This window comes from Enterobacter cloacae complex sp. P27C (genome assembly GCF_014895705.1).
In the GTDB taxonomy this organism is placed as follows: Bacteria; Pseudomonadota; Gammaproteobacteria; order Enterobacterales; family Enterobacteriaceae; genus Enterobacter; species Enterobacter bugandensis.
Genome location: NZ_JADBQB010000001.1, coordinates 619,004 through 675,907 on the forward strand (window position 1 = coordinate 619,004; position 56,904 = coordinate 675,907).

Sequence of the window (56,904 nt, forward strand, 5' to 3'; positions counted from 1 at the left end):
TCACTATGAGGGCGGTTTTTTTTTGCGTAAATTACTGGGCTTTTTTGTACTGGGCAATCAGTTCAGGTAAAGGATCGCACCCGCTGGTATCGGCTTTTTTGACCTCGTCCAGCGCGCTTGCCACGGTGTGGCGCGCTAATACCGCGAGCGAGGCCTGCTCTGCTTCTTCGGAAATAGATTTGAAGTACCAGCAGGCGTTCGCGCTGACCACGCAGCGAGCCGGCACGTCCGGGCGCGACGCCCAAAGTTTTTTATCTTCGGTGACTGAAAGGTAGATATCGCGCAGGGTAATCTCTTCCGGCGGACGTCCAAGATGAATTGAGCCGTTGCGGCCAAGCGTTGAGACGATAATGCCGTCACGCGTGAGTGGAACCATCAATTTGCGGATAAAGCTCGGGTTGGCTTCCAGGCCGTAGGCCAGAATCGCACTCGTCGAACGTTCACCTAGTTGCTCCGCCATCGCTACGCTGAGAACCATCTGCAAAGCTGTCGGGAAGCGGTAATCTAACATTTCTCTTTCCTGGGTTGCGGTGAATCTTGTTCTTTTTGGCACCGCAGAGGTGAATAAGCAATAAACAACAATATAACAAATACGGTAATTTTTTTGAAGCAATCTGCGGCATTTGCGATCAAACACCCTGTTCCGGTTTAGCTATACGTGCGGTTCGGGAAGTCAACCGTCACCAGGAGGCCACCTTCTGCGGAAGTACTCAGGTTTACGCTGCTGCCGTGCTGCTGTGCAACGGCTTTGACAATGGCAAGCCCCAGTCCGCTCCCGCTTTGCAGCTGATTGGGATCGCGGAAAAACCGGTCGAATACGCGCTCGCGCAATTCAACCGGGATACCCGGCCCCTGATCGGAGACGCGTAGCTGGGCTGAATTATCTGCTGAGCGTACCTCTACCTGAATCCGCCCGCCCTCAGGACTGTACTTCACGGCGTTTTCAATGAGATTGTCTATAAGCGACATCAGACGCTCCCTGACGCCAGCGATCCAAATCTCATCCTCAGCGAAGAATTCCAGCTCAATCTTGCGCCCGGACGCTAGCGGCTCCAGCGCAGCCATCCGCTCTTGTATGAGCGAGGTTAGCGGCACGGGCTCCATCGCGGTGTCAATGCGCGCTTCACTGTGCATCATCAGCAGCAGCTGGTTGACAAGACGGGCCGCCCGGCTATTGCTGCGCACAATCCCTGCAAGCAGCTGCCGCTGGCTCTCGCTGCTCACCCAGGACTGCAGCGCCTCCACGTTGATGCGCATCGCGGCCAGCGGCGTACGCAGCTCGTGCGCGGCGTCCGCAATGAAAACCCGTTCGCGTTCCGCGCTTTCCCGCACTCTGGCAAGAAAATCATTTATCGCGTCCACCATCTGGCGAAGTTCCTTATGCCCGGGAACAGCCTTTAAAGGGGAGAGATCGTCAGGCGAACGTAATGAAATCTCATTAACCACCTTGCTCCAGGGGCGCATCGCAATGCGGATTGACAGCCACGCAGGAAACAGAAGAAAAGGAATGCATACCAGCAGCGGCATAATGTAGTAGCCCCGCGAGTTCAGGTAGATAAAGAAGTTCCAGCTTCCGGCAGGGGTGAAAAGGGTAACCTCCACGTTGGAGTGGGGGGATTTAAGCGTGCGGCTCGTCCAGGCGTGACCTTCACTCTGAACGCGCTGCATTTCGCCCAGTCTGGTGTTTTTTACCCCCGTAGGTGCACCATCAGAAGAGAAAATAACCGCGTTGTTTTTGCGAACGATCAGGTTTATCGACAGCTCCGGATCTTCACCGCCGCCATAGCCTTCCCGCAACGCTTTGCTGAATGCTTCCAGGACATCATTACGATCCTGCGGGCGCTCGTCACTGAGATCAACCAGAGTAAAAATGGTTTCGTAAGTCTTACTTCCCGTGAGTATCGGAGGGCTACGCAGGTCTTCCAATAAAATAAAGGTTAAAAAAAGACACCACAGCAGGGTAAGCAGCAGCATCTGGGCGATGATAATTCGCCGTACCAGCGTTGGGCGCCTCAGTTGGTGCCAGACATTTCGCATTAATCTGTCACCTTCTGGATAGCGACGGTATCAATGACATACCCGACGCCCCGCACCGTTCGTACATAGCCGTCACCAATTTTTCGCCGCAAATTCCCCATATGCACGTCGAGCGCATTGCTGAGATTTTCCTTCGCGCCAAATATCCTCTCTTCCAGGAACCGCCGCGTGATCACCCGGTCAGCGCGCAGCATCAACGTTTCAAGCAGCGCATATTCACTGGCCGTCAACTCAACGTGACGCGCGTTCACCGTTACGCGACGCGTCGGGATATGAAGCGATAAGCTCCTGATTTCTATCGCTTCATTTTCAAAACCGTAGCTGCGTCGCGCAAGGGCTCTGACTCGCGCCAGCAGTTCGGCGAGAACGAAGGGTTTGACAAGATAGTCGTCTGCGCCAGCATCCAGCCCGCACAGGCGATCCTGCAGGGTGCCTCGCGCCGTCAGGATGATGACGGGGATCCCCTTAAGCTGCTGGCGCAAACGCGTCATCAGGCTCATGCCGTCGCCGTCGGGCAGCCCCAGGTCGAGCAGAATAAGTTCCGGCACGCCGACCTCAAGCTGATGCAGCGCATCCTCTTTACGGCGAACCCATATGACATCAAATCCTTGATCTGAGAGGGCGATACGTACGCCATTGCCGAGATCCAGGTCGTCTTCGATTAGTAAGATTTTCACATTGGTAACTGTATCAACAGTGAATGAAGAACAACTTAAGAAAAAAACGGTAGCAGGAAATCCGTCCGGTTGACAGCGCCCGCACGCGCTTCAGCGTTTCTTCATTTTCGGCTCATAAGAACCTCAGGGTGAGTATTCAGAATGAGTGCTCTGGCGTGTAAACCGCTGGCATTGCAATCATTTGAATCCAAAGGACTTCTTCAATGAGTAACATCGAACTGCGTCATACTTTCCCCTATTTGCTTCCGAGCCGCAGACTGAAAAACATCGTGCCGGGCGTTATTCTGGCGTTACTGGCAACCCCGGTACTGGCGGCAGAGCAGAAACAGGGCAATGTCTTAACCCTGGGGGGAGGCGTGGACGTCGCGCCACGCTACTCGGGTTCGGATAAAAGCCGGGTCTCGGCAGCTCAGGTAGTAGATTATTCCATGGCAAATGGTTTCTTTATCAGCACCACGCGGGGTATCGGTTACGGAAATAACATTGGCAACCTGGATTACAACGCCGCAGTGAGCTACCGAACAGGCCGTAAAGATAAAGACGTGAGCAGTGATTCGATCAGCTCCGGCAGCGACTATCTGCGGGGGATGGGCGATATCAAAGGTTCCGCTATCGTGGTGCCGGGGCTGGGGTATAAGGTGACCGACTGGCTCAATCTGCAGCTGCAGGCTGAGATCCCGGTTTCTGAGAGAGACAACGGTGAGGCGGTGCATTTCGGCATTTCCAGCCCGCTCTACACATCGTCGAAAAATGCGGTGACGCTGGGGCTGACTGGCAGCTGGGGTTCCGGCAAGTACATGCAAACGTACTATGGGGTTAATGCTGCCCAGTCCGCCGCATCGGGATTTGCCCGACATGACGCCGGAGCGGGAATTTACGCCTGGTCGATGAACCTTGACTGGACCTACAGGCTCACCTCGCGCTGGAGCGTTCTCACCTCCGCGGGCGTAACGCAGCTGACGGGGGATGCGGGTGATAGCCCGATCGTGCAACGTAAAACGTCGCCAACGGGAAGCCTGAAGGTGACGTACAGTTTCTGATTGCAGGTTGCTTATAAATATGAGCGCACAATAGCGACGAATTTGAACCGCCCCGGAAAGATGATGGGGCGGTAGTTTTTAAATGATGTTTAACAGCAGTCAGAATAATGAGTTGACTGACGCTTTATCAAAAACTGAGAGGCATCGACCTGACTCCGGAGCATTTGGAAACCATAACCTCACTGAGAAGTGTGCCAATATTACGTGGCTATAATCCCTGTCCGGAGAATAAAGTGCTCGGAAAATTATTGTTAAAGTACATGCCAGGGTTACAAAATTTGTTAGCCTACGATAAAAGCTGGCTAAAACATGATGTTAAAGCTGGATTATCCGTTGCGGCTGTAGCGCTACCCGTTGCTATTGCTTATGCTGAATTGGCGGGTGTTGGGGCAATAGTGGGGCTCTATTCCTGCGTTTTACCGATGATAGCTTATGCACTGTTTGGTTCTTCACGTCAGCTTATTGTTGGCCCTGATGCAACGACCTGCGCCGTGATTGCAGCCGTCGTGTTTCCTCTTTCTGCAGGCAATCCTGAACTGCACTGGCAACTGACGATCGTCATGACATTGATGATGGGCGGGTGGTGCCTGCTTGCCAGTAAATTCCATCTGGGTGCACTTGCCGATCTCCTTTCTCATCCCATTCTTACAGGGTTGCTTAATGGCGTAGCCGTGACGATTATTGTCGGGCAATTAGGCAAGGTTTTGGGGATCAAGCTCGATGAAGCGCAGGTTATTGAGAAAATACTGGCCTTGCCAGGCCGACTTTTAGACAGCCATGTATTAACAATAGGGATATCACTTTTAACGTTAATTATTTTAATGGTTATCAAAACGTATCGCAGCAACTGGCCAGCACCTCTGATTGCCATTGTGATAACAACGATACTGGTATGGGGAACATCTGCGCAACAGTATGGTATTGCCACGATTGGGGGGGATGGCTTCCATCCTGGTTTACCCGTCGTTAACTGGGGTGCGTTCCAGCCCGGTCCGATGCGAGAATTAGTGATCCCGGCGCTGAACCTGGCTTTAGTGAGTTTTGTCAGTCTGATGCTGACCGCTCGCAGTTTCGCCGCGAAAAATGGCTATGAAATTAATGCTGATGCAGAGTTCCGGGCACTGGGTATTGCGAACATTATGTCTGGGCTATCTCAGGGATTTGCCATCAGTGGAGCCGATTCCCGGACCGCGGTTAATGATTCCGTTGGGGGGAAAAGTCAGCTGGTTTCCATAGTCGCAGCCTTACTGATAGGTTTAGTGGTGGTATTTTTCACGCAGCCATTACAATTTATTCCGGTATCTGCATTAGGTATTGTTCTAATGTATGCATCGTGGTCATTAATTGATTTACGTGGGTTATGGAACCTGAGGCGAAGAAATAAACAGGCATTTCGCCTGGCCTTCTTTACGTTTGGCTGTGTTTTAATCATCGGTGTAATCCAGGGGATCGGTCTTGCGGTATTGCTTGGCCTGTTACAGTTCCTGCGTACGGTATTTCGTCCCTCTGAGCACTTACTGGGGACTGACGAAAATGGAATGATCCACTCATTAGGGAATACAACCGATATTAAAATGGTCCCAGGCGTGCTGATGTATCGATTTAACTCACCGTTGACCTATTTTAATGTGGCTTATTTTAAACGTCGGGTATTGAACCTGGTTGATGGTGCAGCATTACAACCTAAATGGGTGGTTATTGATGCCGTGGCTTGCTTCACCTATTCAGATATCAGTGTCCTGGCAACCATTAATGAGTTAAAGCGTGACCTTAAAGCCCGACAGATTATGTTAATCCTTGCGGGCAGGAAAACGGAATTAACACGTTGGTTTAAAGAAAGTCGGCCAACGATGAATGATGATGACATGATTCTGGCGCCAGACCTCTATTTGGCACTCCGGTTCATTCAAAGCAAAGAGAGTGTGAATGAATCAGGTGGTGATGCACAACCAACCCCTGGTTAAAGGCTTGCTCGCCACCCGCGAGCAAGCCATATCCCTTAGCGGTACAGCGTCTTTTCCGCAACCGGAACAACCAACGCCGATCGCCAGTCCGCCAGCGTCAGCTGCGCAAGCCTGCCGAGCGCGATATAGAACGGATGCCCGGCGTTGTCGACAAACACCGACAGAAAGCGAGTGCTCCACGGCAGCAGATGCCACGCCAGAAGCCGATCGCACTCCGATTCGCGGCCATTCTCGGCCAGCCATGCCGCCAGCAGCAGCAGGGTGCCGAAATGATCTTCCGGTTCATTTTGCTGCATCTGAAACGCGATATTGTTTTCCCGCATCCACTGGCGCAGCGCGAGGGTCGAATCGCCAAACAGCACGGATTCACGGTCCAGCCAGACGGAACCCCACGGCGGAGCGGGCAGGGCATAAGGACCAATAAACAGCCGTTGCCAGGCATCCGTCAGCGGCTCATCGGAAGATGAGGCAAAGGTTTCGGCAACGGGCAGCAGCGTTTCCGGCGGCAGGGGCCAGTCCTCTATCCATTCGCCAGCGGTAAGTGCCTGCACCAGCGGGGCTGTTTGCTCGCTGTCAGGGGCGAAGTAAAACAGCGCGCCCAGTACGCGGGCGCTGAACGCGAACGAGTCACGGTGTGAGACGTCTTTCATTAAACCTTCCTTGCTCGCGCGGTTATGTCCGCGCGAGGTGATTAACCATTAATACAGACCAAAGCATAAACCAGGGTCATAGAATTCACCCCTTACACCTTCTCAATCTGCACCAGATTGGTGTGCTGCGGGTTGCCTTTTGCCAGCGGTGACGGGCGGTGCGTGGTCAGGGTGTTGATACACGAGCCGTGGTCGATACGATCGCCATTCATATTGGCATCGTGCCAGGCTCCCTGGCCCATTGCGCTTACGCCTGGCATGATGCGCGGCGTGACTTTCGCTTCTATTCTCACCTCACCGCGATCGTTAAAGACGCGCACCGTATCGCCGTTCTTAATGCCACGTTTCGCGGCATCAACGGGATTCAGCCAGACCTCCTGGCGGCAGGCCGCTTGCAGCACGTCGACGTTACCGTAGCTCGAGTGGGTGCGGGCTTTAAAATGGAAGCCAAACAGCTGCAGCGGGAACTGCGCGCGCTCGGGCGCATCCCAGCCGTCAAAGGTGGATGCGTAGACGGGCAGCGGGCTGATGGTCTCATCTTTTGCCAGCTCCCAGGTCGCCGCAATATCCGCCAGCTTGCTGGAATAAATTTCAATCTTGCCTGAGGGCGTTTTCAGCGGGTTGGCTTCCGGGTTCTCGCGGAATTTTTTATAGGCCACAAAGTGTCCGTTCGGATCTTTGCGCTTATAGATGCCCATTTTTTTCAGCTCGTCATAGGACGGCAGCGTGGGATCTTTTGCGAGCATTTTGGCATACAGATACTGCAGCCACTCTTCCTGCGTTCGCCCTTCGGTAAATTTCTGATGGATATCCGGTCCGAGGCGTTTCGCCACTTCGCTCATGATCCAGTAGATAGGCTTGCGCTCAAACTTCGGCGCGGTCACGGGCTGGAGAAAAATCAGGTAACCCATGTTCCCGGCGTAATCGTTAGGGATAATGTCTTCCTGCTCAACGGTCATTAAATCTGGCAGCAGGATATCGGCGTATTTCGCCGATGAGGTCATAAAGTTGTCGATCACCACGATGGTTTCGCACTTGCTTTCGTCCTGCAGAATATCGTGGGTTTTATTGATATCGGAGTGCTGGTTAATAATGGTGTTGCCCGCGTAGTTCCAGATGAACTTAATCGGTACGTCCAGCTTATCTTTACCGCGCACCCCGTCGCGCAGAGCGGTCATTTCCGGGCCACGGGCGATGGCGTCCGTCCAGCTGAAGCAGGAAATTTGCGTTTTGACCGGGTTTTCCGGCAGCGGCATACGTTCGATAGTGATGGTGTAGGTCGATTCACGGGCGCCGCTGTTGCCGCCGTTGATCCCCACGTTGCCGGTCAGAATCGGCAGCATCGCGATGGCGCGGGAGGTCAGTTCACCGTTCGCCTGACGCTGTGGTCCCCAGCCCTGGCAGATATAGGCCGGCTTCGCGGATCCAATCTCGCGGGCCAGTTTAATGATGCGGTCTGCAGGAATGCCGGTGATGCGCGAGGCCCACTCCGGCGTTTTCGCCGTGTTGTCCTCACCCTGGCCGAGAATGTACGCTTTGTAGTGACCGTTAGCGGGGGCACCTTCCGGCAGCGTTTTTTCGTCGTAGCCAACGCAGTATTTGTCCAGGAACGGCTGGTCAATCAGGTTTTCGTCGATCAATACCCAGGCAATCCCCGCCACCAGGGCGGCATCGGTACCCGGACGGATTGGGATCCACTCGTCTTCGCGTCCGGCTGCCGTATCGGTGTAGCGCGGGTCGATGACAATCATACGTGCGTTAGAACGCTCGCGGGCCTGCTCCAGATAGTAAGTAATCCCGCCGCCGCTCATGCGCGTTTCCGCCGGGTTATTGCCGAACATCACCACCAGTTTGGTATTTTCGATATCCGAGGTGCTGTTACCGTCGTTGCTGCCGTAGGTATAAGGCATCGCGCAGGCGATTTGCGCCGTGCTGTAGGTGCCGTAGTGGCTCAGGAAACCGCCGTAGCAGTTCATCAGGCGCGCCACCAGCGAAGCGTAAGGGGAGGAGCGGGTGATATTGCCGCCGACAATTCCGGAGGAGTAATTAATATACACCGCTTCGTTGCCGTACTTGCTGACCACGTCTTTCAGGCTGGTGGTGATGACGTTCAGCGCTTCGTCCCAGCTGATGCGCTCGAACTTGCCTTCACCCCGCTTACCCACGCGTTTCATCGGGTAGTTCAGACGGTCAGGGTGGTTGATGCGGCGGCGAATGGAGCGCCCGCGCAGGCAGGCCCGGACCTGGTGATTGCCGTAGATATCCTCACCGGTGTTATCCGTTTCGACCCAGTACACTTCGTCATCGCGGACGTGCAGACGCAGCGCACAGCGGCTGCCGCAGTTGACCGAACAGGCGCCCCAGACCACTTTATCTTCTGCCGGTTTCATTGCATTTTGTACCGCGGCTGCGGCGCTTTTCAGTCCAAAAGGCAATGAAATTCCGCCAGCGGCAAGCGCCAGAGAACCTATCGCCGTAGATTTCACGAGTGTTCGACGGCTAATCCCGCCGTGATGTTCGATATCGGACATGGCTCACCCCACCATTGTGATTACGTATTATTTTTCCCGAAATGATAACCGGGCTAATGATGGGGTGAGTGTTACTTATTTGGAGGTATTAAATATTAATCCTTGTCAAATCAAAGGGGATTGACGGTGATTTACTGAGGTTCAGCCGGCGCATTATCCTGATTGCCGGACGCCGCCCCGCTGCCCGTACGGGTGTACAAAATTTTAAAGGTGTCGTTGGCACAGTGGCCCACCACCTGAGCGTCCGGCTGGTCAGCCTGATCGTTCGGCACAATGTTCAGCGTAAAACCTGACTCCGGCACGCCGTTGTTGATGATCTTCTGCTGAATGTCGCTTTTCACGCGCTCGCAGGAGTCCGGTGCCGCCAGCGCGGCCGTTGAGGCACTCATTAACAGCAGGGCGGTAATCCAGGGTAACCGTTTCATCTGTAGCTCCTTTTCTCTGTGTAGAGATTAATTTTAGCAGGCTTCGTGTAAACAACTGTATTTGCTAATATGATTGGGAATAATCTCTCTGTATTGGTAAAGAATGTGAAGAAATATGCAGCGATAACGCTCCTGGCAGCTACTCTCGCAGGGTGTGATAACAACTCCGCGCCGCTGTCGTTTACGCCCGAGATGGCGAGTTTTTCGAACGAATTCGATTTCGACCCTCTTCGCGGCCCGGTCAAGGATTTTACCCAGACGCTGTTCAACGAGAAGGGTGAAGTGTCCAAACGGGTCACCGGCACCGTGTCGGCGGAAGGGTGTTTCGATACGCTGGAGCTGCACGACCTGGAGGCTAACACGGGCGTAGCGCTGGTGCTGGATGCCAACTACTACATCGATGCAGAAACCCAGCAGCGTAAGGTGAAGCTGCAGGGCAAATGCCAGCTGGCCGAACTGCCGTCAGCCGGGGTGACGTGGGATACCGACGACAACGGCTTCGTGGTGGCCGCACATGGTAAAGAGATGGAGGTGAAGTACCGCTACGATGCGGATGGCTACCCGCTGGGCAAAACCACCGTCTCCGGGGATCAGCATTTATCGGTACAGTCGACGCCATCTAAGGATCTGCGCAAAAGAATGGATTACTCGGCCGTGAGCCTGTTAAACGATAAGCCGCTGGGCAACGTGACGCAAAGCTGCGACTACGATCGCCACAATAACCCGGTGAGCTGCGATCTGACGATCACGGACGACAGCGTCAAACCCGCCGTTGAGCGCAAGTACACCATCAAAAACACGATTGAGTATTACTGAGAATGAAACCGCGCAGGCTACTGCGCGGTTGGTTTCAGCAGGCTGGCACCTGACGGCTTGTGACCGGCCAGATGCTGATGCTGGAAAATGCACATGCGGATGGTATTCCGGTATTCACCATTGATAAAGAACTCATGAATCAGCTCGCCTTCTACCATAAAGCCCAGCTTGCGGTAGATATGGATCGCTTTTTCGTTCTCTTTATCCACGATCAGATAAAGCTTGTAGAGATTCAGTACGTTGAATCCGTAATCCATCGCCAGCTTCGCCGCCCGGGAGGCCAGGCCTTTCCCCTGGTGCTCCGGCGAAATAATGATCTGGAACTCCGCCCGGCGGTGAACGTGGTTGATCTCAACCAGCTCCACCAGCCCGGCTTTGTCGCCTTCACACTCCACCACAAAACGACGCTCGCTCTGATCGTGAATGTGCTTGTCGTAAAGATCCGACAGCTCGACAAAGGCTTCGTACGGCTCTTCGAACCAGTAGCGCATCACGCTGGCGTTATTGTCGAGCTGGTGGACAAAGCGCAGGTCTTCACGCTCCAGCGGCCGGAGTTTTACGTCACAGGGCGCCGACATTATGGGGCTACCGTACGACCAGTGCGGCGATCCAGGCAGCGCAGGGTGTTCGGCTCCCAGTAGGCATTGACGTTCGCACTTTGCTGACACTTATCGCGTGCGTCAAAGGCGACATCTTCTTTGTCCCACTCTTTTTCAGCACGTTTGTTGACCTTCTGACGAAGGCTGCGGGTGTCATTCCATTGTTCTTTGTCCATCGCGGCGTTCTGGCGGCTTTGCGCGCTGTCACCAGACTCAATAATGAGCTTGCTGGTTTCCGCTGTCGCAGAGGCGGCAAAGGCGAACGATGACAGCGCCAGCAGGGCTGTCAGACAAAGGCGTTTGCTTAATGTAGTCATAGCGTTTCCTTTTAAATGGGTGCAGATGAGCAAGTTTCCCCGTTCAGATTCTACACCAAAGAGCAATAACGGCATACCCGCGGAGCAAGTATGGAAAAGTAAAGGGCATCATCAGGTATGATGGTTAAATAAATCCTCACCTGACGTGAAATATGCTCAAAACGACGCTGCTTTTTTTTGCCACCGCGCTATGCGAAATCATCGGTTGCTTCCTGCCCTGGCTCTGGCTGAAGAAGGGGGGAAGCGCACTGCTGCTGATCCCGGCGGGCGTCGCGCTGGCTCTGTTTGTCTGGCTGTTAACGCTGCATCCGGCGGCCAGTGGGCGCGTTTACGCGGCTTACGGCGGCGTCTATGTCTGCACGGCGCTGCTGTGGCTGCGCGTGGTGGACGGCGTCAAACTCAGCGCATATGACTGGGCCGGGGCGCTGATTGCCCTGTGCGGTATGCTGATTATTGTGGCGGGATGGGGCCGTGCTTGAGCCCCCCGGGTTTTGTGATCGTTAGCTGATTTTATGATCATTATACTTGTATGGTAGTAGGTTTGATGGGTAAATTTCCAGCATCACAACGAACGATGTAAGGAAAGGAATTATGAAGATTGTCGCGGCTGACGTGTTTGTTACCTGCCCGGGGCGGAACTTTGTCACCCTTAAAATCACTACCGATGAAGGGATCGTTGGCCTCGGTGACGCCACGCTGAACGGGCGTGAGCTCTCTGTTGCTTCCTACCTGAAAGATCACCTCTGCCCGCAGCTGATTGGCCGCGACGCGCACCGTATCGAAGATATCTGGCAATTCTTCTATAAGGGCGCCTACTGGCGCCGCGGGCCGGTCACCATGTCGGCAATTTCCGCCGTGGATATGGCGCTCTGGGACATCAAAGCCAAAGCGGCCAATATGCCGCTCTACCAGCTGCTGGGCGGCGCATCCCGTGAGGGCGTAATGGTCTACTGCCACACCACCGGGCACACCATTGACGACGTGCTGGAAGATTACGCCCGCCATAAGGAGATGGGCTTTAAGGCGATCCGCGTCCAGTGCGGCGTGCCGGGCATGAAAACCACCTACGGCATGGCTAAAGGGAAGGGGTTGGCCTACGAGCCCGCCACCAAAGGCGACTGGCCGGAAGAGCAGCTCTGGTCCACTGAGAAATACCTCGATTTCACGCCAAAACTGTTTGACGCGGTGCGCAGTAAATTTGGCTTCAATGAGCATCTCCTGCACGACATGCACCACCGCCTGACGCCCATCGAAGCGGCGCGCTTCGGCAAGAGTATCGAAGCGTTCCGCATGTTCTGGATGGAAGACCCAACGCCTGCGGAAAACCAGGAGTGCTTCCGCCTGATCCGCCAGCATACCGTCACGCCAATTGCGGTGGGCGAGGTGTTCAACAGCATCTGGGACTGCAAGCAGCTTATAGAAGAGCAGCTTATCGACTATATCCGCACCACTATTACCCATGCGGGGGGGATCACCGGGATGCGCCGCATCGCGGACTTCGCGTCGCTCTATCAGGTGCGTACCGGATCGCACGGCCCGTCCGATCTGTCGCCGATCTGCCACGCGGCCGCGCTGCATTTCGACCTGTGGGTGCCGAACTTCGGCGTGCAGGAATATATGGGATACTCCGAACAGATGCTGGAAGTCTTCCCGCACAGCTGGCGCTTTGATAACGGCTATATGCACCCGGGCGAGAAGCCGGGGCTGGGCATTGAGTTTGATGAAAAGCTGGCGGCGAAATACCCGTACGATCCGGCCTATCTGCCGGTGGCCCGTCTCGAAGACGGCACGCTGTGGAACTGGTAACCGAGGAGCGAACGATGAAAAGCGTAGTAATTCAACAGCCGAACCAGCTGGTGATTGAGGAGCGTCCGCGCCCGGAGCCAGGCGCAGGGGAAGTCCGCGTCAAAATCAAGCTGGCCGGGATCTGCGGGTCAGACAGCCACATCTACCGCGGGCATAATCCGTTTGCAAAATATCCGCGCGTGATTGGCCACGAGTTTTTTGGCACGATCGACGCCGTGGGCGAGGGCGTAGAACCGTCCCGGTTAGGGGAGCGCGTTTCGGTGGATCCGGTGATCAGCTGCGGGCACTGCTACCCGTGCTCCGTCGGCAAGCCCAACGTCTGCACCTCGCTGGTGGTGCTGGGCGTCCACCGCGACGGCGGATTCAGCGAATATGCCGCCGTGCCCGCTAAAAATGCCTGGCGCATACCGGATGCGATCCCGGATAAACACGCCGTGATGGTTGAACCTTTCACCATTGCCGCCAACGTGACGGGGCAGGCTAGCCCTACCGAACAGGACGTTGCGCTGATCTACGGTGCAGGGCCGATGGGACTGGTCACCGTACAGGCGCTGAAGGGCGTCTACAACGTGAAGCAGGTTATCGTCGTCGACAGAATCAATGAGCGTCTGGCCATGGCCCAGCGCAGCGGCGCGGACTGGGTCTTTAATAACGGCGAAACGTCGCTGCAGGCCGCGCTGGACGAAAAAGGCATCAAGCCGACGCTGATTATTGATGCCGCCTGTCATCCGTCGATTTTGCAGGAGGCGGTCACCCTGGCTTCCCCGGCGGCGCGCATCGTGCTGATGGGCTTCTCCAGCGAGCCGAGCCAGATAGTCCAGCAGGGGATTACCGGTAAAGAGCTGGCGATCTTCTCCTCGCGCCTCAATGCCAACAAATTCCCGGTCGTCATCGACTGGCTTGAAAAAGGGCTGATCGATCCGGAAAAACTGATCACCCATACCTTTGACTATCACCATGTAACAGACGCCATCGAACTGTTTGAAAAAGACCAGCGGCAGTGCTGCAAGGTTTTACTGACGTTCGGGCAATAACCCTACACGCGGTTAAGAGCCCGCGAAGACGGGCTCTCAGTGGTACGCATCATACCTTTTAGAGATAGCCATTATGACGCAAGCACAACCTCAAAGAACCACCTCAGATCTGGTGAAAGCCGCCGTCTCCGGCTGGCTGGGCACCGCGCTGGAGTTTATGGATTTCCAGCTCTACTCGCTAGGGGCGGCGCTGGTATTTCATGAAATCTTCTTCCCGGAACAATCGGCCGCGATGGCGCTGATTCTGGCGATGGGAACCTACGGCGCGGGGTACATCGCGCGTATCGTCGGGGCCTTTATCTTCGGCAGAATGGGCGACAGCATTGGCCGTAAAAAGGTGCTGTTTATCACCATCACCATGATGGGGATCTGCACCACGCTGATTGGCGTGCTGCCGACCTACGCGCAGATCGGCATTTTTGCGCCCGTACTGCTGGTAACGCTGCGTATCATTCAGGGGCTGGGCGCCGGGGCGGAGATCTCCGGGGCGGGGACCATGCTGGCGGAGTACGCCCCGAAAGGGAAACGCGGCATCATCTCCTCGCTGGTGGCGATGGGGACTAACTGCGGGACGCTGAGCGCCACGGCGATCTGGGCCTTTATGTTCTTCGCCCTCGATCGTGAACAGCTGCTCGCCTGGGGCTGGCGCGTGCCGTTCCTTGCCAGCGTCGTGGTGATGATCTTTGCCATCTGGCTGCGAATGAACCTCAAGGAGAGCCCGGTCTTTGAGAAAGTAAACGATGCAGAAACCGTGCAGCCGGACACCTCGCTGGGTTCCATGGTGAAAAGTAAATCCTTCTGGCTGGCGACCGGCCTGCGTTTCGGTCAGGCGGGCAACTCGGGGCTGATCCAGACCTTCCTCGCGGGTTATCTGGTCCAGACGCTGCTGTTCGATAAAGCGATTCCCACCGACGCGCTGATGATAAGTTCCATTCTCGGGTTTATCTCCATCCCGCTGCTGGGCTGGCTTTCCGACAAAGTGGGGCGCAGGCTGCCGTACATTATCCTCAATATCTCCGCCATTATTCTGGCGTACCCGATGCTGTCGATTATCGTCGATAAGAGCTATGCGCCGGGGATAATCATGCTCTCGATCATCGTTATCCATAACTTCGCCGTGCTGGGGCTGTTTGCGCTGGAAAATATCACCATGGCGGAGATGTTTGGCTCGCGAAATCGCTTTACCCGTATGGCTATCTCCAAGGAGGCGGGCGGTCTGGTGGCGGTGGGCTTTGGCCCGGTACTGGCGGGGATTTTCTGCAATATGACGGGTTCCTGGTGGCCGATTGTAGCCATGCTGGTGGCTTATTCCGTGATTGGGCTGGTTTCGGCGTTCCTGATGCCGGAAGTCCGCGACCGCGACCTCAGCGCGGCTGAAGATGCCGCAGAGGCCACGCCGAAAGAGCGCGTGGGTTACGGCGCGGTCTCCACGCGACGCTAGTGGTTTATATCTTTCGTGACTTATCACACAACTTTTTGTTTATGTCACACCACATGAGCAAAAGTTAATATAAATCAAAAACTCAAACGGCAGTATCAGTATGGTTGATGGCAGTAATTTTTTACCTCGACTGCCATTCTAGTTGGTGTAGTCAGCAGGCGCTGCCGCTCTGGACTGGGGGCGGCAGCGATCCACAGCTTTCTAATTAGCGAGTCTTAATCATGAAAAACACCTTATTACAGGCCAACGCGACGCTGCCTCAGTACGATCGCTACAGCCTTAAAGCACGCATTGTACATTTAGGCTTCGGCGCATTTCACCGCGCGCATCAGGCGGTGTATGCGGACATCCTCGCGGCTGAACACGGCAGCGACTGGGGCTACTGTGAGGTTAACCTGATTGGCGGCGAGCAGCAGATTGCCGACCTGAAGGCGCAGGATAACCTCTACACCGTAGCGGAAATGTCTGCCGATGCCTGGACGTCCCGCGTGGTTGGCGTAGTCAAAAAGGCCCTGCACGCGCAGGTCGACGGGCTGGAAAGCGTGCTGGCGGCAATGTGTGAACCGCAGGTGGCGATTGTCTCGCTGACCATCACCGAAAAAGGCTACTGCCACTCTCCGGCAACCGGGCAACTGATGCTCGATCATCCTTTCATCGTTGCCGACCTGCAAAACCCGCATCAGCCGAAATCCGCGCCGGGCGTGGTTGTGGAAGCGCTGGCGCGCCGTAAAGCGGCGGGGCTGCCCGCGTTTAGCGTGATGTCCTGCGACAACATGCCGGAGAACGGTCACGTGATGCGCAACGTAACCTGCGCGTACGCCCGGGCGGTAGACGGCGAGCTGGCGGACTGGATCGAGGCTAACGTTACCTTCCCGTCAACCATGGTGGACCGCATCGTACCGGCGGTCACACCCGATACGCTGGATAAAATCGCGCAGCTGACCGGCGTACGCGATCCGGCGGCGGTGGCCTGCGAGCCGTTCCGCCAGTGGGTTATCGAGGATAACTTTGTGGCCGGGCGTCCGGAATGGGAAAAAGCCGGAGCCGAACTGGTTTCAGACGTGATCCCGTTTGAAGAGATGAAGCTGCGCATGCTCAACGGCAGCCACTCTTTCCTGGCCTACCTGGGCTATCTGGCCGGTTATCAGCACATCAATGAGTGTATGGAAGACGAACACTATCGCGTCGCCGCGCACGCGCTGATGCTCAACGAGCAGGCGCCGACCCTGAAAGTGAAGGGCGTCGATTTAGAACGCTACGCTGACCTGCTGATCGCCCGTTACAGTAACCCGGCCCTGCGCCACCGTACCTGGCAAATTGCGATGGACGGCAGCCAGAAGCTTCCGCAGCGGATGCTGGATCCCGCGCGCTGGCACCTGGTGCACCAGACGCCTTTCCCACTGCTGGCGCTGGGCGTGGCTGGGTGGATGCGCTATGTCGGCGGCGTGGACGAGCAGGGTAACGCCATCGACGTGAGCGATCCGCAGCTGGCGGTGATTCAGGCGGCGGTGAAGGGAAGTGCCGAAGGGGAAAGCCGGGTTAACGCGCTGCTCGGCATTGAGGCCATTTTTGGGAAAGAGTTGCCGCGAGAAAAAGCCTTCACAGATGCCGTGATGAGCGCGTATCAGACGCTGCTGCAGAAGGGGGCAAAGACCACGGTGGCGGAGTACGTGTCGCACCTGTAATTCAACACATGCCGCCGTTCGCGGCGGCATGTCGGCGCACAATTTAGTGCATGCCCAGACGAATCAGTTCAATTGGTTCGAACTTACCTTCGCATCCTTCCACTTCCACCGTTTTGCCACGGCGCACCTGCGCGGCATCCAGCCCGTCGCTGTGGATCGCCTTAATCACGCCGGTTTTGCCAGTGCCGCTAATCATGACGCGGCTGCCGGTGGTGATTGCATTGCGGTTACGGTCGTATGTCATCATGGTATTTTCTCCTCTCTAAACTATCCGTTACGGCGCTATTTCAGGTTTTGCCGTTCACGGGGCACTATAAATACGCCTGTCTGCCAGTCATGTTTTTGTTTTTGATCAAACTCACACTTTTTTCTTTATTACATGGGGCGTTGACGCTTCACGACGGCAATTTACAAAGCAGACCGTTATTTTCACTTATTGATAGTTTCTACGGTGAAGCGTTGAGGATTGGTTTATATTCCCGATGCCATTCTGGTTGCAGGAAATAACCCTTCATTGGAATAAGGAGTCAGGCTTATGTATAAGAAGATTTTGATGCCTGTTGACGTGTTTGAAATGGATTTAAGCGACAAAGCGGTTCGCCACGCGGCTAACCTCGCGAAGGCCGAGGGCGCGTCGATTACCCTGGTCAATATTCTGCCTGCCAGCAGCCGGTCTCTGCTGCGCGGATTCAACGCCGATATTAAAAAGTTTGAAGAGTATATGAGCGCAGAATCCGGGAAGAAAATGAACGAGTTAAAACGACTGTTCGATATCTCCCCGGAGAATATCCACACTCTGGTTCGTTTTGGCAGCGTCCGCGATGAAATTATCAAGCTGAGCAAAGAAGGGAAATATGACGTGATTGTCATCGGGTCAAAAAATCCGGGCATCACCACCCATCTGCTGGGGTCAAATGCGGAATCTATTCTGCGCTACGCCACAATTCCGGTGTTAGTCGTTCGTTAATTACGGCGCCGCCCGCGAAAAGGGCGGCAAATATCACTCTTCGCTAAACCACTCGCTATTTTCCTGACGAATAAGCTGCACGGATTCGCCTATCTCCTGCAGATGCAGGGTCATCGCTTTTTCCACGCCGTCCGGGTCGCGTTTTTCCAGCGCGCTGAAAATATCGTGATGCTGGCGGAGCAGCATTTCCGGCGGGGAGACGTGATCGAGGCTCATGTAGCGCACCCGGTCAATGGTGGCCTTGATGTTCTCGATGGTATCCCAGGCCAGCTGGCAGTCTGCAATTTGCGCCAGCTTCTGGTGAAACTCATCATCAAGCAGGAAGAAATCGTTGAGCTGTTTACGGTCAATCGCAATGCGCTGCTGATGCAGGTTTTGCTCCAGCAGGTAACACTGGTTGTCATTAATGAGCGTCGCGGCACGGCGCACCACCGCGCATTCAATTGCCTGGCGTACGAAACAGCCGTTGCGCACCTGTGAGAGTGAAATTTTGTTCACGTAGCTGCCGCGCTGCGGGCGGATCTGAATCAGGCCGTTCTCCGCAAGCTTAATAAACGCTTCACGCACCGGCTGACGGGACACGTCAAAACGCACGGAGACCTCTTTTTCAGAAAGCGGCGTTCCCGGTGGGATCAGGCAATGGACAATATCACGTCGCAGAATGCGATAGATTTGCTGGTTTACGGGCTGGGTGGGATTGAGTTGCGATTCAGCGGCCATGAGTTGTCATTTCTCAGAGAGTTAGCCCGAACATACTACCATTCTTTTATGACCCGAAACAGACCCGGCCCGCGGGCCGGGAAGGGCTTATTTAGCCACGATGGACGCTAAGTCCGGCAAAACTCTGGCTGACCGGCATCATTTCCACGGTATTGATGTTGACGTGTTTTGGCAGCGTTGCGACCCACCAGACCGTTTCGGTGACGTCTTCCGGCGTCAGGGCGTTGGCGTTTTCGTAGGTTTTATCCGCTTTCGCGTCATCGCCCTTGAAGCGCACGTTGGAGAATTCGGTGCCGCCTACCAGCCCCGGCTCGATATCGGTGACGCGAATGGCGGTGCCGTGCAGGTCGGTGCGCAGGTTCAGGCTGAACTGGCGCACAAACGCTTTGGTCGCGCCGTAGACATTACCGCCCGCGTAAGGCCAGCTCCCGGCGGTAGAGCCGATGTTGATAATGTGGCCGCGGTTGCGCTCGACCATGCCCGGCAGCACCGCGCGGGTCATGTACACCAGCCCTTTGTTGTTGGTGTCGATCATGTTTTCCCAGTCTTCAACGCTGGCTTTGTGGGCAGGCTCCATGCCCAGCGCCAGACCGGCGTTGTTGACCAGCACGTCGATGGCACGCCACTCTGCCGGCAGGCTGGCAATCATCTCTTCAATGGCCGCACGGTTACGCACGTCCAGCTGCGCGGTCAGGATGCTGTCACCTAAATCGTCCTTCAGCTCCTGAAGCCGCTCCTGACGACGACCCGTTGCAATCACCTTATGCCCGTTGGCGACGAAGCGACGCGTGATGCTTTCACCAAAACCTGCCGTTGCCCCGGTAACTAAAATAATCATCTCACTGTTCCTCAACGCTTTTTGTGTGGTACTAACATAGCACGCCCGCAGAGGGTGCGTTAAGGCAACATTTGTATGACGGCGTTGCAGGCGATGGCGGCCTGGCCTACTCTGGGAAGATATTCGTTCGGAGGAGTGAAAGATGACGGCCACCAACCCCTTTTTTGACATTAGCCTGCTGCCTTACCAGGCTCCCCATTTTGATACCATCAAAGACGAGCATTATCGTCCGGCCTTCGATGAAGCGCTTCGTCAGAAGCGGGCGGACATAGAGGCGATAGTCTCTCACACCGCTGCGCCAGACTTCACTAACACCGTGCTGGCGCTGGAGAAAAGCGGCGTTATGCTCGCGCGCGTCAGCAGCGTTTTCTTCGCCATGACCTCCGCGCACACCAATGCGTACCTGCAGGAACTGGAGGAGCAGCTCTCCACCGAACTTGCCGCGCTGGCGAACGACATCTGGCTGAACGACACCCTTTTCGCCCGCGTCGAGAGCGTCTGGCAGGACCGCGCCGCGCTGGATGCCGAATCCCGTCGGCTGGTCGAGGAGACGTACCAGCGCTTTACTCTGGCCGGCGCGCGCCTGAGTGAAGCGGAAAAAGCCGAGCTGAAAGCGCTGAATACCGAGGCCGCGTCCCTGACCAGCCAGTTTAACCAGCGCCTGCTGGCCGCTAACAACGCGGGCGGGCTGGTGGTGGATTACGCGCACCAGCTTGAAGGCCTTAGCGCCGAAGAGATTGCCGCCGCGGCGCAGGCAGCCGCGGAAAAAGGGCTTAACGACCGCTGGCTGATCCCGCTCCTGAATACGACACAGCAGCCTGCGCTAGCCGCGCTGCGCAATCGGCAGACGCGCGAAAACCTGTTCAACGCCGGCTGGACGCGCACCCAGAAAGGGGATGAAAACGACACCCGCACGCTGATCCTGCGCCTTACGGCGCTGCGGGCGCGCCAGGCCCGTCTGCTCGGCTTTGAGGATTACGCCAGCTGGAGCATCGCCGACCAGATGGCGAAAAACCCGGCCGCCGCGCTGGAATTTATGCGCGGCATTGTGCCTGCCGCCCGCGCCCGCGCGGAACGCGAGCAGGCCGATATTCAGAAGGTCATCGACGACGAGCAGGGTGGCTTCACCGTGCAGGCCTGGGACTGGGCCTTTTATGCCGAGCGCGTGCGTCAGGCGAAATATGCCCTCGATGAATCGCAGATTCGACCCTATTTTGCGCTCAATACCGTTTTACAGGACGGTGTATTCTGGGCGGCCAGCCAGCTGTTTGGCATTCGTTTTGTGGAGCGTTTCGACATTCCGGTTTATCACCCTGACGTCCGCGTATGGGAAATTTTTGACCATACCGGTGAGGGCATGGCGCTGTTTTACGGCGACTTCTTTGCCCGCGATTCCAAGCAGGGCGGGGCCTGGATGGGCAATTTCATCGAGCAATCCTACGAGCTTGCTGCCCGCCCGGTGATCTACAACGTCTGCAACTACCAAAAGCCGGGTAACGGCGGCGTCGCGCTTCTCTCCTGGGATGACGTGATAACCCTGTTCCACGAGTTTGGCCATACCCTGCACGGTCTGTTTGCCAGCCAGCGCTTCGCCACGCTGTCCGGTACCAATACGCCGCGTGATTTCGTTGAATTCCCGTCGCAAATTAATGAGCACTGGGCCAGCCATCCTCAGGTGTTTAGCCACTATGCCCGTCATTACGAAACCGGTGACCCCATGCCGGACGCGCTGCGGGAAAGCATGCTCAACGCGACCCATTTCAACAAGGGCTATGACATGACGGAGCTGCTGAGTGCGGCGCTGCTGGACATGAACTGGCACGGCATCAGCGAGGCCGTGTTGAGCGTTGAAGAATTCGAAGCCGCCGCGTTGAAAAAAGAGGGGCTGGATCTGCCCGCTGTACCGCCGCGCTATCGCAGCAGCTACTTTGCCCATATCTTCGGCGGCGGCTACGCGGCGGGGTACTACGCCTACCTGTGGACGCAAATGCTGGCGGACGATGGCTATCAGTGGTTTGTCGAACAGGGTGGATTGACGCGTGAAAACGGGCAGAAATTCCGCGAGGCGATTTTGTCTCGCGGCAACAGCGCTGATTTAGCCGAACTTTATCGAAACTGGCGCGGACACGATCCGAAGATTGAACCGATGCTGGAGAATCGCGGGTTGAGCGCATAAAGTCACTTTTAGCTAAGAAGATAACCGGGCCCCGCGCCCGGTTTTTTTTAAGGTCTGAAAGCCCAAAAATGGTCAAAAAAAGAACTAAAATTTACATTTATTAATGGTTTGAAATATATTTATATTAAATGTGCTTAAATTTAGGCGCTTTTACCAATCTCAAATTTATAATGCTCGCAAGTTTATTTAATTATTTATGCTGACTGAAGTATGGCCGTTTATTGCATATAAGAATCATCGCAAAAAGATGATTATTATATTTTTATCTCAGCCTAAAGTATTAATTTTCTCTGCCGATTAGCATGGGTGTGGTCGTGGTGGAAACCCATTTCCATTAACCACAAAAAATAAGCCGTTATTAAAATTCATCTCCAGAAGATGAACCTATGCTAATTATTAAGGAAGAGTCATGTTTAACAATCTCAACATCGGCACCCGGCTTACCATAGCATTTGGCGCAATTGTGGTTTTAATGTCAGTCGTCTGCGGGCTGCTCTATTTGAGCTTTGACAGAGTGACTGCCGTCAGCAAGCTCAACGTTCATAGCTATAAAGTGGTCGATAACCTTCGCTCCGTAACCGAAAACCTGATCAACATGGAAACCGGCATTCGCGGTTTTGCGCTCACCGGCAATCAGAACGTTCTTCAACCCTTCACGCAGGGGGATGAGAGGTTTAAAAGCAAAGTTGACGAAATTGCAGGGCTTACGCGTGATAACCCGTCGCAGCAGCAAAAATTAACCACCCTCTCCAGGCTTGAAGAAGAATGGAAAAAGTCATTTGCGCTGCCGTTAATCCAGCGAAGAGAGAGCGTATCCCGCGGGGGGGAAGAGATGGATACGTTCATCAGTAGCCTGGAGCGTAATACCGGAAAAGAGCAAATGGACGCCATGCGGGGCGTTATTCAGCAAGCGCTGAACGACGAGTACCGCATTATGGCTGAACGTCAAACCCGACTGGCTGAAGAACGCTTCCGTACGCGCATGATGATAATCCTGGGAATGATTGCGGCGGTTGTCACCGCGCTGCTGACGGGCATTTTGCTGTCGCGCAGTATTCTCCGACCGCTAAAGCAGGCCGTGAATACGGCGAACACCATTGCCGCCGGCGATCTCACCTCAACCATACGTATTACCCGAATGGATGAAACCGGCACGCTGCTTGCGGCTCTGGACAACATGCAGACCCAGTTGAAAACCCTTGTCACTGAAATCAAAGAGGCCGCGACGTCGGTGGATCTGGCTGCCGGTGAGATCGAGCAGGGCAATATGGAGTTATCGTCTCGTACCGAGGAGCAGGCGGCGGCGTTGCAGCAGACTGCCGCCAGCATGGAACAGCTGACGATGACCGTTCGGAACAATACCGAGGTCGCGGAGCATACGGCAACGTCAGCAAGAAAGACGGAAGCACTGGCACGTGAAGGTGAGTCTGCCGTGGGCGAAATGAGCGAAACGATGCAGAATATCTCGGCTAACGCCCTGAAGATAAAGGAAATCACCAGCGTTATAGAAGGGATTGCTTTCCAGACTAATATTCTGGCGCTGAATGCGGCGGTCGAGGCTGCACGTGCCGGTGAGCATGGTCGTGGCTTCGCCGTGGTGGCGACGGAAGTCAGAAATCTCGCTCAGCGCAGCGCAACGGCGTCCAAAGAAATTGGGGCGCTGATTGAGCATGCCGTTGAGGATGTCGATAACGGTGTGTCGGTGGCATCCAGAACGGCAGAGACGATTTTGCGGGCTGCGAGCAACGTGGCTACGCTTGCTGAAACTATGGACAGTCTTTCAATGGCCTCGGTTGAGCAAATGCAGGGCATCATGCAAATCAGCGCTGCTGTCACCCAGATGGATGGCGTGACGCAGGGTAATGCGGCGCTCGTTGAGCAGTCCGCAGCGGCATCGCAGGCGCTGACCGAGCAGTCCAGGGCACTGAAGCAGATGACGGAAAACTTTGCTATTTGAGCAGCAAAAGCATAATCAAAAGGTAAAGCTCCGGCGTTTTAAACGCGAATTTTAATCAAACCAGCAACGGGGGCGTCTTAATAAAAAGGGGCGTCCCCGTGAATAATGAAGAAAATAGCCGAGCGTCAGTGACAAATTAAAAATACTGACTACGATTTCGTAAAACGAAAATTTAAAAGGAGTTTCTGATGGCGATTGCTGTGGTGACAGTTTTACTCTTCCTGTTGATGTTCCCGGCGGCTATTCACATTTTGCTACAGCTCGTCGGAGGCTGGTGTGACGCGTAGCCTCCCTGGCTAATCCGGTCTTTTGGGCCGTCATCTGATTTTCAATAAGCAGCGCTACGCTACATTTTAAACTTTATTGTACGAGCGTCTGGACGCGGGTCATCGCGAAACGCGAGCCGGATAATTTACAGGCAGGAAGTATGTCTCTTCGTTCGCTGCGGGCGTTATGCCTGACAAGTTTTTTCATTGCGGATGTCCGTGATGGCCTTGGTCCTTTTCTCGGTATCTTTCTGACAGAACGCCACTGGAGCCCCGATGATATCGGCATCCTGATGACTGCCGGTGGGCTGGCGGGATTGCTGGCTACGCTCCCGGCGGGGGTAATTACTGACACTTCGCGGAACAAACGCGCCGTGCTGGCGCTGCTCTGCACTTTGATCACCCTGAGTACGCTGCTGCTCTGGTTTAGCCAGCAGACCAGCGTTGTTGCCGTCTCACAAATGGTCACCGGCATCTGCGCGGCGTTTGTCGGGCCGCTCATCGCCGGGATTACGCTGGGCCTGACCGGCCAGCGCGGGTTCAGCGCGCAGATGGGCAAAAATGAGGCGTTCAATCACGGCGGTAATTTTGTCACCGCAGTGATAGCAGGCGGTATTGCCTGGTACTGGGGCGTCGGGGGGATTTTCCTGCTGATGACCAGCACGACGCTGCTGACGCTCTGCGCGCTGCTTGCCATCCGCAATGGGGACATTGATAACGATGCGGCGCGAGGGCTTTCATCCTCAGGTAGCGTTCCTGTCCCCGGCTTCGCGGTGCTGATTAAAAACCGGGCGCTGTTTGTGACCGGGCTGACGCTACTGCTTTTCCACCTGGCGAATGCCGCACTGCTGCCGATGCTGAGCATGAGGGTGGCCGCGGCACCCGCCTCGATCAACCCTGGCCTGTACGCGGCAGGCACCGTCATCATCTCGCAGGCGGTGATGATCCCCGTTGCCATCTGGGTTGCAGGCCGAATAGAACGCTACGGCTACTGGCGCTTGATTATGCTGGCACTGCTGGTTATGCCGGTGCGCGCGGCGCTGGCGGCATCGACCGACGCGCCGTTAATGATGATCCCGGTACAAATTCTCGACGGTCTCGCCGCCGGGATCCTGGGTGTCGTCGTACCGTCGTTTATTGTGGTGCTGCTGCGCGGAAGCGGGCACGTTAATGCCGGGCAGAGTGTGGTGATGCTGATGCAGGGAGTGGGGGCAGCCATGAGCCCGGCGTTAACCGGGACGATCGCCGGTCGTTACTCGTTTGCGACGGCATTCAGTGTCCTGAGCGCGATTGCGCTGGCCGCCGTCCTGCTCTGGTGGCGCGTTGCTCACCGAAGCTGGGAAACAAACGCGCCGGATGAAGCTTAGCCCCACCCGGCTTAGCATTTAAGCCAGTTCGTTAGGACACGGTTCACCCTTTTCTAACTGCTGAAGATTCCCCAGCGTGGTTTCCGAAATGCTGATCAGCGCTTCGGCAGTCAGAAACGCCTGGTGGCCGGTAAACAGGACGTTATGGCAGGCAGACAGACGGCGGAACACGTCGTCCTGGATCACATCGTTGGACTTGTCTTCAAAAAACAGATCGCGCTCGTTCTCATACACGTCCATCCCCAGCGCGCCAATTTTCTGGGTTTTCAGCGCTTCGATAGCAGCCTGAGAGTCAACCAGACCGCCGCGGCTGGTGTTGATGATCATCACGCCGTCTTTCATCTGGTCAAACGCCGCCTGGTTAAGCAGGTGGTAGTTTTCCGGCGTCAGCGGGCAGTGCAGGGAGATCACGTCGGACTGCGAGAATAGCGTCGGCAGGTCGACGTACTCCACGCCCAGATCCAGCGCTGCGGCGCTCGGGTACGGATCGAATGCCAGCAGACGCATGCCGAAGCCTTTCAGAATGCGCAGGGCAGCCACGCCAATTTTACCGGTGCCGATCACGCCCGCGGTTTTGCCGTACATGGTAAAGCCGGTCAGCCCTTCCAGCGAGAAGTTGGCGTCACGCGTACGCTGATAAGCGCGGTGAATTCGACGGTTGAGCGACATCATCATGCCAATCGCATGTTCTGCTACCGCTTCCGGGGAGTACGCCGGGACGCGAACCACCTTCAGACCCAGCTCTTTTGCCGCGTCGAGATCCACGTTGTTAAAGCCGGCGCAGCGCAGGGCGATATACTTCACTCCCTGCTTTTTCAACTCTTCCAGCACCGGACGACTGCCGTCATCGTTAACAAAAATGCAGACGCCTTCACAGCCGTGCGCCGTTTTGGCGGTTTTTTCGGACAGCAGAAAGTCGAAAAATTCAAGCTCAAACCCGTAAGCTTCGTTAACATGTTGCAGATACTTTTTGTCGTACTGCTTTGTGCTATATACCGCGAGTTTCATAAGACTTTCTCCAGTGATTTTGCATTCACGTTAGCATGATTAAAATTATCTTACAATTTCTAAAATATCATTGAATTCAATAAGTTCTATCAATTATTCTAGAGCATATATACACCCTAACTCCATGATATTCATATCCAACGCTTTCTTAAGTGCGAGTTATACAAAAGACATGCCTGTTAGTTTCAATTTTCAGGAACGCAAGGGTTACCAAAGCCTGAAAACGTGGCTAAGCTTAGTTGTTGATATGACGTAGCTCTTTGAATGTATTAACATCAAAGGTAGTATTAGCATTATCGTTTAAAAATGACAGGGAGACCGAATGTACAACCATAATCGGGATAAAAGTCATTTCGAAGGGAAAGTAGTTGAGATTGAAAATCTCGCGCAACGTATTGCCACAAAGCATTTGCTTTATGGTACTTCAGGCATGTTTTTTGAAACTCAACAGCTTGTTGATCATCTGAAACGAGAGATCGAATCGCATTGCCTGACGTGGTCAGGTGGGATTCAAATACTTGATGAACAGATTCATCATCTCAAGGATCAGGATGATTTACTTACCTTCAACAAGGCTAAGCTCTACATCGTTGTTGAAAAAAATCGGACCACAACGACGACCTTAGCCCTCAAACAAATTGGTTTCGTTGCGGGTGGGGCGCAAGTGTATGGCGGCGCTAGTTTATGCGTCGGATCGCTGGGACTGGCCTGCGCCGCATATGGTGCACCTATGATTACTCATGGGTTAAACAATATGTATGAGAATGGATACTATCTTCTTTATCGGGAAGATCGGTCAGGCACGCTAAGAGATGCTTATCGTTTCGCGGCAGCGAAGCTCGGCTATGGGAATAACGAAGCTGATATTGTTTATGGCGTTGTTGATATATCATTATCAGCCTACGGTGCTGGCAGGAGAGTTCTGGCTCCCAGAGAAAAATCGTGGAGTTTGTTTCGCAACATTGAATCTGATTATATCAGAGGATGGCAGGAAGCGTCTAAAACAGCGATGGCTCTGGATTTGACCAGTGGGAGCGTCACAGGTTGGCAGATGTACCAGATAGCTAAAGAGAATTAATTATGTCGCAACAGTTTGAGTTGTCATTAACTCCCCCCATTCTACCTGCTTTATGCTATTTCATTGTTTCTATTTTAATTTTTTTCTTGTTGTACATTGGAAAACTCAAGGTCAATAGGCTCCGTAAATATCCATTGTTCATTGCCTATACGCTGTTTGTGATAGCGATTGCAGCCATCCAGATTAATGTTTTTGCCAACGGCTATGAGTTTGTTCGCGGTTTTTTACATATCGATTTTGATCCATGGCGGTACGATTCAGTGTATTGGGGGTCGTTGATATTTGCCATGCTCTACCTATTGGCAATGCCCAGGAACAGGTATTAGTTACGCAGTGTTTTCCCGTTTTTACGTCTGAGATAATGCGTAACCCACTGAATCTAAAATGTGTTCTTTAGGTTACGCATAGCAAAAAGTTTTCTCATACTCTTTACAGCATCTATCCTTTATCTTGTGGTTAACTTCAACTCAACCGCCAAACATGCGACAATATTCGGCATTGCCGGCTTAATTCTTTCGAAAAATCAGGATATTAACTGCCCATGAAGGGTAAATACAAAGCCGCCATTGCGGTTTTACTGCTGTTGATTTTGGTGCCGCTGACGCTGCTGATGACGCTCGCCCAGTGGGTGCCGACGCTCGCCGGGATCTGGCTCCCCGTCGGGACGCGCATTGCTTTCGAAGAAAGCCCAAAACTGACTCGCCACGCGCTGGTGATCCCCGATCTTCGCTATCTGGTGGAAGACTGCGAAATTGCCCGCATCGATAACGTGACGCTGTCACATCCGAGCCGCTGGAAACTGGATATCGGCGCGCTGGATCTTAACACCGTCTGCCTGAGCAAAATTCCCCAGTCTGCACCCTCAACGGTCGCCCCCAAAACGCTGGCCCAGTGGCAGGCTATGTTGCCCAATACCTGGCTCACCATTCACCGTCTGACGCTCTCGCCCTGGCAGCAGTGGCAGGGCGAGCTTAATGCGTCACTGACGCCCTCCAGCCAGGAGATCGCTTACAGAGGCGAAAAGGTCAGCATCAAAGGCACGCTTCGCGGCCAGACGCTCTCGGTCAGCCAGTTCGATGTTCAGCTCCCTGACCAGGCGCAGCCGATTAAGCTGGTGGGCGAGTTCACTTTGCCGCTGGTGCCGGACGGCGTGCCGGTGAAAGGCCACGCGGTCGCGACCTTTAACGTGCCACAGTTAACGTCTCTGGTCGATGCCGATCTCGACTGGGAAGACAATCAGGGACAGCTGGTGGTGATGGCGCGGGATAACCCCGATCCGCTTCTCGACCTGCCGTGGCAGATCACGGCGGAACAGCTGAACATCAGCGACGGGCGCTGGAACTGGGATCTTTCGGGTATGCCGCTGAGCGGGCGCGTGTCCCTTCGCGCCGACAACTGGCAGCAGGGGCTGGAGAAAGCCACCCTGACCGGACGACTGAACGTGTTGACGCAAGGCGATGCGGGTAAAGGTAACGCGGTACTGAACATTGGGCCCGGCAGGCTCAGCATGGAAAACAGCAACATGCCGCTGCATCTGAGCGGCGAGGCGAAGCAAAACGATCTCATTCTTTACGCCAAATTGCCCGCCACACTGACCGGCAGCCTGTATGAACCGCAGCTTGCTTTTGAGCCCGGCGCGCTGCTCCGCTCGCGCGGGCGCATTATTGACTCACTCGATATCGATGAAATCCGCTGGCCGCTGGCGGGCGTGAAGCTCACCCAGAAGGGCGTGGACGGGCGTCTGCAGGCTATTCTGCGTGCCCATGAAAACGAGATGGGCGGTTTTGAACTCCACCTGGACGGTCAGGCCAACGACTTTTTACCTGATAACGGCCTGTGGCAGTGGCGCTACTGGGGAAAAGGCGGCTTTACGCCGATGCATGCCCGCTGGGATGTCGCCGGGAAAGGCGAGTGGCGCGACAACCTTATTGAACTGACGGCGCTCTCCACCGGTTTTGACAAGCTCCAGTACGGCACCATGGAGGTCAGCAAGCCGCGTCTGATGCTGGATCGGCCTGTACGCTGGCTGCGCGATGCCGAAAAACCCGCATTCAGCGGCGCGCTGTCGCTGAATGCCGGGCAAACCCGGTTCTCCGGCGGCAGCGTATTGCCACCCTCGGTCCTGACCTTCAGCGTCGACGGTACCGACCCGACTGTTTTTCAGTTTAAGGGCGACCTCCATGCGGACAACATCGGCCCGGTACAGGTGAACGGACGCTGGGATGGCGAGCGCCTTCGCGGGCAGGCCTGGTGGCCGAAACAGTCGCTCACCGTCTTCCAGCCGCTGGTCCCGCCGGACTGGAAAATGACGCTGCGTGACGGAGAACTCTATGCGCAGGTTGCTTTCTCGGCGGCCCCCGATCAGGGCTTTGAGGCGGGGGGACACGGCGTGCTGAAATCCGGCAGCGCCTGGATGCCGGACAACCAGATCAACGGCGTCGATTTTGTGCTGCCGTTCCGCTTCAGCGAGGGCACCTGGTCCCTGGGCACGCGCGGCCCGGTCACGTTGCGCATTGGCGAAGTGGAAAACCTGGTGACCGCGCGCAACATTACCGCGGACCTGCAGGGGAATTACCCCTGGACGGAGGACAACCCGCTGCTGCTCACCAACGTTAAGGTAGAAACGCTCGGCGGGAAGATCACCATGCAGCAGCTGCGGATGCCGCAGCACGATCCGGCCCTGCTGCGCGTGGACAATATCTCCTCAAGCGAGCTTATCAGCGCCGTCAACCCGAAGCAGTTTACCCTGTCGGGCCCGGTGAGCGGGGCGCTGCCGTTCTGGCTGGACAATGAAAAATGGATCATTAAAGATGGCTGGCTGACCAACCCGGGGCCAATGACGCTGCGCATCGACAAAGATACGGCAGACGCCATCGTGAAGGATAATATGGTCGCGGGCGCAGCGATTAACTGGCTCCGCTACATGGAAATTTCGCAGTCGTGGACGAGAATCAATTTAGATAACCTGGGTGAATTAACCATGCAGGCGACCATCAAGGGGACCAGCCGCGTGGACGGCAAAAGCAGCTCCGTCAATCTGAACTATACCCATGACGAGAATGTCTTTACCCTGTGGCGCAGCCTGCGTTTTGGCGACAACCTGCAAACCTGGTTTGAGCAACACGCGGTGATTCCCGGTCTCCGCAGTTCGACTGGCAAGGAAAGTGAGGAACAACAATGAAAAAGATGGCTGGTGCGCTCACCGTTGCCGCGCTACTGACCGGCTGTACGCCGCGCATTGAAGTCGCTGCGCCAAAGGAGCCGATTACCATCAATATGAATGTCAAAATTGAACACGAGATCCACATCAAGGTCGATAAAGACGTTGAAGCCCTGCTGAAATCGCGCAGCGATCTGTTCTGAGGATGCCATGAAACGATTAGCGTTGATTTTACTGGCCCTGAGTATAAACGTGCAGGCGGCTGCGCTGACCTTAAACGATGCCCGCGCGCAGGGGCGCGTGGGGGAAACCCTGAGCGGCTATCTTGCTCCGATCCAACAGGATGCCGAAACGCTGGAGCTGGTGAATCGCATTAACGCAGCGCGCACGGAGAGCTATCAGAAGCTGGCCGACAGCAATAATTTGCCGGTTGATGAAGTGGCGAAAATGGCGGGGCAAAAGCTGGTGGCCCGCGCGCAGCCGGGCGAGTACGTGAAGGGCATTAACGGTAAGTGGCTGAAAAAATAGCTAACGGTAGCGCTTGCGGTATTCACCCGGCGAGACGCCAAAACGCTGCTTAAAGGCCGTTGAAAAGTGGCTATGGTCGGTGAATCCCCAGCTGTAGCCAATGCCCGCCAGCTTTTCATCGTCGCCGGTTGACTGCAATTCCTGAGCGCAGAGATCCAGACGACGGTTTTTAATGTACTGCGCCACCACCAGCCCCTTCTCGGCAAACATGCGGTAGAGGCTGCGCACGGACATTCCGCTCTCAGCGGCAATCCATTCCGGACGCAGCGATTCAGACTGAATATGGTTGTCAATCAGCGCCACAACGTGCTGGAACTGGCGCTCCTTGCGCGGCTGAATCACGTCGCGCTGCTGGAACGCGGGGCGCAGCAGGCAGACCATCGCCTCAAGCGCCGCTTCACTCTCCCGGTCACTCAGGTCGCGGTTGTTCATACTTTCCATCAGCAGGCGATGGCTCAGCTGTACCGTGGGTAAGGTGCGGGAAAGGGCGAGCGCGCAGCTTATCTCCTGAAAGCGGCACTGCTGCTCGATAATCTGACGGGGAACCAGGAGCGAAATCTGGCGGGACTTTTCCTGCCAGTTGATCGAGCACGGGCGTGAGGCATCAATCAGCGTAATATCACCGGTTCTGAGTACCGCGCGATGGTCATCCTGCTCAATTTCCGCACTCCCTTCGAGCTGAAACACGGTATAGAACCAGGCATCGTTACTCTGCTTAATCTCATGACGGGAGCGGAACAGGTTAACGCCGCCTGCGGTGACGGTACTGAGCTTCAGGCTGCGCGCATAGCTGGTCTCCAGCTCGCCGTAGAACTTTCCCTCGGTGGGCTGCGCGTTAAAACGCCCGCAAACCTGGTTAATCTGCGCCAGCCACTGCTGATACTGTTCCTGCTCGCTTGCACACGCCATCGTTTCTCTCGCTGCACCGTCAACGTTTTCGCATTGTTGCATTTGTGTTGCATTTTGTCAGAGCTATGAGGCTGACTATAGGAAAGAACACTCACCGGTAACAGCGATATAAGCGGCGATTATCGCGATTTGCGGCACCTGTCACAGGTGGCAAAGCGAATGTCACAGAGACAAAAGCGAGAATGCAAAACCCCACATAGACTGGATGAACACCCTGCGAAGAATAACGAAGGAGTATCCTATGTCTGAATCACAGGTGGCTGTTCTGCCTGCCGTGCAGCAGTTTTTAGACCGACACCACGGCCTGTGGATTGAAGGGCGTCAGGCCGCGTCGGACAGTGAAAAGCGGCTGAACGTCTACAACCCGGCCACGGGCGATGTGATTGCCTCGACCGCCGATGCCAGCGTCGATGACGTTGACCGGGCCGTTATGTCCGGCTGGCGCGCCTTTGTCGCCCGCAGCTGGGCCGGAAAATTACCGGCGGAGCGCGAGCGGATCCTGCTCCATTTCGCCGATCTGGTCGAACAGCACGGCGAGGAGCTGGCCCAGCTTGAAACGCTGGAGCAGGGCAAATCAATTAACATCTCCCGGGCTTTTGAAGTGGGCTGCACCCTCAACTGGATGCGCTATACCGCCGGGCTGACCACCAAAATTGCGGGCAAAACCCTCGATCTTTCCATCCCGCTGCCGCAGGGGGCGCGCTACCAGGCGTGGACGCGTAAGGAGCCGGTTGGTGTGGTGGCCGGGATTGTGCCCTGGAACTTCCCGCTGATGATCGGGATGTGGAAAGTGATGCCAGCGCTGGCCGCGGGCTGCTCTATCGTCATTAAGCCGTCTGAAACCACGCCGCTGACCATGCTGCGCGTGGCGGAGCTGGCCAGCGAAGCGGGCATCCCGGACGGGGTGTTCAACGTGGTAACCGGCAGCGGCGCGGTGTGTGGCGCAGCGCTGACCTCGCACCCGCATATTGCGAAGGTGAGCTTTACCGGCTCAACGGCAACGGGTAAGCAAATTGCCCGCGCGGCGGCGGACACGCTAACCGGGGTGACCCTGGAGCTGGGCGGGAAAAACCCGGCCATCGTGCTGAAGGATGCGGACCCCGCATGGGTGATAGAAGGATTAATGATCGGCAGCTTCCTGAACCAGGGGCAGGTGTGCGCGGCGAGCTCGCGCATCTACATTGAAGCCCCGCTGTTTGACACGCTGGTGAGCGGGTTCGAACAGGCGGTGAAATCCCTGAGCGTCGGGCCGGGCATGTCGCCGGAGGCGTTTATCAACCCGCTGGTGTCGCGCGCCCACTGCGATAAGGTGCAGACATTCCTCGACGAGGCGACGTCGCGCAATGCGGAGCTGATCGTCGGTAATCGCGGCCCGGAGGGCAAAGGCTATTACGTGTCGCCTACGCTGGTGGTGAACCCGGATGCCGCGCTGCGGTTAACCCGAGAAGAGGTGTTTGGTCCGGTGGTCAACCTGGTGCGAGTATCCGACGGAGAAGAGGCGCTCCAGCTGGCAAACGACACCGAATATGGCCTGACGGCCAGCGTCTGGACGCAGAATATCAGCAAGGCGCTGGAGTACACCGATCGGCTGCAGGCGGGCACCGTATGGGTGAACAGCCATACGCTGATTGACGCCAACCTGCCGTTCGGCGGGATGAAGCAGTCTGGTACAGGACGTGATTTTGGCCCGGACTGGCTGGACGGCTGGTGCGAAACCAAGTCGGTTTGCGTGCGCTACTAGTAAAAGCAAAAGGCAACAGGGAGGTTGCCTTTTTAGTGTTTGTTCCCTCTCCCGTGGGAGAGGGGCAGGGTGAGGGCATCAGGCCGCACCCGGCGAATTTTTGTAGGTCGGGTAAAGCGTCGCCGCCACCCGACATGTTATAAAGACCACCGATCCCGTCCGGCCTCTTTCGCCCGGTACAGCGCCGCATCGGCGCGGGCAATAATCTCGGTACCCGCAAGCCCCTCGACCATACCCGCAATCCCCATACTCACGGTGACACGATCGCTGACGGATGACGCGCTGTGCGGTATCGACTCCGCGCGCAGGCCGTCCTGAATGCGTACCGCAACTTTTTCCGCGATATTTTCCGGGCAGTTAAACAGGATCACCACAAACTCCTCGCCGCCGTAGCGTGACACCACATCGTCGGGCGTTCGCACCGACTGCTTCAGCACCCGCGCCACCCGCGTCAGACAGTCGTCACCCGCCTGGTGACCGTAGGTGTCGTTGTAGCGTTTGAAATAGTCAATATCCAGCATAATCAGCGAGAACGGTTTCTTCTGCTCAACCGCGTTCTCCAGCACCACCTCCATCTTCCGGCGGTTGGCGGTTGTGGTTAACGGATCCTGATGCGCCAGCGCATCCAGTCGTGAGATCAGCAGCTGGTTTTGCTGGTTACGTCGCCAGGCCTCGTCAAACCAGCTTAAGAGGATGAATCGCCCGCAGATCAGGATCAGCGAAAAGACGCTCCAGATGATAACGAAGTGAAGATTAAGGCCATCATTCAGTACCCAGCTTGCAATCGGCAAGGTTATCCAGAGCGGGAGCACGAAGGCGAGCAAACCCACAGGGTAAAAGTAGAGGGCCGTTAACCCTGCGAGTAATAAAATAACGCACAGCGGCCAGACGTGGGGCAGCAGTAAATCGGTGATAAACCAGAAGCATGATATCGACCAGATAGCGCTACAGATACACAGCACTACGCTGATACCGGCGATGCGCCGCCAGCCCATAAGGATCAGTGCAGCCGAGAGGATAATAATGCCGAGCATCGAAGCGTCGACCATTTTCATCATATGCGGCAAGTGGGGATAAAGGGGATCGCTGGCGTTAAGCAGAACATGGCGCAGCAGAATCATCACGGCGAAGCTGATGTTGACGAAAGCCAGCCAGGGCAGGTTCATCGCCAGCCCGTGCATAACCATGGCGTGGCGCGTCGGCCAGGTTGCCCGTTCCAGCGTCGGTTTTTTTCTTTTTTCCATAAAGCCCTTTCCCGTCCGGGGGAAAAATCATGCAGGTGAGATATCAGTAACTATAAGCAAGCCAGGACGATCCTCAAACGCCAGGGCAAAAAAAACCGGGCAATTGCCCGGCGGATGGTTATTTTTCGTCTTTTTTCTTCCCGAGCGTTGGCGTCTCGTCGAAGAAGTTCCACGGTTTAAGCAGGGTATGCACCCATTCCGTCGGCATGATCGGCCACTCTTCCGCGCGTGCGACGTGGGTGGTGCCGGTGGTCATCCACACCACGTCATCCTGGTTGTTCAGCGATTCGTTATCCTTGCTGTATTGTCCGAGGCCCGTGTCGTGGATGGAGCGGTTAGGGAATTTCCCTTCCGGATACAGCTCGTCTGGGTGGTAACGCGTCACCCACAGCTGTTTATCCATAAAGCTCAGACGATGGTAGATCCACTCGTCCGGGGCAAATTTCGCGCCGGTCGCCACCGGATGGGTACCGCCCGCGTAAGGGATAATCTGGTACGAGACCGGGTTGCCCATGCGGTTCTCCTTGCTGGTGTTGCTCAGCAATCGGATGGTGCCCGGGTCAAACTTCTGTGCCGCCTGCTGTTCGGTATCAATATCGTACTGATTGACCTGCATGGTGCTGGTGCGCGGGCCGCCGGCGGTATTCGGCTTCACTTCCGGGTCCATCGCCACCAGCTTGTTGTTAATGCCGTCCACGTCCATATCAAGACGGAAGTTATAGATGTGCTGGTGCGTGGTGCCCACGATATTATGATCGATCAGCGTGCCGTACTTTGTGTCGTCTTTGGCGGTGGCATCATGCATGGTTTTTGCCTGCACGCCTTTCACCGCCTCGATACCCGTTGCACCGGCGTCAATGCCGATGGTGCCGTTTTCGTGGAACACCCAGTCGAAGATGTAATCGTAGTTGCCCACGGTACTCACCCAGCGCACCACCAGCTCGCGGCGTTCGGCGCTGACGTTCGGCTTGCCCATCTCCTGATGTTTATATTCTGGCCCCGCGTAGCGTTCGAAAATCGCAATCGCGCGCGGGATCTCCATCGGCGTGCCGGTGTAGTCCGGGATGGTTTCGTTGAGCATCACGGCGTTGGACGGCACGTCTTTACCGCGCACCAGCGGCGAGGTCAGGGTGCCCATGCCGTAGTCGCCGGAGTCGAGATAGGCCTTGAAGTACCAGCCCACGTCCGGATCGCCGTACGGGACAATCATGCCGCCGAGCGATCCCTGATACATCACCTGACGCTTTTTCCCGTTGTCGTTGTAAGTGACGGTCGAAATCATCGGGCCGACGCGGGAATCCAGGCTCAGGTGGAAATCCCAGTTCTGCCAGTGCACCATGTCGCCGGTAATGGTGTAGTTCTTGCCTTCCGGCTCAATGATGTCGAGCGGCTTTTTCGGCGTCTCGACACGGTCGCGGCCGTCATAGGGGCGCGGAGTCATCGGAACCGGCACAACGGCACCTTCTTCGATCTTCTGAATTTTTTTCTGCTCAAGATCGACCACGGCCACGAGGTTCTCGATCGGGTGGGCCCAGTAGTTGCCGTCGCCGACGTCCAGATAGCTCACCACCTTAAGCAGGCGGTCTTCCTGCTTCAGGCCGTCTTTACCGTCGAAGTAGCCGACGGTAAGCGGCGTGGTGATCACTTTTTTCGGGTCGGTGATGCCGTGTTTTTTAAGCACCTCGGCAAACTCCGGGCTCTCGTTAATGATCTGCTGAACCGCGGTGAAATCATCCAGCAGCACCATGCCGTGCGCGTCCTTCACCGGCTCCCAGCGCAGGATTTTTTTATCCTTCAGGTCCACTACGCTTTCGATAACGTGCTTGCCGTCGAGCATGACGATCTTCGCCTGGCGAGGGACGTCCACTGCCGTACCGTTGAGCACAAAGTCCCACACTTTGGCTTTCTCTGGTTGCGCAAGGGCGATCTGGGTAAAGCGGGTATTGGGTTTAAAATCCGCCGAGGCTTTCACAATCCCGACAGCCTGCTTAATTTCGTCCGCCGTGAGCGCGTTTAGCGGGTGAGGACGTTTTTCAACCTGGAAGGTCTGGTCAAGACCAGACTGGAAAACATCGTTGATGAAGGTCTCTGAGATAAAGGCTTTTTTGTCCTTCATCACTACCGGCACTTCAAGATTGAGGGGGTGACCGTTGACGATGGCCGTCTTTGCGCCCGGTTTGACCTTCACGAAGGCGCCGTCTTTCGCAATGGTGAACATCTGTGCGTAATCATCCCACTGAACGTCCGCGCCAAAATCCTGCAGTGTTTTGTCCATCGGGACCATATGCGCCTCGCTGCCGTGGGCGAAAGCAGGGGATTGCCAGGCGCAACAAAGCGCAACGGCCATAGCAAGCGCCGTTCTACGGGCAGAAAAAGAAGAATTGCTTCCCATCGTAGACCTCATCTTGTTGTGTTTTTAGGGTTTATTGTGTTGTGACAGCCTTATCCTGACAGGCGCCTGAGAAAAGCGTTTGCCTGCATCTGCCAGGTTATTTGTTGGTCTTGCCAGGTTAAAAAAGACGCTGAGATAAATCACAGGACGTGCAGAGCAATCTCCTCTCCCCGTTGGGGAGAGGGTCAGGATGAGGGAGAACGTTAGCTGAAATCACCCCGCTGGCGCGCCACCAGCGTCAGAATGGAGTAGAGCGCCACGGCCTGCTGGTGCTGGTTGAAAATCTCTACCGCCCATTCCACCACGCCGGTCGGTTTTTCCTCGGCGGTACGCTGTTTCTTCAGCGTTTTGCGCTTGCAGGTCAGACGCACCTGGATGGTGTCGCCCGGCTTGACCGGCTCGATAAAGCGCAGGTTTTCCAGGCCGTAGTTGGCAATCACCGGCCCGACGCCTGCATCAACGAACAGTCCCGCCGCGGCGGAGATCAGGAAGTAGCCGTGAACCACGCGCTCGCCAAAGATCGACTCTGCCGCTCCGATCTTATCCATATGGGCATAAAAGTGGTCGCCGCTCAGGCAGGCAAAATTGACGATGTCCGCCTCCGTCAGCGTGCGGCGCGGCGTCAGCAGGCTGTCGCCCGGCTGCAGTTCCTCAAAGTATTTACGGAACGGATGGACGCGATCTTCCTGCACCGCTGCGCCACGCACCCACTGCTTGCCGATGGCGGCCAGCATCGTCGGGCTGCCCTGAATCGCGGTGCGCTGCAGGTAGTGCTTCACCGCGCGCAGGCCGCCCAGCTCTTCGCCGCCGCCCGCGCGGCCAGGGCCGCCGTGCATTAGCTGAGGAAGCGGGGAGCCGTGGCCGGTAGACTCTTTTGATGATTCTTCGTTAAGGATCTGAATACGCCCGTGGGCGCGCGCCGCGCCGGCAATAAACTGGCGGGCAATGTTCAGGTCTGCGGTGACAAGCGTCCCTGCCAGGCTGCCGCCGCCCGCGCGGGCAAGCTGCATGGCGTGCTCTGCACTGCGATACGGCATCAGCGTGGCGACCGGGCCGAAGGCTTCGGTATCGTGCACCGCCGGGGTTTCATCCGGCTGCGGGCAGAACAGCAGGGTCGGCGGGAAGAACGCCCCCGCGGCCTGCAAATCCGCTTTGCCACCCAGACGGATCTGGCAGCCTGAGGCGACCAGCCGATCCACTTTCTCCTGCACGTCTTCGCGCTGTTCAGCGTTGACCAGCGCCCCCATCTTCACCCCTTCCTGCGCCGGGTCGCCCATCACCACCTTTTCCAGACGGGCAATCAGCGCCTGGCTGACGGCATCAACCTGGCTTTGCGGGACGATAATCCGGCGAATGGCGGTACATTTCTGCCCGGCCTTGGCGGTCATTTCGCGGACCACCTCCCGAATGAACAGGGCAAACTCCGGCTGCTCCGGCGTGACGTCTTCACCCAACACGCAGCAGTTCAGGGAGTCGGCTTCCATGGTGAACGGAATCGAATTCGCCACAATATTCGGGTGCACGCGCAGGCTTTGCCCGGTGCTGGCGGAGCCGGTAAAGGTCACCACGTCCTGGCTGTCGAGCTGGTCGAGCAGATCGCCCGCGCCGCCGCAAATCAGGCTGATGGCGCCGTCCGGCACCAGTCCGCTGTCCACGATGGATTTGACCATCGCCTGCGTCACCTGCGCGGTAGCGGTGGCGGGCTTGATGATGGCGGGCATCCCGGCAAGCCAGGTCGGCGCGAGTTTTTCCAGCATTCCCCAGCAGGGGAAGTTGAAGGCGTTGATGTGTACCGCCACGCCGGATTTCGAGGTCAGAACGTGGCGTGCCGCAAAGCCGCCTTCTTTCGACAGGGTGATTAGCTCATCTTCCGGCCACAGCGTGTCGTCCGGCAGCTCGCGGCTGCCCAGGCTGGCGTAAGTGAAGAGGGTGCCGATGCCGCCTTCAATATCGACCCAGCTGTCCGCCTTCGTCGCGCCCGTCTGGGCGGACAGGGCATAAAACGCCTCTTTTTCGCCGAGCAGGTGTTTCGCCACCGCTTTCAGCATGACGGCACGTTCAATAAAGGTCATGGCGCGCAATGCCTCGCCCCCATGCTCAATGGCATAGCGACGGGCGGCCGCCATGTCCAGCCCTTCGCTGGTCACTTCCCAGAGTGCTTCGCCGCTGATGGCGTGATGAATCGCGCGTTCGCGGCCCCGGCCAGACTGCCAGGTACCGGACAAGAAGCTGGCTAACTGCTGCATCGCTTATCTCCAAATGTTTCGTGATTTCACTATTAATAGTTTGATCGCGAATCATAAAAATCAAGCTGTGTTTTTAATGAATTGTTAACGTTGTGATCTGGCTGGATGAATCGCGTCGCGTAAAGGCGCTTTGTAAAAGGCATGGCGTAAAAGCCTTGCGAGCAGCATCACAAAACCGGGAAACAATTCTTGGGGTTATATTTAACCTTTGTGTAACTTTTAAAAAACAAAGTGATTCAACATTTCGCTTTAATTTGCAAACTAACGAATCATAAAGGTGATGACGTGACGCAAGAACAACGGTTTGAGCAGCGCATAGCGCAGGAGACGGCGATTGAGCCTCAGGACTGGATGCCGGAAGCCTACCGTAAAACGCTGATCCGCCAGATTGGTCAGCACGCGCACTCCGAAATTGTCGGCATGCTCCCGGAAGGGAACTGGATAGCCCGCGCGCCGACGCTGCGCCGAAAAGCGATCCTGCTGGCGAAAGTGCAGGACGAAGCCGGACACGGGCTTTACCTCTACAGCGCGGCGGAAACGCTGGGCTGCGCGCGGGAAGACATCTACCAGAAGATGCTCGACGGCAAGATGAAATACTCCTCCATCTTCAACTATCCGACCCTGAGCTGGGCTGATATCGGCGTGATCGGCTGGCTGGTGGACGGCGCGGCCATCGTCAACCAGGTGGCGCTGTGCCGAACCTCCTACGGCCCGTATGCCCGGGCGATGGTGAAAATCTGTAAAGAAGAGAGCTTCCACCAGCGTCAGGGCTTTGAAGCCTGCATGGCGCTGGCGCAGGGCAGTGAGGATCAGCGTCAGATGCTGCAGGACGCCATCAACCGCTTCTGGTGGCCGGCGCTGATGATGTTCGGGCCGAACGACGATAACTCGCCGAACAGCGCCCGCAGCCTGGCCTGGAAAATCAAACGCTTTGGCAACGACGAGCTGCGCCAGCGCTTTGTCGACAACACGGTGCCGCAGGTGGAGATGCTCGGCATGACGGTGCCGGATCCGGACCTGCGTTTCGATGAAGAGAGCGGTCACTACCGCTTCGGCGAGATCGACTGGCAGGAGTTTGACGAGGTCATTAACGGGCGCGGCATCTGTAACCACGAACGTCTGGCCGCGAAACGCAAAGCCTGGGACGACGGGGCGTGGGTGCGGGAAGCCGCGCTGGCGCACGCCGAAAAACAACGTACCCGTCAGGCCGCATAAGAGGAAATAACCATGAGCAATGTCTACTGGCCGCTGTACGAAGTGTTCGTACGCAGCAAACAAGGGTTATCGCACCGTCACGTGGGCAGCCTGCATGCCGCCGACGATCGCATGGCGCTGGAAAATGCCCGTGATGCCTACACCCGCCGCAGCGAAGGGTGTTCTATCTGGGTGGTGAAGGCGAGTGAAATTGTGGCCTCCCAGCCAGAAGAGAGCGGCGATTTCTTCGACCCGGCGGAAAGCAAGGTTTACCGCCATCCGACGTTCTACACCATCCCTGACGGCATCGAGCATATGTGAGGCAAAGAATGAACTCAGTGACTGCCTATGCCCTGCGCCTGGGCGACAACGGTCTGGTGCTCTCCCAGCGTCTCGGCGCCTGGTGCGGCCACGCGCCTGAACTGGAAATTGACCTCGCGCTCGCCAATATCGGCCTCGACCTGCTGGGGCAGGCGCGCAATTTTCTGACCTATGCCGCGGAATTAGAAGGCCCGGGCGATGAAGACACGCTGGCGTTTGGCCGCGACGAGCGCCAGTTCCGCAACGTCCTGCTGGTGGAGCAGCCGAACGGCAGCTTCGCCGACACGATTGCACGCCAGTACCTGATGGATGCCTGGAACGTGGCGCTGTACGAACGCCTGACACAGAGCAGCGACGGCCAGCTTGCTGCCATCGCCGCCAAAGCGATCAAAGAGGCGCGCTACCACCTGCGCTTCAGCCGCGGCTGGCTGGTGCGGCTGGGCGACGGGACCGAAACCTCCGCGCAAAAAATGCAGCAGGCCATCGACAGCCTGTGGCGTTTTACGGCGGAGCTGTTTGACGCCGATGAGGTCGAGCTTGAGCTGATTGACGCTGGCGTGGCGGTGGATCCGCGAACCCTGCGCCAGCCGTGGGAAAGCGAAGTGTTTGCTGGTCTGAAAGAAGCCTGTCTGCAGGTTCCCGCAGAGGTGGCGTACCGCACCGGGGGCAAGAAGGGGCTTCATACCGAACATCTGGGTCCGATGCTGGCGGAAATGCAGTATCTCCAGCGCGCGTATCCCGGTCAGCAGTGGTAAAGGAGAACGCTATGCAACGCCTCGTCGACATCGCGCCTGCGCAAATTCCGCAGATCTGGTCGCTGTTAAGCCAGATCCCCGATCCGGAAGTGCCGGTGTTAACCATCACCGATTTAGGCATGGTGCGCAGCGTGAAGGCGCAGGGGGAAGGCTGGGTGATTGGCTTCACGCCAACCTACTCGGGCTGCCCGGCAACGGAACACCTGCTGGGGGCGATCCGCGAGGCGATGACCGCGCACGGCTTCACCCCCGTGCACATCGTGCTCCAGCTTGAACCTGCCTGGACCACCGACTGGATGACCGCCGACGCGCGCGAGCGCCTGCGGGCGTACGGCATCAGCCCACCGGTGGGGCATAGCTGCCACGCGCACGCCCCGGCAGAGGTGAGCTGCCCGCGCTGCGCCAGCACCGACACCTCCCTTATCAGTGAATTTGGCTCGACGGCCTGCAAAGCGCTCTACCGCTGCAATACCTGCCGCGAACCCTTCGACTATTTCAAATGTATTTGAGGCTGCCATGACAACGTTTCATTCATTAACAGTGGCAAAAGTGGAACCCGAAACCCGCGACGCGGTAACCATCACCTTCGCGGTGCCGCAGGCGTTGCAGGAGGCCTACCGCTTCCGCCCCGGCCAGCACCTGACCCTGAAAACGACGCTGGGCGAAGACGAGCTGCGCCGCTGCTACTCCATCTGCCGCAGCACCGCGCCGGGTGAGATCAGCGTGGCGGTCAAAGCCATCGACGGTGGGCGCTTTTCCCGCTATGCCCGGGATGAGATCAAAGCGGGCATGGCGCTGGAGGTGATGGTTCCTCAAGGGCAGTTTGGCTACCAGCCGCAGGCTGAACGCGAAGGCCACTACCTGGCAATTGCCGCAGGCTCCGGGATCACCCCGATGCTGGCGATTATCTCCGCCACGCTTTCAACCGAACCCAACAGCCATTTCAGCTTGATCTACGGCAACCGCAGCAGCCAGAGCATGATGTTCCGCCAGGCGCTGGCGGACCTGAAGGACAAATACCCGCAGCGGCTGCAGCTGGTCTCCATCTTCAGCCAGGAGCGGCTGGACAGCGACCTGCTCTATGGCCGCATCGACGGGGAAAAGCTGCAGGCGCTGGCGAAAACCCTGATCAACTTCCGCCAGTATGACGAGGCCTTTATCTGCGGCCCGTCGGCGATGATGGACGACGCCGAAGCGACGCTGAAGGCGCTGGGGATGCCGGAAAAATCCATTCACCTTGAGCGCTTTAACACCTCCGGAATCTCCGTTAAGCGCGCGGTGCACGTGCAGGCGGAGGGTCAAAAAGTGACCGTGCGCCAGGACGGGCGCGACCGTGAAATCACCCTGACGGCGGACGACGAAAGCATTCTTGATGCTGCCCTGCGTCAGGGAGCGGATCTGCCGTATGCCTGCAAGGGCGGCGTGTGCGCCACCTGCAAATGCAAAGTGCTGCGCGGCAAGGTGGACATGGCAACCAACTACAGCCTGGAGCCGGACGAGCTGGCCGCCGGGTACGTACTGAGCTGTCAGTCGCTGCCGTTAACCGCCGACGTGATTGTCGACTTTGACGCGAAGGGGATGGCATGAGCGAACTGATTGTTACCCGTCATGGCCGCGTGCTGCAGCTGACTCTGAACCGTCCGGAGGCGCGCAATGCCCTTAACAATGCGCTGCTGGCGCAGCTTGCGGAACAGCTTGAGGCTGCCGCCGTGGATGCCGACATCGCCGTCTGCGTGATTTACGGCAGCGAGCGCTGCTTTGCCGCCGGGGCCGATCTCAACGAAATGGCGGAGAAGGACCTGCCCGCCACCCTGAACGATATCCGCCCGCAGCTATGGGCGCGCATTAACGCGTTTAACAAACCGCTGATTGCTGCCGTGAACGGCTTCGCGCTGGGCGCAGGCTGCGAGCTGGCGCTGCTGTGCGACGTGATCATTGCTGGCGATAACGCCCGTTTCGGCCTGCCGGAAATCACGCTGGGCATCATGCCCGGCGCGGGCGGCACCCAGCGTCTTATCCGCAGCGTCGGTAAATCCCTGGCCAGCAAAATGGTGCTGACCGGCGAGAGCATTACCGCAGAGCAGGCGCTGGGCACCGGGCTGGTGAGCGATATCTTCCCGGCGTCTCTGACACTGGAGTACGCCCTGAAGCAGGCGGCGCTGATGGCGCGACACTCTCCGCTGGCGCTGCAGGCGGCGAAGCAGGCGCTGCGGCAGTCGCAGGAGGTGCCGCTACAGGCCGGTCTGGCCCAGGAGCGCCAGCTGTTTACGCTGCTTTCCGCCACCGAAGACCGCCGGGAAGGTATCGACGCCTTCTTACAAAAACGCACCCCCGACTTTAAAGGACGCTAATTGTGGAATTTATTCTCAGTCACGTAGAACAGGGCGTAATGACCATTACGCTGAACCGTCCGGAGCGTCTGAACAGCTTTAACGACGTGATGCACCAGCAGCTTGCCGAGTGCCTGAAGCAGGCCGAGCGCGATGACGCCATCCGCTGCCTGCTGATCACCGGGGCAGGACGCGGGTTCTGCGCCGGTCAGGATCTGAACGACCGTAACGTCGACCCCAACGGCCCGGCGCCGGATCTGGGAATGTCTGTCGAAACCTTCTACAACCCGCTGGTGCGCCGCCTGGCAAAGCTGCCGAAGCCGGTCATCTGCGCGGTTAACGGGGTGGCGGCTGGCGCGGGAGCTACGCTGGCGCTCGGCTGCGACACGGTGATTGCCGCCCGGTCGGCCAACTTCGTGATGGCCTTCAGCAAGCTCGGCCTGGTGCCGGACTGCGGCGGCACGTGGCTGCTGCCGCGCGTGGCCGGACGCGCCCGCGCCATGGGGCTGGCGCTGCTCGGGGACAAACTCAGCGCCGAGCAGGCGCAGGCGTGGGGGATGATCTGGCAGGTGGTGGACGACGACCAGCTCTCCGCCACGGCGCAGCAGATGGCGCTGCACTTTGCCTCGCAGCCGACCTTCGGCCTGGGCCTGATCAAGCAGGCGATCAATGCTGCGGAAACCAACACCCTCGACGCGCAGCTTGACCTGGAGCGCGACTATCAGCGTCTGGCCGGTCGCAGCGACGACTACCGCGAGGGCGTCAGCGCTTTCCTCGCGAAGCGCGAGCCTAACTTTACGGGGAAATAAGATGCTCAACATACGGACTGTCGCCGTGATTGGCAGCGGCACGATGGGCGCGGGGATTGCAGAAGTGGCGGCCAGCCACGGGCATCAGGTGCTGCTCTACGATATTTCCAGCGATGCGATATCCCGCGCTATCGAGGGGATCCGCCAGCGTCTGGCCTCCCGGGTGACGCGCGGAAAACTCTCCGCCGATGCCGGGAGCCAGATCCTCGCCCGGCTGCTTCCCGTCACGGATATCGACGCGCTCTCCGCGGCCGAACTGGTGATTGAAGCGGCCTCGGAACGGCTGGAGGTTAAAAAGGCGCTGTTTTCGCAGCTGGCGGAAATCTGCCCGCCGCAGACGGTGCTGACAAGCAATACCTCTTCGATCTCCGTCACGGCGATTGCTGCGGATATCCACCATCCGGAGCGCGTCGCCGGGCTGCACTTCTTCAACCCGGCGCCGGTCATGAAGCTGGTGGAGGTGGTCAGCGGGCTGGCGACCTCCCCGGAAGTGGCCGACGCGCTGTGCGAGCTGGCGCTGAACTGGGGCAAGCAGCCCGTGCGCTGCCAGTCAACGCCGGGGTTCATCGTCAACCGCGTCGCGCGTCCGTTCTATTCCGAGGCCTGGCGCGCGCTGGAAGAGCAGGTGGCCGCGCCGGAGGTGATTGACGCCGCCCTGCGCGAAGGCGGCGGCTTCCCGATGGGCCCGCTGGAGCTGACCGACATGATTGGTCAGGACGTGAACTTCGCGGTGACCTGCTCGGTATTTAACGCCTTCTGGCAGGAGCGTCGTTTTCTGCCCTCGCTGGTGCAGCAGGAGCTGGTGCTGGCAGGCAGACTGGGCAAAAAAAGCGGGAAGGGCGTTTATGACTGGCAGGGCGACAGGCCCGGGGTGCGCTGGGCTGATACCGTAAACGACAGCTACAGCCCGATGCGCGTGGAAAGAAGACGTGACAGTGTCACAGAAATTGATGATATGTACCTGATCGAAACGCAGGGCGAAACCGCGCAGGCCCTGGCGCTGCGGCTTAACGGCCCGGTGGTGATGGTGGACCGCATCGAGCGCGACGTCGCGATCATCGCCGCAGCCGCCAGCAACCCGCATACCGCGACGCAAAAGGCCATCCGCTACCTGCAGCAGCAGGGACTTCGGGTGGTGCAGATTGCTGATTATCCCGGCCTGCTGGTCTGGCGCACGGTGGCGATGATTGCCAACGAAGCGCTGGATGCTCTGCAAAAAGGGGTCGCCAGTGAGAAGGACATCGATACCGCCATGCGCCTGGGCGTCAACTACCCGAGCGGGCCGATCGCCTGGGGAGAGCGTCTGGGCTGGCAGCGCCTGCTGACGCTGCTGGAGAACCTGCAGCGCCATTACGGCGAAGAACGCTATCGCCCCTGTTCCCTGCTGCGCCAGCGCGCGCTTCTGGAGAGTAGCTATGAGTCATAACGCCTGGCACAACGCCCGCGCCATGTATGAACGGGACGCCTGCGCGCAGGCGATGGGGATGGACATTGTCGATATGGACGACGGCTACGCGGTGGTGTCCATGACCATCACCCCGCAGATGCTAAACGGCCACCAAACCTGCCACGGCGGACAGCTGTTTTCGCTGGCAGACACCGCCTTTGCCTACGCCTGCAACAGTCAGGGGCTGGCGGCGGTGGCCTCCGGCTGCTCAATTGATTTTCTGCGTCCGGGCTTTGCCGGGGACACGCTCACCGCCACTGCGCGGGTGAAGCATCAGGGCAGGCTGACCGGCGTGTACGACATTGAAATTCAGAACCAGCAACAGAAAACCGTCGCCCTTTTTCGCGGAAAATCTCACCGCATCGGCGGCAATGTGACAGGAGAGGCCTGATGCGTGACGCATTTATTTGTGATGGCGTTCGAACCCCGGTTGGGCGCTACGGCGGGGCGCTTTCCGCCGTTCGGACTGACGATCTCGGCGCCGTGCCGCTGCGCGCGCTGCTGGCCCGCTATCCGCAGCTCGATCTGGAGCGGATTGACGACGTGATCTTCGGCTGCGCGAACCAGGCGGGTGAAGATAACCGCAACGTGGCGCGTATGTCGTCGCTGCTGGCCGGGCTGCCGCAGACGGTGTCCGGAACCACCATTAACCGCCTGTGCGGGTCGGGGCTGGACGCGATTGGTTTTGCCGCACGCGCCATTAAGGCGGGCGACGGCGACCTGCTGATTGCGGGCGGCGTGGAGTCCATGTCCCGCGCGCCGTTTGTGATGGGCAAAGCCACCGCCGCGTTCCAGCGACAGGCGGAGATCTTTGATACCACCATCGGCTGGCGATTTGTGAATCCGCTCATGCATCAGCAATTCGGAACTGACAGCATGCCGGAAACGGCAGAGAATGTAGCGGAATTGTTAAATATCAGCCGTGCCGATCAGGACGCGTTCGCGCTGCGCAGCCAGCAGCGTACCGCGCAGGCGCAGCAGAACGGCATTCTGGCGCAGGAGATTGTGTCGGTGCAGGTGCCGGGGAAAAAAGGGGCGGTCAACGAGTTCAGCGAGGATGAACATCCCCGCGCGGACACCACGCTTGAGCAGCTTGCCGGGCTAAAAACGCCGTTCCGCAGGAACGGGGTGGTCACGGCGGGAAATGCCTCCGGCGTCAACGACGGCGCAGCGGCGCTGATCGTCGCCAGCGAGCAGATGGCGCTGGCGCAGGGGCTGGTCCCGCGCACGCGGATCGTGGCGATGGCGACGGCAGGCGTGGAGCCACGTCTGATGGGGCTCGGTCCGGTCCCGGCCACGCGCAAGGTGCTGGAGCGCGCCGGACTCAGCATTAACGAGATGGACGTGATCGAGCTTAACGAAGCTTTCGCCGCGCAGGCGCTGGGCGTGCTGCGTCAGCTGGGATTGCCGGATGATGCCGCGCACGTCAACCCGAACGGTGGCGCGATAGCGATTGGTCACCCGCTGGGGATGAGCGGCGCCAGACTGGCGCTGGCCGCGAGTAACGAACTGCACCGACGCGGCGGGCGCTACGCGCTGTGTACGATGTGCATCGGTGTGGGTCAGGGCATTGCCATGATCCTTGAGCGTGTTTGAGCATAAAAACAATGTGAGTACCCTACAATGACAAATACAACAAAGCTTGATCCGATTGAAACGGCCTCCCTTGACGAACTGCAGGCGCTGCAGACCGCGCGTCTGAAATGGACGCTGCACCACGCCTATAACAACGTGCCGATGTACAAACGCAAGTTTGACGCCGCGGGCGTTCACCCTGACGATTTCAACGAGCTGGCGGATATCCGTAAGTTCCCGTGCACCACCAAGCAGGACCTGCGGGATAACTACCCGTTTGATACCTTTGCCGTGCCGATGGAGCAGGTGGTGCGCATTCACGCGTCATCCGGCACCACCGGCAAACCGACCGTTGTCGGCTACACGCAGGGTGACATCGACAACTGGGCCAACCTGGTGGCCCGCTCCCTGCGCGCGGCGGGCGGCAGCGCAAAGGACAAAATTCACGTGGCCTATGGCTATGGCCTGTTTACCGGCGGGCTGGGCGCGCACTACGGCGCCGAGCGTTTGGGGGCGACGGTGATCCCGATGTCCGGCGGCCAGACAGAGAAACAGGCGCAGCTGATCCGTGATTTCCAGCCGGACATGATCATGGTGACGCCGTCCTACTGCCTCAACCTGATTGAGGAGCTGGAGCGCCAGATGGGCGGCGACGCCAGCACCTGCTCACTGCGCGTTGGCGTTTTCGGCGCGGAGCCGTGGACGCAGGCCATGCGTCGTGAAATCGAAAAACGCTTAGGCATTACGGCGCTGGATATTTATGGCCTCTCCGAGGTGATGGGGCCGGGCGTGGCGATGGAGTGTATCGAAACCGCCGACGGCCCAACCATCTGGGAAGATCATTTCTACCCGGAGATCGTCAACCCGAACGACGGCACGCCGCTGGATGACGGCCAGCAGGGCGAACTGCTGTTCACCACGCTGACCAAAGAGGCGCTGCCGGTGATCCGCTACCGTACCCGCGACCTGACGCGCCTGCTACCGGCAACCGCGCGCAGCATGCGCCGTATGGACCGGATCGGCGGACGCAGCGACGATATGCTGATCATCCGCGGCGTCAACGTTTTCCCGTCGCAGCTGGAAGAGGAGATCGTGAAGTTCGAACACCTTTCTCCGCACTATCAGCTGGAGGTGAATCGTCGTGGGCATCTTGATTCACTTTCCGTGAAGGTGGAGCTGAAAGAGAGCAGCTTAACGCTGACGCACGAGCAGCGTTGCCAGGTGTGCCACCAGCTGCGCCACCGCATAAAGTCGATGGTCGGGATTTCCACCGACGTGATGATTGTGAACTGCGGCAGCATCCCGCGCTCGGAGGGGAAAGCCTGCCGGGTGTTTGATCTGCGTAAAGCGGCGGCGAACGGTTAAAACACCTGACCCTCTCCCCTTTAGGGAGAGGGCCAGGGTGAGGGGCTTATGCTATGATTCATCCAGGCCAAAAATAACAACAGAATGAATCACATGAATAAACTCGACGCCTTTATCCAGCACGCGGTCAGCTCGGTTCCCGTCAGCGGAACGTCGCTTATCTCCTCGTTATACGGTGACGCGCTTTCCCACCGCGGCGGCGAGATTTGGCTCGGCAGCCTGGCCGCTTTACTGGAAGGCATGGGATTTGGCGAGCGCTTCGTGCGCACCGCGCTGTTTCGCCTCAACAAAGAGGGCTGGCTGGACGTCTCCCGCATCGGGCGACGCAGCTTTTACCGCCTGAGCGATAAGGGGCTGCGGCTGACGCGTCGCGCGGAGAATAAGATTTATCGCGCAGAGCTGCCCGCCTGGGACGGCAAATGGCTGCTGCTGCTTTCCGAAGGGCTGGATAAAACTACGCTCGCGGATGTGAAAAAACAGCTCATCTGGCAAGGATTTGGCACGCTGGCACCGAGCCTGATGGCCTCGCCGTCCCAGCATCTGGCGGACGTGCAGTCCCTGCTTCATGATGCCGGCGTGGCGGAAAACGTGATCTTCTTCGAAGCCCACTCGCCGCTGGCGCTCTCCCGCGCCGCGCTGCGTTCGCGGGTGGAAGAGTGCTGGCAGTTAACCGAGCAAAACGCGATGTACGAGTCGTTTATCAACTCGTTCCGCCCGCTGCTGCCTCTGCTGAAGGAGGCCGCGCCGGAGGAGCTGACGCCGGAGCGCTGCTTCCAGATCCAGCTGCTGCTGATTCACTTTTATCGCCGCGTGGTGCTGAAAGACCCACTGTTGCCGGAGGAGTTACTGCCCGCGCACTGGGCGGGGCAAAGCGCCCGACAGCTCTGCATTAATATCTATCAGCGTGTCGCGCCGGGGGCGCTGGCGTTTGTCAGCGAGAAGGGCGAAACCTCCGTGGGTGAACTGCCCGTGCCCGGCACGCTCTACTATCAACGCTTTGGTGGTCTTACAAGCGCATAAGGAGTGAAGATGCCAGTTTATCAAATTGACGGTCTGACGCCGGTGGTACCTGACGAAAGCTATGTTCACCCAACGGCGGTGCTGATTGGCGACGTAATTCTGGGTAAAGGTGTTTATGTTGGCCCTAATGCCAGCCTGCGCGGTGATTTTGGCCGTATCGTGGTGAAAGATGGCGCGAACATTCAGGATAATTGCGTGATGCACGGTTTCCCGGAGCAGGACACGGTGGTGGAGGAAGAGGGGCATATCGGCCACAGCGCCATCCTGCACGGCTGCATCATCCGCCGCAACGCGCTGGTGGGTATGAACGCGGTGGTGATGGATGGGGCAGTGATTGGTGAAAACAGCATCGTCGGCGCGGCGGCGTTCGTGAAGGCGAAAGCGGAGATGCCTGCCAACCACTTGATTATTGGCAGCCCGGCGAAAGCGATTCGCGAGCTGAGCGAGCAGGAGATGGCGTGGAAGCGGCAGGGCACGCGGGAGTATCAGGTGCTGGTGGAGCGCTGCAAGCTAACTATGCACCAGGTTGAGCCGCTGCGCGAGCCTGAGCCTGACCGGAAACGGCTGGCGTTTGACGAGAACTTAAGGCCGAAGTCGGCGATGTAGCGGTAAGGCCGTCTTTTTTCGCCATATCCATCAGTAGCGCGATGCCAATATAGTTGCTCCAGTTAAAGATATTTTGCAGCACCACCACCGCATTGCCTTTCTCTTTGTCATAGCCGATGAAGCTGGAGTAGCCGCCGATATAGCCGACCTGATAGGTGATTTTTTCCAGACCGATAAAGTCGGTGGTCCAGGCAATGCCCTGCACCCCGTCGGGGCGTTGAATATCGGTATTTCTGACTTCGTCAAAGACGCTGTCCAGCAAGGGATTGTGGGTCGTAGAGACGTGATAGCGGGCATAGGCCGCCAGATCTTCGGCGTTACTGTACAGGCTTGCTGCCGCCACCATGTTGTTGGAAAAATGCCAGTCTGGCGTCAGCTGCCCGCGCGGGATGAATTTTGGCTGATCGCCCGCGTGGCCGAGCGCCCGCTGGGGGTATCCTTTGAGCTTCTGGGGCGTAAAGCTGCTGTTAACCATGTGCAGCGGACGGAAAATATAGCGTGACGCTAAACTCTGAATATCTTCGCCGGTTTTGTGCTTCAGGATATAGCCAATCAGGGCGTAGCCGGTATTCGAGTATTGCGGCGTTTTATCTCTCGGCGCGCGCCAGTTCGCCAGATAACGCAGCACGTTATCGCTGTCCAGTTCACCGTAGAAATTATCACCCGTGCCTAAGTAGCGGATGAATTTTCCAAGCATCGGAACATCCATATTCTGGCGCGGAAGGCCGGAGGTGTGGGTTACCAGCTCCAGCAGGGTGATTTTTTGTGCATCCTTACTTAGCGGCGTTCCCGGCGGTAGCAATGTCGCCAGGCTGTCGTTCCAGTTCAGTTGCCCCTCACTCACCAGACAGGCCACCACTTCCGCCGTGATCCCCTTGCTGAGCGAGCCGAGCGCAAACAGGGTATCGGGCCTGACCGGGTAGCGGTTGACCGCATCGGTAACGCCCCAGGTGTAAAACTGAGGCGAGCCGTGATTATGGATTACCGCGACCGTCATTCCTGGAACGGACTTTTGCGCCATGTAGTGGCGCACCACGCTGTCAACGTCGCCATCCAGCGATTCATGGGTGAGGAGTTCCTGGGTACCTTCCGGGGAGGACATTTGCGAGAGCGTGCCACAACCGCTGAGTAATGGGATAGCAAACAGAAGCCAGCGAATTTTTTTTGTGATGTTCTGCATACCTGATAGCGAGTGTGGTGGTCATTGGCGCGGCGGGAATGTATCACACTTAGCCTGTTTGAATGTAAACTTTCTGTACGGAGGCCGCCGCGTGGGTGGTCATAGCAGCTTTTCGGCCTGCTTTGAGGATTTCAGCATGACACGCTTTCATCAGCTTACCGCCACCCGCCTGGATGGCAGTCTTATCTCAATGGCCGACTATGCGGGGAAGGTGGTTTTGGTCGTCAATACCGCCAGCCAGTGCGGCTTTACGCCTCAGTATGCGGGTCTCGAAGCGCTATACAAGAAATACGCCGAACAAGGGTTAGTGGTGCTGGGCTTCCCCTGCAACCAGTTCGGTAAGCAGGAACCCGGCGACGCCGATGAAATCTCAAAGACCTGTTACATTAACTACGGCGTCAGTTTTCCCATGTTCGGGAAAGTTGAGGTCAATGGCGCTGAAGCACATCCGATGTTTCGTTATCTGAAAAGCGAATTGCCTGGCGTGCTGGGTGGGCGGATCAAGTGGAACTTTACCAAGTTCCTGGTCGGACGCGACGGAAAGCCGCTCAAGCGTTTTGCACCGATGACGACGCCAGAGAAAATGGAGGGGGCAATTGTTGCGGCACTGGGAAGGTGAGTGTTTTTGTCGCCAGAGCCATCCATTTGCCGGGTATAGCCGAAATTCATTATGTCCGCTCTGTGCCAGGAGCGGACGTTGGTACAGGTAGCCCAGTAGACGCCGCGATGGATGGGTTTACTGGAGCAGCATCGCCAGTAGCACCAGGCACAGCAGTATTACATAGATTCGTGCGTGCCATATGTCAGGTAAAGCAGGTATAACCCGACGGCTAAAAACTATTCCAGCCCAGCCTGTCAGTACCAACAGGCCTAAAATTTTCAGGCTGATAAAACCGAGAAATCCGCTCACCGGAATATTTTGCCAACCAATGACCGCATACGTCACGGCACCACACAGCGCGACAGGCAGAGAAAGCGGGTTAGAAGCGCTAATACATTCACCCATCGCATAGCCGTGTCGCCGTAATAATGGCACTGTCATCACGCTGCCACCCACGCCCAGCAATGCGGCTATCATGCCGATGATCACTCCGCCGCCCGTTACCACAGAAAGTGACAAGCGACGCGGGGAACTGCAGCTAAAAAAACCTTTGCGCAACAAACAATCGCCAATGGTTACCAGCATATAAAGAATGAACAGTGCGCGAACAATATTCTCGCTGAAGACTCCCGCCAGACAGGAACCCACAACAGCCCCGATGGCGATAAACCATAATAATGGGAACAATGTCTGCGCTGAAAGTTTGCCGGCGCGCCAGTTTCGGTAGCTGACCCAGCCCGCGTTAAATATCATCACCGCCGTTGAGGTAGCAACCGCGATATGCATGGCGTTTCCTGCCAGCTCAGACTGCCGCAGCATCAGTTGATAAACAAATGGCACCACGACAAAACCGCCCCCAAAACCAAAGAGCACCGTGGTGATACCGGTAGTAAAGCCTGCCAGTGCAATAATTGCGATATCGTTCAAGAGATTATCCCCGACCAGAAAATGAGCGAGCAGCTTATACCGGTAGCATCCTGCTTCCCATTTGCGCAGCGCTCAATTACCTTTGTAAATCGTTCAGACGGAGACCGGTGTGCGCAACGTAAAAATTGAAGATGTCGATAAGCTCGATCGTGAAGTGGTGGCGTTAGGCAATGACTATGCGCAGGGTTTTATACTGCCACAACACCAACATCGCCGCGCGCAGCTGCTTTATGGCGCAACGGGTCTCATGTACGTCTCAACCTGTAACGGAGAGTGGGTTGTTCCCCCACAACATGCAGTATGGATCCCACCCGAAACCCCTCACGCTGTCCGGTTTGTAGGTGTGACCACGCGTAGCTTATATATTGAACCAACATGCGTGACGGGATCGATTAAGTATCGACACTGTAAGGTGATCAGCGTATCGCCATTGTTACGTCAGTTGTTGCTTGATGCCGTGGATTTGCCGCTGATGTATGACAGCGCACGCGACCGTGCGCTGGTAAATCTGCTGTTACTGGAACTGGCGGAAATGCCGGTTCGCGAATTCGATATTCCGCTGCCACAACATCCGGCTCTGTTGGCTCTTTGTCAGGCGTTTTTACTCAACCCCTCAATCCATGATCCTGCTGAGCGCTGGGCCAGTACGCTGTTTATGAGCGCCAGTACCTTTCGTCGACTTTTCTTACGGCAAACCGGCATGTCATTTTCTGCATGGCGACAGCGAGCCTGTGTCGTCAGTGCGCTGACGTTGCTGATAACAGGTAAACCGGTGAATGAAGTGGCACTCACTCTCGGATACGACAATGCATCATCTTTCGCCACGATGTTCCGCCGTGTCACGGGACAGCCGCCTTCGTATTATCGGCTTGATTTCAAAAGCTTCACAGGGCACCGTTCATAACGTCAGTTATGTGACCACAGCGGACGTTCTGAGCTATGTTAGCGTTAATCAGATTATCTTGTGCTGAGTGCAAGTTTAGCCGCAAAGCACAAAAACAATCCTCCTGTTGCTCTGTCCATTCCCCTGACAACACTGCTTTTCTTCAGTATGGCTGATGCAAACTGCGTGGATAAAATGAGCGTGACTGACCACATTGTCCCTATTGCGACATGAATGCTGACAAGTATAAAAGTCCATACAAAGGGGGAATGTCCGGCAGGTATGAATTGAGGTAAAAAAGAGACATAGAAAATACCCATTTTAGGATTGAGTACATTTCCCAGCATTCCTTTTATAAACCAGTTCCCCGCTGAAGGATTAACGCCATCGCCGTGATTGAAAGATGAACGTGGCCGCCTCAGCAGTTGCAAACCCAGCCAGCAAAGGTAAGCTGCCCCACACATTTTCAGTATGGTATAAGCGAGTTCTGACACCGCCAGCAGCGCTCCCAGTCCCAGCGCAACGAGTGCGCCCCAGATAAAACAGCCAGCATCAATTCCAAGAGCTGCCTGAAAAGCCTTCTTTCCACCTTCAGCACATGCCGTTCGTAGAATGAGTGCCGTATCCAGGCCCGGAGTGAGGGTGAGGAGTAGTGCCGCGAGAGAGAAGGCAAGGAGAGAATCAGTAACAGACATTTTCTTTATCCGAAAGAGTGGATGTTACCCCCTTACTTTGCGCCAATCAATTAGACAAAGGCAGTTATGTGAATAAATTGTAAATTGCTTTAATGAGAAAAGCCCTGCTGGCATACCGGGCTACAACTCAGGACGCTTTCTCATGCACTGTCATGATGAATACCAATGGGTCCTTCTCCCGGTTTTCATAGAAATGAGGAACGTCCGTTCTGGCCGTTGCCGAACTGCCAGTTTTTACACGATACACGTGATCCTGTACGCCGAGTGTAAGCGTGCCCGACTGAACATAAAACAGTTCTAGCGTTCCTTCCGCGTGGCCGGGTGACGCAAACTTTTCCCCGGGCTGCATTTCCCACATCCAGAGCTCGGTCATATCAGGGCCACCCGATCCTGCGAGTAATCTTGCTCTCCCGCCTGTTTCACCTTGCCACAATTCTGGGATCTCATCTTCAGCAATGAGATGCACGGTCGGTTTGGCACTGACATCCACAAAATCAGCCACCGAAACCCCCATCGCGGCAGCCAGGCGACATAACAGGGCAATGCTGGGATTCGCCCGGCATCCCTCTATCTCAACCAACGCTCCCTTACTTACACCCGCCTGACGCGAGAGTTCATCAAGGGAGATTTTCTTTTGCTTACGATACAGTTTAATTCGCTGCGATACGGCTTCATTCACGGAGCTGGCGATCGAATTTGCATCGGTCATTAAATTGACTTTTTTGGTCATTGGTCATTATCATGGAATAAATTGGTCATTACAGGATTATCACGTGTTAACAGTATCTCCGTCAATTTCTCCTGAAATTTATCGTATTGCTCCCGGTTTTCGGGCGCTCAGTATCTGCGTAAAAGCTGCGCCAGTGCTTAATCCCGGCACTGGAGAAACGGCGCTGCGAGAAGCCTGTGAGGCGGTTCTGGCCGGTGAGCCTGCCTGGGCGGAATCTCATCTGGCGGCATGGGCCGACGTTTTTCAAAAATTTGGGGCTAAACCTAAACGCACCCCTTGCTCAGCGGATGCGTTACGCAAGCGCGTCTTACGTGACGGAACGATGCCAGCGCTCGATCCTGTCGTTGATCTTTATAATGCCGTCAGTCTCCGCTATGCCGTTCCGGTTGGTGGAGAGGATCTCTCTGCCTATCAGGGGGCGCCGCGTCTGACTGTGGCAAAAGGAACAGAACCTTTTGATACGGTCAAAGAGGGAGAGACCACCGTTGAGTATCCTTCACAAGGCGAGGTTATCTGGTGTGATGATATCGGCGTGACCTGCCGTCGCTGGAACTGGCGACAGGGGATCAGAACCCGCTTAGGCGTGGAAGCGCAGCAAATGTGGTTCATTCTGGAGAGTCTCCCGCAGATGCCGCTGGAGATGCTTCACGAAGCCGGAAAAATGCTGACCGAGGGCCTGGAAAAAATGATGCCCGGTCTGTGGTTTGACGTTGCTCTCATCGAAGAACCACAGCAGTAATATCCTTCAGGAGAAACATGTATGTTTACCGGCTTGTCGGCATTTCCATTAACCCCAGTCACCGCCAGCGGCGTGGATGAAAAGGGTTTCAGCCATATCCTTTCCCGT

The 56,904-nt window shown here is 56.8% G+C and carries 54 protein-coding genes (1 of these 54 running past the window's edge); 34 read left to right on the forward strand and 20 right to left on the reverse strand.

Annotated features, from left to right (window positions below; translation table 11 throughout):
• Nucleotides 1–31: 31 nt before the first annotated feature.
• The 3 genes from IM291_RS03075 to IM291_RS03085 form a co-directional block, all read right to left on the reverse strand.
• Nucleotides 32–511, reverse strand: a complete 480-nt coding sequence (locus IM291_RS03075; protein ID WP_028012993.1) for an Rrf2 family transcriptional regulator — start codon at nt 509–511, stop codon at nt 32–34.
• A 137-nt stretch (nt 512–648) separates the two neighbouring features.
• A complete protein-coding gene (locus tag IM291_RS03080; protein WP_192986101.1) occupies nt 649–2,037 on the reverse strand; it encodes a HAMP domain-containing sensor histidine kinase in 1,389 nt (462 codons plus the stop codon).
• Nucleotides 2,037–2,714, reverse strand: coding sequence for a response regulator (locus tag IM291_RS03085; RefSeq protein ID WP_028012995.1), 678 nt, complete (start codon nt 2,712–2,714; stop codon nt 2,037–2,039). Before IM291_RS03085 ends, IM291_RS03080 begins: the two co-directional genes overlap by 1 nt.
• A 203-nt stretch (nt 2,715–2,917) precedes the next feature.
• Here IM291_RS03085 and IM291_RS03090 point away from each other — a divergent pair, with 203 nt between their 5' ends.
• The gene (locus IM291_RS03090) at nt 2,918–3,754 is read left to right on the forward strand and encodes a MipA/OmpV family protein (protein WP_048999441.1); all 837 of its coding nucleotides are present in this window, start codon (nt 2,918–2,920) and stop codon (nt 3,752–3,754) included.
• Between the two features lie 233 nt (nt 3,755–3,987).
• Nucleotides 3,988–5,718 carry a SulP family inorganic anion transporter gene (locus IM291_RS03095; RefSeq protein WP_192986103.1) on the forward strand — a complete coding sequence of 577 codons (1,731 nt, stop codon included), beginning with the start codon at nt 3,988–3,990 and terminating at the stop codon, nt 5,716–5,718.
• A gap of 35 nt (nt 5,719–5,753) precedes the next feature.
• Here the strand turns inward: IM291_RS03095 and dmsD are convergent, their stop codons facing one another.
• From dmsD to IM291_RS03110, 3 genes are all read right to left on the reverse strand, one after another.
• On the reverse strand, nt 5,754–6,368 hold the full coding sequence (gene dmsD / locus IM291_RS03100) for a Tat proofreading chaperone DmsD (protein ID WP_028012998.1): 615 nt from the start codon (nt 6,366–6,368) through the stop codon (nt 5,754–5,756).
• A gap of 92 nt (nt 6,369–6,460) precedes the next feature.
• Nucleotides 6,461–8,899, reverse strand: a complete 2,439-nt coding sequence (gene ynfE / locus IM291_RS03105) for a selenate/tellurate reductase subunit YnfE (protein WP_192986105.1) — start codon at nt 8,897–8,899, stop codon at nt 6,461–6,463.
• 131 nt (nt 8,900–9,030) lie between these two features.
• Complete coding sequence (locus IM291_RS03110; RefSeq protein ID WP_028013000.1) at nt 9,031–9,324, reverse strand: DUF1161 domain-containing protein; 294 nt, start codon at nt 9,322–9,324, stop codon at nt 9,031–9,033.
• A 69-nt stretch (nt 9,325–9,393) separates the two neighbouring features.
• Here IM291_RS03110 and IM291_RS03115 point away from each other — a divergent pair, with 69 nt between their 5' ends.
• Nucleotides 9,394–10,140 carry a YnfC family lipoprotein gene (locus IM291_RS03115; protein ID WP_032644870.1) on the forward strand — a complete coding sequence of 249 codons (747 nt, stop codon included), beginning with the start codon at nt 9,394–9,396 and terminating at the stop codon, nt 10,138–10,140.
• A gap of 17 nt (nt 10,141–10,157) precedes the next feature.
• On the opposite strand, the gene speG is transcribed toward IM291_RS03115, so the two are convergent.
• Both speG and IM291_RS03125 read right to left on the reverse strand, forming a co-directional pair.
• The gene (gene speG / locus IM291_RS03120; protein WP_041910220.1) at nt 10,158–10,718 is read right to left on the reverse strand and encodes a spermidine N1-acetyltransferase; all 561 of its coding nucleotides are present in this window, start codon (nt 10,716–10,718) and stop codon (nt 10,158–10,160) included.
• A complete protein-coding gene (locus tag IM291_RS03125) occupies nt 10,718–11,056 on the reverse strand; it encodes a DUF1283 family protein (protein ID WP_008502414.1) in 339 nt (112 codons plus the stop codon). Before IM291_RS03125 ends, speG begins: the two co-directional genes overlap by 1 nt.
• Before the next feature lie 152 nt (nt 11,057–11,208).
• Here IM291_RS03125 and IM291_RS03130 point away from each other — a divergent pair, with 152 nt between their 5' ends.
• The 5 genes from IM291_RS03130 to IM291_RS03150 all read left to right on the forward strand — a co-directional run bounded on the left by IM291_RS03130 (nt 11,209) and on the right by IM291_RS03150 (nt 17,022).
• Nucleotides 11,209–11,535, forward strand: a complete 327-nt coding sequence (locus IM291_RS03130; RefSeq protein ID WP_025757996.1) for a YnfA family protein — start codon at nt 11,209–11,211, stop codon at nt 11,533–11,535.
• A gap of 112 nt (nt 11,536–11,647) precedes the next feature.
• Nucleotides 11,648–12,862 carry a D-mannonate dehydratase ManD gene (manD, locus tag IM291_RS03135; protein ID WP_028013004.1) on the forward strand — a complete coding sequence of 405 codons (1,215 nt, stop codon included), beginning with the start codon at nt 11,648–11,650 and terminating at the stop codon, nt 12,860–12,862.
• 14 nt (nt 12,863–12,876) lie between these two features.
• Entirely contained in the window at nt 12,877–13,896 is a 1,020-nt protein-coding gene (locus tag IM291_RS03140) for a Zn-dependent oxidoreductase (protein WP_028013005.1), read from the forward strand.
• Between the two features lie 73 nt (nt 13,897–13,969).
• On the forward strand, nt 13,970–15,337 hold the full coding sequence (locus IM291_RS03145; RefSeq protein WP_192986107.1) for an MFS transporter: 1,368 nt from the start codon (nt 13,970–13,972) through the stop codon (nt 15,335–15,337).
• Nucleotides 15,338–15,558: 221 nt separating this feature from the next.
• Complete coding sequence (locus IM291_RS03150; RefSeq protein WP_192986108.1) at nt 15,559–17,022, forward strand: mannitol dehydrogenase family protein; 1,464 nt, start codon at nt 15,559–15,561, stop codon at nt 17,020–17,022.
• A gap of 43 nt (nt 17,023–17,065) precedes the next feature.
• On the opposite strand, the gene ydfZ is transcribed toward IM291_RS03150, so the two are convergent.
• Nucleotides 17,066–17,269: a putative selenium delivery protein YdfZ gene (ydfZ, locus tag IM291_RS03155; RefSeq protein WP_028013008.1), complete on the reverse strand. Its 204-nt coding sequence runs from the start codon at nt 17,267–17,269 to the stop codon at nt 17,066–17,068.
• Nucleotides 17,270–17,557: 288 nt separating this feature from the next.
• On the opposite strand from ydfZ, the gene IM291_RS03160 reads away from it, so the two are divergent.
• Entirely contained in the window at nt 17,558–17,989 is a 432-nt protein-coding gene (locus IM291_RS03160) for a universal stress protein (protein WP_048956364.1), read from the forward strand.
• A 33-nt stretch (nt 17,990–18,022) separates the two neighbouring features.
• Here the strand turns inward: IM291_RS03160 and IM291_RS03165 are convergent, their stop codons facing one another.
• Both IM291_RS03165 and ydfG read right to left on the reverse strand, forming a co-directional pair.
• The gene (locus IM291_RS03165) at nt 18,023–18,709 is read right to left on the reverse strand and encodes a GntR family transcriptional regulator (protein ID WP_126326070.1); all 687 of its coding nucleotides are present in this window, start codon (nt 18,707–18,709) and stop codon (nt 18,023–18,025) included.
• Between the two features lie 91 nt (nt 18,710–18,800).
• A complete protein-coding gene (ydfG, locus tag IM291_RS03170; protein ID WP_028013011.1) occupies nt 18,801–19,547 on the reverse strand; it encodes a bifunctional NADP-dependent 3-hydroxy acid dehydrogenase/3-hydroxypropionate dehydrogenase YdfG in 747 nt (248 codons plus the stop codon).
• Between the two features lie 142 nt (nt 19,548–19,689).
• On the opposite strand from ydfG, the gene dcp reads away from it, so the two are divergent.
• From dcp to IM291_RS03185, 3 genes are all read left to right on the forward strand, one after another.
• The gene (dcp, locus tag IM291_RS03175; protein WP_192986110.1) at nt 19,690–21,723 is read left to right on the forward strand and encodes a peptidyl-dipeptidase Dcp; all 2,034 of its coding nucleotides are present in this window, start codon (nt 19,690–19,692) and stop codon (nt 21,721–21,723) included.
• Nucleotides 21,724–22,132: 409 nt separating this feature from the next.
• Nucleotides 22,133–23,680, forward strand: coding sequence for a methyl-accepting chemotaxis protein (locus IM291_RS03180; protein ID WP_192986111.1), 1,548 nt, complete (start codon nt 22,133–22,135; stop codon nt 23,678–23,680).
• 427 nt (nt 23,681–24,107) lie between these two features.
• On the forward strand, nt 24,108–25,313 hold the full coding sequence (locus tag IM291_RS03185; protein WP_192986113.1) for an MFS transporter: 1,206 nt from the start codon (nt 24,108–24,110) through the stop codon (nt 25,311–25,313).
• Nucleotides 25,314–25,331: 18 nt separating this feature from the next.
• On the opposite strand, the gene IM291_RS03190 is transcribed toward IM291_RS03185, so the two are convergent.
• On the reverse strand, nt 25,332–26,321 hold the full coding sequence (locus tag IM291_RS03190; protein ID WP_028013015.1) for a 2-hydroxyacid dehydrogenase: 990 nt from the start codon (nt 26,319–26,321) through the stop codon (nt 25,332–25,334).
• Between the two features lie 322 nt (nt 26,322–26,643).
• Between IM291_RS03190 and IM291_RS03195 the strand changes: the two genes are divergently transcribed.
• The 4 genes from IM291_RS03195 (at nt 26,644) to IM291_RS03210 (ending at nt 31,087) form a co-directional block, all read left to right on the forward strand.
• Nucleotides 26,644–27,399 (forward strand): DUF4225 domain-containing protein, encoded by a 756-nt coding sequence (locus IM291_RS03195; RefSeq protein ID WP_048999433.1) that lies wholly within the window; start codon nt 26,644–26,646, stop codon nt 27,397–27,399.
• Nucleotides 27,400–27,940: 541 nt separating this feature from the next.
• Nucleotides 27,941–30,580, forward strand: a complete 2,640-nt coding sequence (locus IM291_RS03200; protein WP_192986114.1) for a YdbH family protein — start codon at nt 27,941–27,943, stop codon at nt 30,578–30,580.
• Nucleotides 30,577–30,762, forward strand: coding sequence for a YnbE family lipoprotein (locus IM291_RS03205; RefSeq protein ID WP_028013019.1), 186 nt, complete (start codon nt 30,577–30,579; stop codon nt 30,760–30,762). The genes IM291_RS03200 and IM291_RS03205 overlap by 4 nt, the downstream gene beginning before the upstream one ends.
• A gap of 7 nt (nt 30,763–30,769) precedes the next feature.
• The gene (locus IM291_RS03210; protein WP_028013020.1) at nt 30,770–31,087 is read left to right on the forward strand and encodes a YdbL family protein; all 318 of its coding nucleotides are present in this window, start codon (nt 30,770–30,772) and stop codon (nt 31,085–31,087) included.
• Here IM291_RS03210 and feaR read toward each other — a convergent pair whose 3' ends face one another.
• Nucleotides 31,088–31,996 carry a transcriptional regulator FeaR gene (feaR, locus tag IM291_RS03215; RefSeq protein ID WP_047368759.1) on the reverse strand — a complete coding sequence of 303 codons (909 nt, stop codon included), beginning with the start codon at nt 31,994–31,996 and terminating at the stop codon, nt 31,088–31,090.
• A gap of 241 nt (nt 31,997–32,237) precedes the next feature.
• On the opposite strand from feaR, the gene IM291_RS03220 reads away from it, so the two are divergent.
• On the forward strand, nt 32,238–33,737 hold the full coding sequence (locus IM291_RS03220) for an aldehyde dehydrogenase family protein (protein ID WP_192986116.1): 1,500 nt from the start codon (nt 32,238–32,240) through the stop codon (nt 33,735–33,737).
• A gap of 137 nt (nt 33,738–33,874) precedes the next feature.
• On the opposite strand, the gene IM291_RS03225 is transcribed toward IM291_RS03220, so the two are convergent.
• The 3 genes from IM291_RS03225 to paaZ form a co-directional block, all read right to left on the reverse strand.
• Nucleotides 33,875–34,981 (reverse strand): GGDEF domain-containing protein, encoded by a 1,107-nt coding sequence (locus tag IM291_RS03225; RefSeq protein ID WP_028013023.1) that lies wholly within the window; start codon nt 34,979–34,981, stop codon nt 33,875–33,877.
• A gap of 118 nt (nt 34,982–35,099) precedes the next feature.
• Nucleotides 35,100–37,373 (reverse strand): primary-amine oxidase, encoded by a 2,274-nt coding sequence (gene tynA / locus IM291_RS03230; protein ID WP_048999428.1) that lies wholly within the window; start codon nt 37,371–37,373, stop codon nt 35,100–35,102.
• A gap of 203 nt (nt 37,374–37,576) precedes the next feature.
• Complete coding sequence (gene paaZ, locus IM291_RS03235) at nt 37,577–39,619, reverse strand: phenylacetic acid degradation bifunctional protein PaaZ (protein WP_192986118.1); 2,043 nt, start codon at nt 39,617–39,619, stop codon at nt 37,577–37,579.
• A gap of 285 nt (nt 39,620–39,904) precedes the next feature.
• Here paaZ and paaA point away from each other — a divergent pair, with 285 nt between their 5' ends.
• The 13 genes from paaA to paaY all read left to right on the forward strand — a co-directional run bounded on the left by paaA (nt 39,905) and on the right by paaY (nt 51,041).
• Nucleotides 39,905–40,834, forward strand: a complete 930-nt coding sequence (gene paaA, locus IM291_RS03240; RefSeq protein ID WP_041910193.1) for a 1,2-phenylacetyl-CoA epoxidase subunit PaaA — start codon at nt 39,905–39,907, stop codon at nt 40,832–40,834.
• Nucleotides 40,835–40,846: 12 nt separating this feature from the next.
• Nucleotides 40,847–41,134: a 1,2-phenylacetyl-CoA epoxidase subunit PaaB gene (paaB, locus tag IM291_RS03245; protein WP_192971017.1), complete on the forward strand. Its 288-nt coding sequence runs from the start codon at nt 40,847–40,849 to the stop codon at nt 41,132–41,134.
• Nucleotides 41,135–41,142: 8 nt separating this feature from the next.
• The gene (paaC, locus tag IM291_RS03250) at nt 41,143–41,889 is read left to right on the forward strand and encodes a 1,2-phenylacetyl-CoA epoxidase subunit PaaC (RefSeq protein WP_192971018.1); all 747 of its coding nucleotides are present in this window, start codon (nt 41,143–41,145) and stop codon (nt 41,887–41,889) included.
• An 11-nt stretch (nt 41,890–41,900) separates the two neighbouring features.
• Entirely contained in the window at nt 41,901–42,398 is a 498-nt protein-coding gene (paaD, locus tag IM291_RS03255; protein ID WP_028013029.1) for a 1,2-phenylacetyl-CoA epoxidase subunit PaaD, read from the forward strand.
• A gap of 7 nt (nt 42,399–42,405) precedes the next feature.
• Nucleotides 42,406–43,476, forward strand: coding sequence for a 1,2-phenylacetyl-CoA epoxidase subunit PaaE (paaE, locus tag IM291_RS03260; RefSeq protein WP_192986120.1), 1,071 nt, complete (start codon nt 42,406–42,408; stop codon nt 43,474–43,476).
• A complete protein-coding gene (gene paaF / locus IM291_RS03265) occupies nt 43,473–44,240 on the forward strand; it encodes a 2,3-dehydroadipyl-CoA hydratase PaaF (protein ID WP_192971020.1) in 768 nt (255 codons plus the stop codon). Before paaE ends, paaF begins: the two co-directional genes overlap by 4 nt.
• Entirely contained in the window at nt 44,240–45,028 is a 789-nt protein-coding gene (gene paaG / locus IM291_RS03270; protein WP_192986158.1) for a 2-(1,2-epoxy-1,2-dihydrophenyl)acetyl-CoA isomerase PaaG, read from the forward strand. Before paaF ends, paaG begins: the two co-directional genes overlap by 1 nt.
• Nucleotide 45,029: 1 nt before the next feature.
• Nucleotides 45,030–46,454, forward strand: coding sequence for a 3-hydroxyacyl-CoA dehydrogenase PaaH (paaH, locus tag IM291_RS03275; RefSeq protein ID WP_192986122.1), 1,425 nt, complete (start codon nt 45,030–45,032; stop codon nt 46,452–46,454).
• Nucleotides 46,444–46,866, forward strand: a complete 423-nt coding sequence (paaI, locus tag IM291_RS03280; protein WP_028013034.1) for a hydroxyphenylacetyl-CoA thioesterase PaaI — start codon at nt 46,444–46,446, stop codon at nt 46,864–46,866. The genes paaH and paaI overlap by 11 nt, the downstream gene beginning before the upstream one ends.
• Nucleotides 46,866–48,071: a 3-oxoadipyl-CoA thiolase gene (gene pcaF, locus IM291_RS03285; RefSeq protein ID WP_047368479.1), complete on the forward strand. Its 1,206-nt coding sequence runs from the start codon at nt 46,866–46,868 to the stop codon at nt 48,069–48,071. Before paaI ends, pcaF begins: the two co-directional genes overlap by 1 nt.
• A gap of 27 nt (nt 48,072–48,098) precedes the next feature.
• On the forward strand, nt 48,099–49,415 hold the full coding sequence (gene paaK / locus IM291_RS03290) for a phenylacetate--CoA ligase PaaK (RefSeq protein WP_063942526.1): 1,317 nt from the start codon (nt 48,099–48,101) through the stop codon (nt 49,413–49,415).
• A gap of 84 nt (nt 49,416–49,499) precedes the next feature.
• Nucleotides 49,500–50,435 carry a phenylacetic acid degradation operon negative regulatory protein PaaX gene (gene paaX, locus IM291_RS03295; RefSeq protein ID WP_021241337.1) on the forward strand — a complete coding sequence of 312 codons (936 nt, stop codon included), beginning with the start codon at nt 49,500–49,502 and terminating at the stop codon, nt 50,433–50,435.
• Between the two features lie 9 nt (nt 50,436–50,444).
• Complete coding sequence (paaY, locus tag IM291_RS03300; protein WP_192986124.1) at nt 50,445–51,041, forward strand: phenylacetic acid degradation protein PaaY; 597 nt, start codon at nt 50,445–50,447, stop codon at nt 51,039–51,041.
• Here paaY and IM291_RS03305 read toward each other — a convergent pair.
• Entirely contained in the window at nt 50,950–52,221 is a 1,272-nt protein-coding gene (locus IM291_RS03305) for a serine hydrolase (RefSeq protein WP_192986126.1), read from the reverse strand. The genes paaY and IM291_RS03305 overlap by 92 nt on opposite strands.
• 136 nt (nt 52,222–52,357) lie before the next feature.
• Here IM291_RS03305 and IM291_RS03310 point away from each other — a divergent pair, with 136 nt between their 5' ends.
• Nucleotides 52,358–52,840, forward strand: coding sequence for a glutathione peroxidase (locus IM291_RS03310; RefSeq protein ID WP_028013039.1), 483 nt, complete (start codon nt 52,358–52,360; stop codon nt 52,838–52,840).
• A 117-nt stretch (nt 52,841–52,957) separates the two neighbouring features.
• On the opposite strand, the gene IM291_RS03315 is transcribed toward IM291_RS03310, so the two are convergent.
• A complete protein-coding gene (locus tag IM291_RS03315) occupies nt 52,958–53,749 on the reverse strand; it encodes a sulfite exporter TauE/SafE family protein (protein ID WP_032674705.1) in 792 nt (263 codons plus the stop codon).
• A gap of 109 nt (nt 53,750–53,858) precedes the next feature.
• Here IM291_RS03315 and IM291_RS03320 point away from each other — a divergent pair, with 109 nt between their 5' ends.
• The gene (locus IM291_RS03320; RefSeq protein ID WP_028013041.1) at nt 53,859–54,653 is read left to right on the forward strand and encodes a helix-turn-helix domain-containing protein; all 795 of its coding nucleotides are present in this window, start codon (nt 53,859–53,861) and stop codon (nt 54,651–54,653) included.
• A 53-nt stretch (nt 54,654–54,706) separates the two neighbouring features.
• Here IM291_RS03320 and IM291_RS03325 read toward each other — a convergent pair whose 3' ends face one another.
• Together IM291_RS03325 and IM291_RS03330 are read right to left on the reverse strand one after the other, a co-directional pair.
• Nucleotides 54,707–55,327 carry a LysE family translocator gene (locus tag IM291_RS03325; protein ID WP_192986128.1) on the reverse strand — a complete coding sequence of 207 codons (621 nt, stop codon included), beginning with the start codon at nt 55,325–55,327 and terminating at the stop codon, nt 54,707–54,709.
• A 127-nt stretch (nt 55,328–55,454) separates the two neighbouring features.
• The gene (locus tag IM291_RS03330) at nt 55,455–56,057 is read right to left on the reverse strand and encodes an XRE family transcriptional regulator (protein ID WP_192986130.1); all 603 of its coding nucleotides are present in this window, start codon (nt 56,055–56,057) and stop codon (nt 55,455–55,457) included.
• A 43-nt stretch (nt 56,058–56,100) separates the two neighbouring features.
• Here IM291_RS03330 and IM291_RS03335 point away from each other — a divergent pair, with 43 nt between their 5' ends.
• Both IM291_RS03335 and IM291_RS03340 read left to right on the forward strand, forming a co-directional pair.
• Nucleotides 56,101–56,796: a B3/4 domain-containing protein gene (locus IM291_RS03335; protein ID WP_192986132.1), complete on the forward strand. Its 696-nt coding sequence runs from the start codon at nt 56,101–56,103 to the stop codon at nt 56,794–56,796.
• A gap of 21 nt (nt 56,797–56,817) precedes the next feature.
• Nucleotides 56,818–56,904: the 5' portion of a dihydrodipicolinate synthase family protein gene (locus IM291_RS03340; protein ID WP_192986133.1), read on the forward strand. The gene runs 807 nt beyond the window's last position; only the first 87 of its 894 coding nucleotides appear in the window; it begins with the start codon at nt 56,818–56,820; its stop codon lies off the right edge, out of view.

Excerpts from the sequence above, each read along its gene's own strand:
- IM291_RS03075 (WP_028012993.1), bottom strand. The coding sequence starts at position 511 with ATGTTAGATTACCGCTTCCCGACAGCTTTGCAGATGGTTCTCAGCGTA.
- IM291_RS03080 (WP_192986101.1), bottom strand. The coding sequence starts at position 2,037 with ATGCGAAATGTCTGGCACCAACTGAGGCGCCCAACGCTGGTACGGCGA.
- IM291_RS03090 (WP_048999441.1), top strand. The coding sequence starts at position 2,918 with ATGAGTAACATCGAACTGCGTCATACTTTCCCCTATTTGCTTCCGAGC.
- dmsD (WP_028012998.1), bottom strand. The coding sequence starts at position 6,368 with ATGAAAGACGTCTCACACCGTGACTCGTTCGCGTTCAGCGCCCGCGTA.
- ynfE (WP_192986105.1), bottom strand. The coding sequence starts at position 8,899 with ATGTCCGATATCGAACATCACGGCGGGATTAGCCGTCGAACACTCGTG.
- IM291_RS03110 (WP_028013000.1), bottom strand. The coding sequence starts at position 9,324 with ATGAAACGGTTACCCTGGATTACCGCCCTGCTGTTAATGAGTGCCTCA.
- IM291_RS03115 (WP_032644870.1), top strand. The coding sequence starts at position 9,394 with ATGATTGGGAATAATCTCTCTGTATTGGTAAAGAATGTGAAGAAATAT.
- speG (WP_041910220.1), bottom strand. The coding sequence starts at position 10,718 with ATGTCGGCGCCCTGTGACGTAAAACTCCGGCCGCTGGAGCGTGAAGAC.
- IM291_RS03125 (WP_008502414.1), bottom strand. The coding sequence starts at position 11,056 with ATGACTACATTAAGCAAACGCCTTTGTCTGACAGCCCTGCTGGCGCTG.
- IM291_RS03130 (WP_025757996.1), top strand. The coding sequence starts at position 11,209 with ATGCTCAAAACGACGCTGCTTTTTTTTGCCACCGCGCTATGCGAAATC.
- manD (WP_028013004.1), top strand. The coding sequence starts at position 11,648 with ATGAAGATTGTCGCGGCTGACGTGTTTGTTACCTGCCCGGGGCGGAAC.
- IM291_RS03140 (WP_028013005.1), top strand. The coding sequence starts at position 12,877 with ATGAAAAGCGTAGTAATTCAACAGCCGAACCAGCTGGTGATTGAGGAG.
- IM291_RS03145 (WP_192986107.1), top strand. The coding sequence starts at position 13,970 with ATGACGCAAGCACAACCTCAAAGAACCACCTCAGATCTGGTGAAAGCC.
- IM291_RS03150 (WP_192986108.1), top strand. The coding sequence starts at position 15,559 with ATGAAAAACACCTTATTACAGGCCAACGCGACGCTGCCTCAGTACGAT.
- ydfZ (WP_028013008.1), bottom strand. The coding sequence starts at position 17,269 with ATGATGACATACGACCGTAACCGCAATGCAATCACCACCGGCAGCCGC.
- IM291_RS03160 (WP_048956364.1), top strand. The coding sequence starts at position 17,558 with ATGTATAAGAAGATTTTGATGCCTGTTGACGTGTTTGAAATGGATTTA.
- IM291_RS03165 (WP_126326070.1), bottom strand. The coding sequence starts at position 18,709 with ATGGCCGCTGAATCGCAACTCAATCCCACCCAGCCCGTAAACCAGCAA.
- ydfG (WP_028013011.1), bottom strand. The coding sequence starts at position 19,547 with ATGATTATTTTAGTTACCGGGGCAACGGCAGGTTTTGGTGAAAGCATC.
- dcp (WP_192986110.1), top strand. The coding sequence starts at position 19,690 with ATGACGGCCACCAACCCCTTTTTTGACATTAGCCTGCTGCCTTACCAG.
- IM291_RS03180 (WP_192986111.1), top strand. The coding sequence starts at position 22,133 with ATGTTTAACAATCTCAACATCGGCACCCGGCTTACCATAGCATTTGGC.
- IM291_RS03185 (WP_192986113.1), top strand. The coding sequence starts at position 24,108 with ATGTCTCTTCGTTCGCTGCGGGCGTTATGCCTGACAAGTTTTTTCATT.
- IM291_RS03190 (WP_028013015.1), bottom strand. The coding sequence starts at position 26,321 with ATGAAACTCGCGGTATATAGCACAAAGCAGTACGACAAAAAGTATCTG.
- IM291_RS03195 (WP_048999433.1), top strand. The coding sequence starts at position 26,644 with ATGTACAACCATAATCGGGATAAAAGTCATTTCGAAGGGAAAGTAGTT.
- IM291_RS03200 (WP_192986114.1), top strand. The coding sequence starts at position 27,941 with ATGAAGGGTAAATACAAAGCCGCCATTGCGGTTTTACTGCTGTTGATT.
- IM291_RS03205 (WP_028013019.1), top strand. The coding sequence starts at position 30,577 with ATGAAAAAGATGGCTGGTGCGCTCACCGTTGCCGCGCTACTGACCGGC.
- IM291_RS03210 (WP_028013020.1), top strand. The coding sequence starts at position 30,770 with ATGAAACGATTAGCGTTGATTTTACTGGCCCTGAGTATAAACGTGCAG.
- feaR (WP_047368759.1), bottom strand. The coding sequence starts at position 31,996 with ATGGCGTGTGCAAGCGAGCAGGAACAGTATCAGCAGTGGCTGGCGCAG.
- IM291_RS03220 (WP_192986116.1), top strand. The coding sequence starts at position 32,238 with ATGTCTGAATCACAGGTGGCTGTTCTGCCTGCCGTGCAGCAGTTTTTA.
- IM291_RS03225 (WP_028013023.1), bottom strand. The coding sequence starts at position 34,981 with ATGGAAAAAAGAAAAAAACCGACGCTGGAACGGGCAACCTGGCCGACG.
- tynA (WP_048999428.1), bottom strand. The coding sequence starts at position 37,373 with ATGGGAAGCAATTCTTCTTTTTCTGCCCGTAGAACGGCGCTTGCTATG.
- paaZ (WP_192986118.1), bottom strand. The coding sequence starts at position 39,619 with ATGCAGCAGTTAGCCAGCTTCTTGTCCGGTACCTGGCAGTCTGGCCGG.
- paaB (WP_192971017.1), top strand. The coding sequence starts at position 40,847 with ATGAGCAATGTCTACTGGCCGCTGTACGAAGTGTTCGTACGCAGCAAA.
- paaC (WP_192971018.1), top strand. The coding sequence starts at position 41,143 with ATGAACTCAGTGACTGCCTATGCCCTGCGCCTGGGCGACAACGGTCTG.
- paaD (WP_028013029.1), top strand. The coding sequence starts at position 41,901 with ATGCAACGCCTCGTCGACATCGCGCCTGCGCAAATTCCGCAGATCTGG.
- paaE (WP_192986120.1), top strand. The coding sequence starts at position 42,406 with ATGACAACGTTTCATTCATTAACAGTGGCAAAAGTGGAACCCGAAACC.
- paaF (WP_192971020.1), top strand. The coding sequence starts at position 43,473 with ATGAGCGAACTGATTGTTACCCGTCATGGCCGCGTGCTGCAGCTGACT.
- paaH (WP_192986122.1), top strand. The coding sequence starts at position 45,030 with ATGCTCAACATACGGACTGTCGCCGTGATTGGCAGCGGCACGATGGGC.
- paaI (WP_028013034.1), top strand. The coding sequence starts at position 46,444 with ATGAGTCATAACGCCTGGCACAACGCCCGCGCCATGTATGAACGGGAC.
- pcaF (WP_047368479.1), top strand. The coding sequence starts at position 46,866 with ATGCGTGACGCATTTATTTGTGATGGCGTTCGAACCCCGGTTGGGCGC.
- paaK (WP_063942526.1), top strand. The coding sequence starts at position 48,099 with ATGACAAATACAACAAAGCTTGATCCGATTGAAACGGCCTCCCTTGAC.
- paaX (WP_021241337.1), top strand. The coding sequence starts at position 49,500 with ATGAATCACATGAATAAACTCGACGCCTTTATCCAGCACGCGGTCAGC.
- paaY (WP_192986124.1), top strand. The coding sequence starts at position 50,445 with ATGCCAGTTTATCAAATTGACGGTCTGACGCCGGTGGTACCTGACGAA.
- IM291_RS03305 (WP_192986126.1), bottom strand. The coding sequence starts at position 52,221 with ATGCAGAACATCACAAAAAAAATTCGCTGGCTTCTGTTTGCTATCCCA.
- IM291_RS03310 (WP_028013039.1), top strand. The coding sequence starts at position 52,358 with ATGACACGCTTTCATCAGCTTACCGCCACCCGCCTGGATGGCAGTCTT.
- IM291_RS03325 (WP_192986128.1), bottom strand. The coding sequence starts at position 55,327 with ATGTCTGTTACTGATTCTCTCCTTGCCTTCTCTCTCGCGGCACTACTC.
- IM291_RS03330 (WP_192986130.1), bottom strand. The coding sequence starts at position 56,057 with ATGACCAAAAAAGTCAATTTAATGACCGATGCAAATTCGATCGCCAGC.